Origin of the sequence: Vibrio sp. MarTm2, assembly GCF_027587055.1 — a bacterium.
Taxonomy (GTDB): domain Bacteria; phylum Pseudomonadota; class Gammaproteobacteria; order Enterobacterales; family Vibrionaceae; genus Vibrio; species Vibrio sinaloensis_D.
This window is the reverse complement of record NZ_JAPPTK010000003.1, coordinates 1-57,671: the sequence shown is the minus strand read 5'-3', so window position 1 is coordinate 57,671 and position 57,671 is coordinate 1. Positions and strand designations below refer to the sequence as shown.

At 44.8% G+C, this 57,671-nt stretch carries 49 protein-coding genes (1 of these 49 running past the window's edge); 29 read left to right on the top strand and 20 right to left on the bottom strand.

Going from position 1 to position 57,671, the window contains the following annotated elements; translation table 11 throughout:
• Window positions 1-71: the 3' portion of a glycosyl hydrolase family 18 protein gene (locus tag OH458_RS07825; protein WP_269977879.1), read on the top strand. 2,473 nt of this gene lie to the left of the window's left edge; the window shows 71 of its 2,544 coding nt (coding positions 2,474-2,544); its start codon lies off the left edge, out of view; its stop codon occupies window positions 69-71.
• A gap of 70 nt (window positions 72-141) precedes the next feature.
• On the opposite strand, the gene OH458_RS07820 is transcribed toward OH458_RS07825, so the two are convergent.
• The 4 genes from OH458_RS07820 to OH458_RS07805 are packed head-to-tail and all read right to left on the bottom strand — an operon-like array spanning window position 142 to window position 6,300.
• On the bottom strand, window positions 142-2,256 hold the full coding sequence (locus OH458_RS07820) for a type I secretion system permease/ATPase (protein ID WP_005469201.1): 2,115 nt from the start codon (window positions 2,254-2,256) through the stop codon (window positions 142-144).
• A gap of 14 nt (window positions 2,257-2,270) precedes the next feature.
• Entirely contained in the window at window positions 2,271-4,181 is a 1,911-nt protein-coding gene (locus tag OH458_RS07815) for a bifunctional diguanylate cyclase/phosphodiesterase (RefSeq protein ID WP_005469161.1), read from the bottom strand.
• A 5-nt stretch (window positions 4,182-4,186) separates the two neighbouring features.
• A complete protein-coding gene (locus OH458_RS07810; RefSeq protein ID WP_269977878.1) occupies window positions 4,187-4,849 on the bottom strand; it encodes a transglutaminase-like cysteine peptidase in 663 nt (220 codons plus the stop codon).
• Between the two features lie 59 nt (window positions 4,850-4,908).
• A complete protein-coding gene (locus OH458_RS07805) occupies window positions 4,909-6,300 on the bottom strand; it encodes an HlyD family type I secretion periplasmic adaptor subunit (RefSeq protein ID WP_038212101.1) in 1,392 nt (463 codons plus the stop codon).
• 207 nt (window positions 6,301-6,507) lie between these two features.
• Between OH458_RS07805 and pdxH the strand changes: the two genes are divergently transcribed.
• Window positions 6,508-7,143 (top strand): pyridoxamine 5'-phosphate oxidase, encoded by a 636-nt coding sequence (gene pdxH, locus OH458_RS07800; protein ID WP_269977877.1) that lies wholly within the window; start codon window positions 6,508-6,510, stop codon window positions 7,141-7,143.
• Between the two features lie 19 nt (window positions 7,144-7,162).
• On the opposite strand, the gene OH458_RS07795 is transcribed toward pdxH, so the two are convergent.
• From OH458_RS07795 to OH458_RS07785, 3 genes are all read right to left on the bottom strand, one after another.
• Window positions 7,163-7,873: a helix-turn-helix transcriptional regulator gene (locus tag OH458_RS07795; protein WP_038188190.1), complete on the bottom strand. Its 711-nt coding sequence runs from the start codon at window positions 7,871-7,873 to the stop codon at window positions 7,163-7,165.
• Window positions 7,874-8,191: 318 nt separating this feature from the next.
• Complete coding sequence (locus OH458_RS07790) at window positions 8,192-10,018, bottom strand: formylglycine-generating enzyme family protein (RefSeq protein ID WP_269977876.1); 1,827 nt, start codon at window positions 10,016-10,018, stop codon at window positions 8,192-8,194.
• A gap of 147 nt (window positions 10,019-10,165) precedes the next feature.
• A complete protein-coding gene (locus OH458_RS07785; protein WP_039477602.1) occupies window positions 10,166-11,260 on the bottom strand; it encodes a PEGA domain-containing protein in 1,095 nt (364 codons plus the stop codon).
• A 511-nt stretch (window positions 11,261-11,771) separates the two neighbouring features.
• Here OH458_RS07785 and OH458_RS07780 point away from each other — a divergent pair.
• The 6 genes from OH458_RS07780 to OH458_RS07755 all read left to right on the top strand — a co-directional run bounded on the left by OH458_RS07780 (window position 11,772) and on the right by OH458_RS07755 (window position 19,191).
• On the top strand, window positions 11,772-12,587 hold the full coding sequence (locus OH458_RS07780) for an AraC family transcriptional regulator (RefSeq protein WP_269977875.1): 816 nt from the start codon (window positions 11,772-11,774) through the stop codon (window positions 12,585-12,587).
• A gap of 187 nt (window positions 12,588-12,774) precedes the next feature.
• On the top strand, window positions 12,775-15,894 hold the full coding sequence (putA, locus tag OH458_RS07775) for a bifunctional proline dehydrogenase/L-glutamate gamma-semialdehyde dehydrogenase PutA (RefSeq protein WP_269977874.1): 3,120 nt from the start codon (window positions 12,775-12,777) through the stop codon (window positions 15,892-15,894).
• A gap of 20 nt (window positions 15,895-15,914) precedes the next feature.
• Complete coding sequence (locus tag OH458_RS07770; protein WP_269977873.1) at window positions 15,915-16,613, top strand: 1-pyrroline-5-carboxylate dehydrogenase; 699 nt, start codon at window positions 15,915-15,917, stop codon at window positions 16,611-16,613.
• 90 nt (window positions 16,614-16,703) lie between these two features.
• Entirely contained in the window at window positions 16,704-18,191 is a 1,488-nt protein-coding gene (gene putP, locus OH458_RS07765) for a sodium/proline symporter PutP (RefSeq protein WP_269977872.1), read from the top strand.
• A 174-nt stretch (window positions 18,192-18,365) separates the two neighbouring features.
• Window positions 18,366-18,596 (top strand): hypothetical protein, encoded by a 231-nt coding sequence (locus OH458_RS07760; RefSeq protein ID WP_038135274.1) that lies wholly within the window; start codon window positions 18,366-18,368, stop codon window positions 18,594-18,596.
• Window positions 18,597-18,714: 118 nt separating this feature from the next.
• The gene (locus OH458_RS07755) at window positions 18,715-19,191 is read left to right on the top strand and encodes an Lrp/AsnC family transcriptional regulator (RefSeq protein WP_005470058.1); all 477 of its coding nucleotides are present in this window, start codon (window positions 18,715-18,717) and stop codon (window positions 19,189-19,191) included.
• Between the two features lie 57 nt (window positions 19,192-19,248).
• Here the strand turns inward: OH458_RS07755 and OH458_RS07750 are convergent, their stop codons facing one another.
• The gene (locus OH458_RS07750) at window positions 19,249-19,953 is read right to left on the bottom strand and encodes a DUF445 domain-containing protein (protein WP_269977871.1); all 705 of its coding nucleotides are present in this window, start codon (window positions 19,951-19,953) and stop codon (window positions 19,249-19,251) included.
• Between the two features lie 207 nt (window positions 19,954-20,160).
• Here OH458_RS07750 and OH458_RS07745 point away from each other — a divergent pair, with 207 nt between their 5' ends.
• Window positions 20,161-20,925, top strand: a complete 765-nt coding sequence (locus OH458_RS07745; RefSeq protein WP_269977870.1) for a ferredoxin--NADP reductase — start codon at window positions 20,161-20,163, stop codon at window positions 20,923-20,925.
• Between the two features lie 34 nt (window positions 20,926-20,959).
• Here OH458_RS07745 and OH458_RS07740 read toward each other — a convergent pair whose 3' ends face one another.
• Window positions 20,960-22,393, bottom strand: coding sequence for a methyl-accepting chemotaxis protein (locus tag OH458_RS07740; protein WP_269977869.1), 1,434 nt, complete (start codon window positions 22,391-22,393; stop codon window positions 20,960-20,962).
• Window positions 22,394-22,697: 304 nt separating this feature from the next.
• Here OH458_RS07740 and OH458_RS07735 point away from each other — a divergent pair, with 304 nt between their 5' ends.
• Together OH458_RS07735 and OH458_RS07730 are read left to right on the top strand one after the other, a co-directional pair.
• Window positions 22,698-23,054 carry a hypothetical protein gene (locus OH458_RS07735; RefSeq protein ID WP_005470273.1) on the top strand — a complete coding sequence of 119 codons (357 nt, stop codon included), beginning with the start codon at window positions 22,698-22,700 and terminating at the stop codon, window positions 23,052-23,054.
• A 6-nt stretch (window positions 23,055-23,060) separates the two neighbouring features.
• Complete coding sequence (locus OH458_RS07730; protein ID WP_269977868.1) at window positions 23,061-23,411, top strand: GlpM family protein; 351 nt, start codon at window positions 23,061-23,063, stop codon at window positions 23,409-23,411.
• A 34-nt stretch (window positions 23,412-23,445) separates the two neighbouring features.
• Here the strand turns inward: OH458_RS07730 and OH458_RS07725 are convergent, their stop codons facing one another.
• The 5 genes from OH458_RS07725 to OH458_RS07705 all read right to left on the bottom strand — a co-directional run bounded on the left by OH458_RS07725 (window position 23,446) and on the right by OH458_RS07705 (window position 28,320).
• Window positions 23,446-24,285, bottom strand: a complete 840-nt coding sequence (locus tag OH458_RS07725) for an energy-coupling factor transporter transmembrane component T family protein (RefSeq protein WP_005470016.1) — start codon at window positions 24,283-24,285, stop codon at window positions 23,446-23,448.
• Window positions 24,282-25,970, bottom strand: coding sequence for an ABC transporter ATP-binding protein (locus tag OH458_RS07720; protein WP_269977867.1), 1,689 nt, complete (start codon window positions 25,968-25,970; stop codon window positions 24,282-24,284). Before OH458_RS07720 ends, OH458_RS07725 begins: the two co-directional genes overlap by 4 nt.
• 6 nt (window positions 25,971-25,976) lie before the next feature.
• Window positions 25,977-26,525 carry an ECF-type riboflavin transporter substrate-binding protein gene (locus tag OH458_RS07715; protein ID WP_005470168.1) on the bottom strand — a complete coding sequence of 183 codons (549 nt, stop codon included), beginning with the start codon at window positions 26,523-26,525 and terminating at the stop codon, window positions 25,977-25,979.
• 275 nt (window positions 26,526-26,800) lie between these two features.
• Window positions 26,801-27,931 carry an HlyD family secretion protein gene (locus OH458_RS07710; RefSeq protein WP_005470154.1) on the bottom strand — a complete coding sequence of 377 codons (1,131 nt, stop codon included), beginning with the start codon at window positions 27,929-27,931 and terminating at the stop codon, window positions 26,801-26,803.
• On the bottom strand, window positions 27,931-28,320 hold the full coding sequence (locus OH458_RS07705; RefSeq protein ID WP_038135257.1) for a DUF3302 domain-containing protein: 390 nt from the start codon (window positions 28,318-28,320) through the stop codon (window positions 27,931-27,933). The genes OH458_RS07710 and OH458_RS07705 overlap by 1 nt, the downstream gene beginning before the upstream one ends.
• A gap of 140 nt (window positions 28,321-28,460) precedes the next feature.
• Here OH458_RS07705 and OH458_RS07700 point away from each other — a divergent pair, with 140 nt between their 5' ends.
• Window positions 28,461-29,351, top strand: coding sequence for a DMT family transporter (locus OH458_RS07700; protein WP_269977866.1), 891 nt, complete (start codon window positions 28,461-28,463; stop codon window positions 29,349-29,351).
• A gap of 6 nt (window positions 29,352-29,357) precedes the next feature.
• On the opposite strand, the gene OH458_RS07695 is transcribed toward OH458_RS07700, so the two are convergent.
• The 4 genes from OH458_RS07695 to deoD all read right to left on the bottom strand — a co-directional run bounded on the left by OH458_RS07695 (window position 29,358) and on the right by deoD (window position 34,774).
• Complete coding sequence (locus OH458_RS07695) at window positions 29,358-30,938, bottom strand: diguanylate cyclase (RefSeq protein ID WP_269977865.1); 1,581 nt, start codon at window positions 30,936-30,938, stop codon at window positions 29,358-29,360.
• The gene (locus tag OH458_RS07690) at window positions 30,919-32,406 is read right to left on the bottom strand and encodes a hypothetical protein (RefSeq protein ID WP_269977864.1); all 1,488 of its coding nucleotides are present in this window, start codon (window positions 32,404-32,406) and stop codon (window positions 30,919-30,921) included. The genes OH458_RS07695 and OH458_RS07690 overlap by 20 nt, the downstream gene beginning before the upstream one ends.
• A 126-nt stretch (window positions 32,407-32,532) precedes the next feature.
• Complete coding sequence (locus OH458_RS07685) at window positions 32,533-34,002, bottom strand: lactate dehydrogenase (protein WP_269977863.1); 1,470 nt, start codon at window positions 34,000-34,002, stop codon at window positions 32,533-32,535.
• Between the two features lie 61 nt (window positions 34,003-34,063).
• Window positions 34,064-34,774: a purine-nucleoside phosphorylase gene (gene deoD / locus OH458_RS07680; protein ID WP_005470284.1), complete on the bottom strand. Its 711-nt coding sequence runs from the start codon at window positions 34,772-34,774 to the stop codon at window positions 34,064-34,066.
• A gap of 344 nt (window positions 34,775-35,118) precedes the next feature.
• On the opposite strand from deoD, the gene OH458_RS07675 reads away from it, so the two are divergent.
• Genes OH458_RS07675 through OH458_RS07660 form a run of 4 tightly spaced genes read left to right on the top strand, consistent with a single transcriptional unit; the run spans window position 35,119 to window position 39,178 of the window.
• Window positions 35,119-36,069: a YbgA family protein gene (locus tag OH458_RS07675; protein ID WP_269978265.1), complete on the top strand. Its 951-nt coding sequence runs from the start codon at window positions 35,119-35,121 to the stop codon at window positions 36,067-36,069.
• Window positions 36,059-36,862 (top strand): MerR family transcriptional regulator, encoded by an 804-nt coding sequence (locus OH458_RS07670; protein ID WP_269977862.1) that lies wholly within the window; start codon window positions 36,059-36,061, stop codon window positions 36,860-36,862. The genes OH458_RS07675 and OH458_RS07670 overlap by 11 nt, the downstream gene beginning before the upstream one ends.
• On the top strand, window positions 36,859-38,283 hold the full coding sequence (gene phrB / locus OH458_RS07665; protein ID WP_269977861.1) for a deoxyribodipyrimidine photo-lyase: 1,425 nt from the start codon (window positions 36,859-36,861) through the stop codon (window positions 38,281-38,283). The genes OH458_RS07670 and phrB overlap by 4 nt, the downstream gene beginning before the upstream one ends.
• Window positions 38,273-39,178: a L,D-transpeptidase family protein gene (locus tag OH458_RS07660; RefSeq protein ID WP_269977860.1), complete on the top strand. Its 906-nt coding sequence runs from the start codon at window positions 38,273-38,275 to the stop codon at window positions 39,176-39,178. The genes phrB and OH458_RS07660 overlap by 11 nt, the downstream gene beginning before the upstream one ends.
• Before the next feature lie 65 nt (window positions 39,179-39,243).
• Here OH458_RS07660 and OH458_RS07655 read toward each other — a convergent pair whose 3' ends face one another.
• Entirely contained in the window at window positions 39,244-39,492 is a 249-nt protein-coding gene (locus OH458_RS07655; protein ID WP_005470243.1) for an Lpp/OprI family alanine-zipper lipoprotein, read from the bottom strand.
• A gap of 342 nt (window positions 39,493-39,834) precedes the next feature.
• On the opposite strand from OH458_RS07655, the gene OH458_RS07650 reads away from it, so the two are divergent.
• The gene (locus OH458_RS07650) at window positions 39,835-41,178 is read left to right on the top strand and encodes a DEAD/DEAH box helicase (RefSeq protein WP_038136097.1); all 1,344 of its coding nucleotides are present in this window, start codon (window positions 39,835-39,837) and stop codon (window positions 41,176-41,178) included.
• 67 nt (window positions 41,179-41,245) lie between these two features.
• Here the strand turns inward: OH458_RS07650 and OH458_RS07645 are convergent, their stop codons facing one another.
• Window positions 41,246-42,889, bottom strand: a complete 1,644-nt coding sequence (locus OH458_RS07645) for a methyl-accepting chemotaxis protein (protein WP_269977859.1) — start codon at window positions 42,887-42,889, stop codon at window positions 41,246-41,248.
• Between the two features lie 382 nt (window positions 42,890-43,271).
• Between OH458_RS07645 and OH458_RS07640 the strand changes: the two genes are divergently transcribed.
• The 12 genes from OH458_RS07640 to OH458_RS07585 all read left to right on the top strand — a co-directional run.
• A complete protein-coding gene (locus OH458_RS07640; RefSeq protein WP_269977858.1) occupies window positions 43,272-44,093 on the top strand; it encodes a phosphate ABC transporter substrate-binding protein in 822 nt (273 codons plus the stop codon).
• A gap of 93 nt (window positions 44,094-44,186) precedes the next feature.
• Window positions 44,187-45,119: a phosphate ABC transporter permease subunit PstC gene (gene pstC / locus OH458_RS07635; protein WP_038188250.1), complete on the top strand. Its 933-nt coding sequence runs from the start codon at window positions 44,187-44,189 to the stop codon at window positions 45,117-45,119.
• Between the two features lie 16 nt (window positions 45,120-45,135).
• Window positions 45,136-45,999: a phosphate ABC transporter permease PstA gene (gene pstA, locus OH458_RS07630; RefSeq protein WP_005470214.1), complete on the top strand. Its 864-nt coding sequence runs from the start codon at window positions 45,136-45,138 to the stop codon at window positions 45,997-45,999.
• A gap of 42 nt (window positions 46,000-46,041) precedes the next feature.
• On the top strand, window positions 46,042-46,791 hold the full coding sequence (gene pstB, locus OH458_RS07625) for a phosphate ABC transporter ATP-binding protein PstB (protein WP_038135235.1): 750 nt from the start codon (window positions 46,042-46,044) through the stop codon (window positions 46,789-46,791).
• Window positions 46,792-47,287: 496 nt separating this feature from the next.
• Window positions 47,288-48,703 carry an undecaprenyl-phosphate glucose phosphotransferase gene (locus OH458_RS07620; protein WP_038217046.1) on the top strand — a complete coding sequence of 472 codons (1,416 nt, stop codon included), beginning with the start codon at window positions 47,288-47,290 and terminating at the stop codon, window positions 48,701-48,703.
• Between the two features lie 10 nt (window positions 48,704-48,713).
• Entirely contained in the window at window positions 48,714-49,949 is a 1,236-nt protein-coding gene (locus OH458_RS07615; RefSeq protein WP_269977857.1) for an outer membrane beta-barrel protein, read from the top strand.
• Between the two features lie 6 nt (window positions 49,950-49,955).
• A complete protein-coding gene (locus OH458_RS07610; protein ID WP_269977856.1) occupies window positions 49,956-50,495 on the top strand; it encodes a polysaccharide biosynthesis/export family protein in 540 nt (179 codons plus the stop codon).
• 41 nt (window positions 50,496-50,536) lie between these two features.
• Window positions 50,537-52,753 (top strand): GumC family protein, encoded by a 2,217-nt coding sequence (locus OH458_RS07605; RefSeq protein ID WP_269977855.1) that lies wholly within the window; start codon window positions 50,537-50,539, stop codon window positions 52,751-52,753.
• A gap of 15 nt (window positions 52,754-52,768) precedes the next feature.
• A complete protein-coding gene (gene wecB, locus OH458_RS07600) occupies window positions 52,769-53,902 on the top strand; it encodes a non-hydrolyzing UDP-N-acetylglucosamine 2-epimerase (protein WP_269977854.1) in 1,134 nt (377 codons plus the stop codon).
• Between the two features lie 33 nt (window positions 53,903-53,935).
• A complete protein-coding gene (gene wecC, locus OH458_RS07595; protein ID WP_269977853.1) occupies window positions 53,936-55,174 on the top strand; it encodes a UDP-N-acetyl-D-mannosamine dehydrogenase in 1,239 nt (412 codons plus the stop codon).
• A 9-nt stretch (window positions 55,175-55,183) separates the two neighbouring features.
• The gene (locus OH458_RS07590; protein ID WP_269977852.1) at window positions 55,184-56,350 is read left to right on the top strand and encodes a VpsD family glycosyltransferase; all 1,167 of its coding nucleotides are present in this window, start codon (window positions 55,184-55,186) and stop codon (window positions 56,348-56,350) included.
• Window positions 56,344-57,671: oligosaccharide flippase family protein (locus OH458_RS07585; protein ID WP_269977851.1), on the top strand; the 1,328-nt coding region annotated here is incomplete at its 3' end. The genes OH458_RS07590 and OH458_RS07585, both read left to right, overlap by 7 nt.

The window sequence follows — 57,671 nt, the reverse complement described above, 5'->3', positions numbered from 1 at the left end:
ACGATCCAACGAAGTCTGGTCAATGGGGAGTATGGAAGGAAGTTGGCCCAGCAAGTTGTTCAACTAATTAATCGATATTCGAGCTAAAACAAAAAAAGCCATTCAGGGTGACCTGAATGGCTTTTTTAGTTCTCGAAATGGTTAGTTGACCGCTCTTACCTTACCTTGTTTGAGGTTGTTTAGTACCTCATGTTTTGGCCCATCAGCAATCACGCAACCTTTTTCCATCACAATCACACGGTCGACGACATCGAGCATAGAGGTCTTGTGAGTGATCAAAATCAGCGTCTCACTTTGCTTAAGCTGAGCGAGTTGCTGTTTGATGTGCATTTCTGAACGGTTGTCCATGGCACTGGTTGGTTCATCCATAAGAAGTACAGGTGGACGGCCTAGCAGTGCACGCGCAATGGTCACTGCTTGACGTTGCCCTCCGGACAATAGCATGCCGCCTTCACCTACCTGACGCTCCAGACCAGCAGGGTCTTGTTGAGTAAACACGGTAACACCCGCTCGATTCGCTGCGTCCATTACGTCTCGATCATCGGCTAGAGGTCGCCCTAGGGTGATGTTGTCGCGGATAGAACCGTAAAACAGCTGGCTATCTTGCGGCACACAGCCGATGTTGCGTCGAACATCAATGTGGTGCAACTGCTGGATATCGGTGTCGTCGATACGAACGTGCCCTTCCGTCGGCTGGTATAAGCCCATGATTAGGCGTTCTAGGGTGGTTTTCCCTGAACCAATACGACCGATAATCGCGACTTTCTCTCCGGGCTGGATAGTTAAGCTCAAGTCTCTAACAGAGGCGACCGGAGAGTCGGGGTAGTGGAAAGTCACTTTATCCAGTTCAATTTTACCGTGGACGATAGGTCGATGGATGTAGCGTTTCCCTTCCTCTTGTTCATCCGGCATGCTCATGACTTGCTCAATGATTGACATGGAAGATTTCGCTTGGTTATAGCGTGTCGATAACAGAGATAACTGAACCATAGGACCAATGGCACGGCCACTTAGCATGGTGGCAGCAATTAGCCCACCCATGGTTAATTCGCCTTCTGCAATCAGATAAACCCCAAGGATAATCATGCCAACGTTTGAAGCTTGCTGAACAAAGCCCGCAGTATTTTGGATACCGTCAGTAATCCTTTTGCTTTTGACGTTCCAGTTGGCCATATGAGCAACCGCTTCTTCCCAACGGAACTGGAACTGGCTTTGCGCGCCAAACAGCTTTACTGTCTCGAGTCCGGCAAGGCTCTCGATCAGGTTAGCGTATTTTTGCGAGGCCAAGCGTGAACCTTCTTCAATGGTATGACGCAATGGTCCTTGGATTAGCAGTGAGTAAATCACCAAAATCAACACGCCGACGATAGGCACGAGAACGAGGTTGCCAGCCATCAGCCAGATCAGTAGCAAGAAGAGTAATGCGAACGGAAGATCAATCAAGGAACCAATCGTGGCTGAAGTAAAGAACTCACGAATGGACTCAAATTCTTGTAAGTGACGCGCAAACGCACCGACTGAGGGTGGCCTTGCTTCCATTCGAATCCCCATCACTTTACTAAACAGCTTAGATGAGATCAGTATGTCGGACTTCTTGCCTGCGACATCAATAAAGTAGCTGCGCATCAACTTCAGGCAAAGGTCAAACAAGAAAATGACAAAGATACCGCTCGCCAATACCCAAAGTGTTTCAAAAGCGAGGTTTGGCACCACTTTATCGTAGACTAAGCGCGTAAACATCGGCGCCGCGACCGCGAATAAGTTAATCAAAATCGACGCGATTAGCACGTCACGGTAGATGTGCTTCGACTGCCAAATGGTACTCCAGAACCAGTGACCTTTCTTGGTTTCCAATACTTCGGGAGAGCGTTCGTCATAGCGAAACTGTTTTTTGACTAAGAAGTAGCGACCAATGTATTGCTCTTCAAGATCGCTCCAACTTATAGATACAGGGACTAAGCCTGAATCTCCGGTCACGATTTCAACTTCACTTTTGTCGTCATTGATGCTGTTTAGAACACAAGCATCGCCACTTTTAAGCAGCAACACGACCGGCAAGACCAGTTGTGATATGTCCTTTAGTGGCGCTCTGTTTTCTTTCGCTACCAAGCCCGCACGCTCAGCAGAGCGCGGGAATAGGAAAGGAGTGAGCTTTCCGTCAGCCAACGGTAAACCATTGATCAATGCCTCCGGAGAATTCGCTAAGCCATAGTAACGGCTTACGTAGATAAGCGAATTTAATAGCGGATCCTGCATGCTATACCTTTTTCCTATTTATCTACAATGAAGCCTTGGAAGACTTCAATAAAGTGCTCAGACAAGAAGTCGAGCTGAGTTTGAGTTTCAACACGAGAAGCGATGGTCTTAATACCTAGGTTGTGAGCTGTGCGTGAAATAGAGGTTAAGGTGAACTTCTGCTTCTCATCATCTAAGTGATGCGTGTAAAGATAATCCAGTTTCACATACGCAGGACGGAACTCATTGATGTAATCGAGTGATTGGAAATTTCGTCCATAGTTGTCGACACCGAAATCCGCGCCCGCTGCACGAACCGCATTACAAAATAGTGCAGTGTGATGTGGGGAGTTGATAAAACAGTTTTCAGGAATCTCAAAATGAAGCAGACCCGCACACGCTTTGTTTTTGTTGAGCAGTTGGGTTACCCATCGAATGAAACTTGGTTGAGAGATACTTGTCTGAGCAATGTTGATCGCGACAGGTTCAGAGACTTCCCCTTCCTTGATGCGTTTAACCATGGACTCGATTACGTATTCATCAAACACATGGCTAGCGTTAAGCTGCTCTAGTGCAAACAAGTATTGGTTGGCGCTATAGCGTTCGCCATCTTTTTCAATTGCCGAGAACACTTCGCGGTGGAATGTTTGTCCCCACGAATTGTTGGCTGCTTGGAAGCGGAAAGTGAACCAATCGTTGTTGATCGCTTCTTCCACCAAGGTTTTCCATTGCTGTTTGCCCATAAGGTTGTCGTGATTGGCAGCAGAAATGTAGCCGTAAGAAATCTCTGGGTTAGCTTTTGCAGTTGCCAATGCGTTATCGAGCATAGTCAATACTTCACTGGTATTCACCGAGGTTTCATTGTGGACCACGCCAAGTGCGATGCTTGATGTTGCCATGCCAGTAGGGTCGGAGTTGATGTCTTGAACGTAGGTGACGATACTGTCAGCGATCAGTTTCAGCTCGGTATTGTCCATGTTCGGAAGGATGAAACCGAACTCCTCCGTAGAGATACGAGCTAAGGTAACATTTGGTGAAGTTAACGACACTTTCAGGTGGTCAGCTAGTTCACGAACCATACCATCACCAAATTCATACCCTTTGTCGTCGTAGAGCTCACGAATGAAGCTCGCTTCAAGAATAGCAACGCCACCAAATCCGCCTTCGCTTAGCCAAGAGCTTAATTGGCTCATGTAGAAGGCGCGGTTACCCAATCCTGAAACTGGATCAACATAGGCTCTTTCGCGAAGCTGTTGCGCTTCTTTTGCTTGCGCTTTAAAGGACTTTTCAAGCTGAGAAGACATACTGTTGATGCCATCAACAACATAGATGAGGTCCTGCGTAGCAGGGCGGGGAAGTGGGTCGCCAAATTGATTGCGCGCCACTTGCTCCATTTTGTTTACGATAAGATTGAGAGGTTTAAGCGCGCGTTTAAGAATAAATGAAATCGAGAACAGGCCAATCAGCATAATGATACAAAACGCAATCACCAATCGTTCGAATGCTTTCCACAGCTGGGCATAGGCTTCTCCGGGATGGCTAACAATTTCAACTTCGGCTAATTGCATCCAGCCACTGGTGACAACACGACGATCGTGGATTTTGTCAAACAGGTGAAGGTCAGTGAACCATTGAGGCACATTGTTGGGTTTGATTGGGTACGAGCGCAGAATCTCTTCCCCAGTATCGAGAAAGATCAGCCGCACGACCGAATAGCTACTGCCATCAAACAGTGCGTTAATTACCGATTCAACAGCAACGGTGTCTCGCTTTTCTAGGTAGGGAGCGAGAGCCAAACCGACCGTATTAATGGTGTTGTTCACTTCCGACTGTTGTTGCTGTACTAGGTTATCTCGAGTGGTATCAAACTCGATGATAAACACCGAGATCAGTAGCATCAAGATTACAGCAATCATTCCCGCGACAAGCTGTTTATATAACGTCATATTGCCTACTCATCATAATTGACTATGGGTTTGTTTAGTTTTAGCGATTTCTCGCGAGCACGGAGATCATTCCATAAACTCAATCTGGATGATTTCCCTGCTAACTGTCCTTGTTTCGACTTCATTAACCACAGGTTTTTACCGTTAAAACTGTATATCGGTAGCAGGTCACGTCGCTTCGACGCCCGCTTAATTTCTGGGTCAATGTTGTCGAGTAGAATTGGTTCTGCGCTTGGCTTGGAGTAATAAGCGAGAACCATATGAAACTGATTTAATTCTATGGCTTTAACGTACACTAAACGGAGTTTCTTGTCTGAGACACCTAACTCGAGTAAAGAGAAGTACTTCGCAATGGTAAAATCTTCACAATCCCCAGCGTTACTGCCAAGAAATTCGAGAGGCGTTGCCCAGTAGTCGTTTTTGCCCCACAAGCGGTCATCGTTGACAAAGTTGAGCTGATTGAAAAAGCGATTTACCTCGGTAAGCTGCTGTCGTTCAGAGAGAGAGCGGTAAGCGGCTATTTCTTTACGCCATGTTTCTACTCGGCGAGCGGCGCGATCACCATACGTGTTGCGAACAGCCTCAACCCAACGTTGCTCTTGGGTGTTAAGAGCAAACGATGTAGTTGAGGCAATCAAAAGCAGGAGTGCTAAATAGAGATATTTCATTTAAGCACTATTGTCGTTTGATTTGGGCATCTGTATTGGCATGAACATAGAATAATGCATCACTCCTTCAAAGCATTGTTTTTGGCACCAAGGATTGGCTTTAGCAGATACTCCATGACCGTGCGTTTACCAGTGATGATATCAACAGATGCGGTCATGCCTGGAATAATTGGCAAAGTTTCATCTTTGTTTAGGCTTGTCTCTTTGGTTCTTACTCGTACCAAGTAGAAACTGTTGCCTTCTTCATCGGTAGTGGTATCGGCACTGATGTGTTCAAGTGTCCCCTCTAGACCACCATATTTGGTGAAATCGTAGGCGCTGAACTTAACAATAGTGGGCAGTTCGGGGCGTAAGAAGGCGATATCTTGAGGTGCAATTTTTGCCTCAACGAGCAGGGTATCTTCACTCGGTACGATTTCGACAATGTCCATACCCGGTTGAATGACCCCACCAACGGTATTGATGTAGAGAGTTTTTACCGTGCCCGTAACTGGAGAGGTGACGATGGTTCTGTTGACTCTATCTTCCAACCCTACAGCGGACTCTGTCATCGCAGAGAGTTTATCTTGAGCTTGGTTGAGCTTTTCTTGTTGCTCTGAACGGAACTTTTGTGCGATATCAATGCGGCTAAGCATGGCTTCGCGAATGGCCGATCTTAGCACAGGAACCTTGAGTTCACTGGATGTGAGTTCACGTCGGGTATCATTAACTTGCCTTTGCAGTTTGAGCAGCTCAATTTTTGGTACAACCCCTTCATCGGCAAGGGGCTTGGTAATATCGAGCTCCTTTTTGGCGAAATTGTAGCTGTCTCTTAGGTTACGGACGCGAGCTTGGATCTCGATCAGGTCTTGCTGTTTCTGCTTCACTTGCTGATCGACAACAGAGATCTGGTTTCTCAACTTGTCGAGATCTTGTCGATACTCTGCACGCTGACGTGCCACGAGTTCAGGTTTGCTTTCAGATAGTTGTGGTGGGAAAGCGAGTTTGTTGAAGTTAATCAGGACGTTGTTTTGCCATGTATTGTTGTCGAAGTCTTCGTTGATCGCCACACTGGTAATCGACGCAGAAAGTTGCATAACGCTGGCTGTTAAGTTGGCGACTTGCTGCTCTCGCTCACGGAAATCTGAGCGGAAACGCGTGTCGTCAATAAGCAGCAGTTGTTGTCCTTTTTCGACTTTTTGCCCCTCTTGAACCAAGATATTTTTGATCAGCCCGCCCTCAAGGTTTTGAACCACTTGGATTTGTGAAGAGGGAACGACTTTGCCTTGTCCAACGGTGACTTTGTCAATTTGTGCCCAAGACGCCCATACACCGGCAAGCACGAAAAAGAGCACCATAATCCAAAGCATGATTCGAGCGCTGTTAGGCGTATTCAATAGCAGTGCCGCTGTTTTGTCGTCGACATACTCTAGCTCGTCAGGAGTAAGCTTATTGTAACCGCTCTTACTCATTGGTGATCCTTGTAAAATTAGGTTATTTTATTGATTTTATTACTGTCTGATGCAAATGTTAAGAATTTGCTGTCATAATCGCCTTTCAGTATGCAATTTCTCTTTCTTACATTGCATGATTAAGTGTAGTGTTTGTATCGAGCTTCATGCTTGAGTTCTCCTAAATTAGAGCTCACAATCAGGCAAAAAATTTCGTCAGGAGATAAGATGGAACTTGAAGATATTCGCCGCGAATACACCAAAGGCGGTCTTAGAAGAAAAGATCTGCTCGCCGATCCTGTTCAGCAGTTTGATTTATGGCTAAAACAAGCAATTGAGGCCAAGCTGACTGACCCGACGGCCATGACAGTGGCAACCGTGGATGAATCTGGGCAGCCATTCCAGCGCATCGTCTTGCTCAAACACGTTGATGAGCAGGGGTTTGTTTTTTACACCAACCTAGGCAGTCGTAAGGCTTCTCAAATAGAGGTCAACGCGAAAGTCAGTCTTCATTTCCCATGGCACCTAATGGAGCGTCAGGTTCATATCACAGGCGTTGCCGAGAAGCTATCCGTGGTAGAAAACATGAAATACTTCTCGTCGCGACCAAAAGATAGCCAGTTGGCGGCAATTGCCAGTAAACAAAGCAGCCGTATCTCTGCACGCGGTGTGCTTGAGGGTAAGTTTCTAGAGCTCAAGCATAAATTTGAAAAAGGCGAGATTCCTGTACCGAGTTTCTGGGGCGGTTTCCGTATAAAACCAACGTCGATAGAGTTTTGGCAAGGAGGTGAACACCGCTTGCATGATCGATTCCTCTTCTCGAAAGAAGCTGAGGCTTGGCACATTGACCGTTTAGCACCTTAGTGCATTGAAAATACGCCGCTTATGCGGCGTATTCTGTATTGAGCGCCACCGAAATCTGTTTTCTCAACAAAGTATGCGGTATTTGAGAGCCGAACCCTCTTTCTAAGGCAAGATCGATTAATTGCGCTTTGGTATGCGCGCCAAATTTTGCTCTTAACCGCGCGACATGACTTTCTAACGTTTTAATCGAAATGTTCATCACTTTTGCAATGTAGTTTGGCTTTTTCCCGTACAGTAGCAAGAACAGTGCTTCTGATTCTCGAGGAGAAAGTTTAAGAGGCAGCTCTGTTTGCGGGCTCTTTAACGACAGCATTGAGTCGTCTGATAATCCCGTTGCACGACATATCCAGTGCCCGACCTCCAAAATTGCCGTGTCTGACAAATCTTGTCCATAAAATATCGACCCTTGCACTTCACCCAGTTCGTTGTACCAAGGCGTTTTGATAAAAATATGAGCTCGCCACCGCCCATCCGGATAAGGATGGATATCGAGCACCTTTAGACTGGTGCGATGTTCCATTACATAGATGTCTTGGCTACGAAAATCTTCCGCACAGCGTGATGTTGGGCTGGGGATCTCATGATCGCTTAGACCGATACACTGATCAGGGCTTTCCAAACCGACAAGTTGAGCGTAGGCAAGATTTGCGTAAACAAACACGGAGTTCTGGTCTTTACATCCCCAGTATCCGGGTAACTGATTAAATAAGGAGACTAAATGCGGACTCACTTCTTATATGCACCTCATAGAGCAACCCTGAGATTCTAGCTTAAGGCCCTGTTGCTAAGGAATAAAAAATGCCAGACACAGAGTGACTGGCAAACACAAGATGACTCTTGTCGACGTGTAGAAGAGGTTCTATTACCAATATTAGCTGGAATAGACGTATCAATAGATACCGAGCGACCTAAAAGCCGTTTCTGTTATTGGCGGAATATTTCGCTAGCACAGATTTGGCATTAGATTGACTCTATAGACATTTTACTTAGTACGCGGGAACAAAAAAGGGGGGAAATCCCCCCCTTACTCGTGTTTGAGTGAAGTGCGTTAGTTTAATTCACGCACAACTCGGAAGCCGAGGTAGTTAGATGCGGTAAATGTTGAAAGAATCAACTGCTGATCGGCGGCGGCCATTTCAGGTGAGAAGTTCCATGCACCACCTTTCGCGATACCACTTGAGCCGTTGGTCCACTGCCATACGTTGCCCACTGCATCGTACATACCCAGTTTGTTTGGCGCGAATGCACTGACTGGTGCAGTACTCACATTAGACCAAGGAGTCCCACTCCAGCCGGTGTTTGCCTTGCCGGTTTCGAATGTGTTGCCCCACCAGTATTTGGTTTGGCTTCCGGCTCGAGCTGCAATTTCCCACTCTTGTGCCGTTGGCAGACGATATTTCGCCCCCGTCTGTTTACTTAGCCACTTGGCATAGGATTTCGCGTCATTCTGGCTAACACACACCACCGGCGAGTTCGGGTACTGTTTAAAGCCAGGATTTTTCCAACTGCTTTTTGACAGTGGCGTTACCTCGCCATCAATCAATGCAGTACAGGTGTTTTTCAGCTCCGCATCCGTTTTATAGTTGGTTTGTTCAACAAAAAACTTAAACTGATTAACAGTAACGGGCGTTGCGCCGATACCGAAAGCATGATCAAGGTTAACGCGCTCTGCCGCATTTTGACCGACAAGGTATTGGCCTTTCAATACGGTAATCATCTCTGGAGCTTTGGTGTCATTGGCGAGAGAGTCGGCAAACTTGTCTCCCGATCTCGGTTGATTGGTTCTCTCTTTTAGCTCAGCACGAATTGCGAAGTCAGAGCCCACTTCAACACTTTTGCTGAATGGGTAGTAACCTTCTTTCTCAACTAAAATTGTGTGTTCGCCAATAGGTAGCATGACCTCTACGGGGGTTGAACCGTAGGAGACGCCATCAATCAAGACGTTATCATCGTACAAGTTTGAGCGAACTGACACGTTCACCCACGCCACTTCCTGTTGTACTACCGCGTTATTGCCATTGCTTTGCCCTTTAGATAGGCAGTATTGCTTATCAAGATCGAGTAGGCGGCAAGCGGTACTTTTATCTGGGCGAGACTCCATTTCGACGTCCATCAAGCTTCTGTAACGCATTCCATCTTGGAAGCCGCTTTCAAGCGTTTGATGATCGAGAACGTGGATGTTGATGGACGCTTTGTGCAGGTTAGCGTTTACAACATTGGTTTCAGAAAGTTTCTCTAACAGTGACAAGCGAAACTCTTTGACGGCTTTTTGCAGCGCCAGCTCTTTGGTTTGGCTTTCACATTGAGCAATTGTCATCGAGTCAGCACAGCGGTTGGTGAAACTGACGGAAATCTTTTTATGTTGGTTTAGCTCTTGCGCCAAGCGTTCTGCACGAGCGCGATATTTGGCGGTTTCAAGGTTTTCAATCAACCGCTTGATGGTTTTGATTTCTGCTTGCTTAGTGACAAGATCCGCTTCGAGCTCAGTAAGACGATGCTGCGCTGATAGCGTTTGATCTTGATTGTCTTTAACACTTTGCCACGCGTTTTGGTAGGCGGCTTGAGAAGCGGCAATATCGATGTTGGGATCATTAATCATGCGCTCGTAGTCGCGCTTGAGTTTAACTTTTGCATCCTCGAATTTTGCCGATAGAGTCGCAGCTTCAGCCTTGAGGCGCTTTATTTCACTCTGTTGCTGATTAACGAGCTCTTGTTGTCCATCCCTGAACTGCTCAAAAGTCACTAACTCCGAATGTTTAGTAAAAATCTGGTCATCGATTTCCATCAATGATGTTGGCGTTTCTTGTGCTTGAGCATACGACGCCATCAAGGTCGGAGATAATGCTAGCAAAAGGGTCGAGAAACCGAATCGCATTGTCTTTCTTCTACATCCAAAAAATTAAGTTAATTGGCTCATTCTAAACGAAAACGCCACTTTGGTCTCAAATTATCATTAGATAACTGAGAATCAAAGTGGCGTTTTTACTCATCTTTGTGAATTGTGTTGGTCTTTTACTCAATATTATCCGTTAGGACGCAGTTTCACCCACACGGTATCGTTCGAATTGATGGTAATGATCCGATTGTAGGATTGGAAACCATTCTTCGATACCGTCACTTGGTGCTGACCTTTTGGTAAAACGACTTCAACTGGTGTGCTGCCGTAACTGATGCCGTTGATGGTAACAGAATCGTCGTATTGGTCAGAGCGAACAGTCACGTTTACCCAACTCTTGTCGATTTTCTTATCCTTTTTCTTGGCGTTTTTAAGGCAGTATCGAGTCGAGACGTTAAGTAGCTTACACGCTGTGCTCTTGTCCGGGCGGGCGCGCAGCTGAGCTTGGATTTGGGTAAAGTACTGATTCGTGCCTTCAAAGCTTGAACGGATCACTTGAGACTCTTGCACGATGACGTTGAGCTGAACATCTTTAGCGTTTTCTTTCGCTGTGTGGGACTCAGTGACACCATCAAGCAGCTGTGATTTGAAAATCTTTACGGCTTTTTGCTTAGTAAGGTATTGACCTTGGTTTGAACACTCACCCAACGTCATGGTCGCCGAACAGGTAGTTGTGTAACTTGTCTCAAGCACACTGCTGTCACGAAGTTCACGATCTAAACGTTTGACACGCGCGTCTACCTTTTGCTCTTTCAAGTATGAAAATTCAGACTTCAAACGGGCGTGTTTTTGATTGATAGAAGCAACGCGCATTTCGCTCTCGGCGATCGCTTGTCTATTCTCAAGCTGTGCTTGCTGAGTTTCTTTTACCGCAGCCCATGATTGGCGGTACTCATTTTGGTACGACGCTAAGTCCAAACCTGGGTCTTCAAGCAATCGGGTATATTGCGTATCCAGAGCGGCTTTTGCGCGGTCTCGTTTCACGATCAGCTCTTGCTCTGCACGCTTCAAGCGATTTTTTTCACTTTGTAGCTGTCTTAACTGTTCTGTTTCCGCACTGACTTCATTGGTCACGGAATCAAGTTCAGACTCTTTTTGCTTTATCTTGATTTCTATTGCGGCAACAGGGTCTGACGGGGCAGATTCTTCCGCAAATGTTGAAGTCGAAACCCAAAAAGGGGTTAGCGCTAGTAGAAGCGCTGGGAGGCGACGTTTGTTCATAAGTCCCTGCAACATATAATGTTTAATACACTAATCTCAAAACTCAGTCTGCTTTATGGGGCGTGAATGTTGAATAGACAACCACAGCCAGCGGACAGATAGATGTTTAAGACAAACAATTGACACTCCTTTGCACGTTTGCCTTTCAGAGATATCGATTCGTCCTTTTTAGCACTCTTGGCTAAACTCAGCCTGCGATTCTAACACAAGTTTCTAGAAAATCAGGAAAGTCGTCGAACCATTCTGTGAGGATTAAAGAAATATTCAAGTGGCAAATTCGAATCTGGAAATCAGTTAATGGATAGAAGGCACATTGACCGTAAATTATGTGCACTTGATCATTCTTCCGGTGAGGAAGATTTTGTTGATTTCTCTTCTAAGCCATCGATTTGCAAAGAAAAGAATGGCCAGGCTTTATGCATTTGATTTGGTATTCGATGATAGGAATTTCGGATCTTCGCGATTTTGTTATACCATTTGCTTACTGACCGTCCTATTTGTGTGGTGTTCTATGCATCTACCTCCTAAACCCCTCATCACGCCCGATGCTGCCAATAAGTTGTCACCGAAACCGGCAGAATTGGTGACTCTCCCTTCTTACATGGAGTGTCATGACCACAGCTACACGCAGATTGTGATAGGGCTAAAGGGACAAGCGGAGTTTGAAGTCAATGGGCAGGGTAACTATGTTGGCCCCGGTCAAGGTTGCGTCGTGACTTCCGGATCAGGGCATGCATTTGGCGGGGTTGTCGGTCAATCCGATATCTTGGTTCTCAATATGCCGATAGTGAGTGATGACGACCCATTAATGCTTCAAAAGCTCAATGAGCTCAATGATCGTGACACTTACTTTCAGCTCGATGGTCAGATTCAAAAACTCATCCAGATGCTGGTGCTAGAGATGCAGTCCAGTCCTGAGGATCTTCTGCTAAGCCGTGCTTGCAATGACACGGTAATTGCATTACTGCATCGTCACATGTCTTCATTTGAAACGCTGCGAAAAGAGTCCCGTTTTGATCTCGATGCGATTGACCGCTACATCGAGCAGCATCTGAGCCAGAAAATCAGTGTCGCTCAGTTAGCGGGCAGTGTCTTTCTCGGTGAAAGTCAGTTTCACAATCTGTTCAAAGAGCAAATGGGGATTACGCCACACCAATATGTGCTAAGCAAACGTATTGATATGGCGAAACAGCTTATTGCGCAAGGTAACCTATCACTCGGACAAGTGGCAGAGCTTACGGGATTCTCAGGGCAAAGTACCTTCACGCACACTTTCTCTCGTCTTCAAGGTATTTCACCTTCAGCCTATAAGAAAAGAATTGGTTAAAACTGCAAGCACAAACCGAATATAATATTGCTTAATTTGGTGTGATTCTGTTTTTGTTTTGTTAAAAAACAGAGTTTTTAGCAAAAAGCTCGGAGTTTTTGACAAGTATTCCTCTCACGCTCAAAATACACTGCATGCCATTGTAGGAAACCTGATCGATTGTCAGGTGTGAGATTGAGGAAAACGCATGTTTACAGCAACTGATGTGTTGAACACTGAGTTTGTCGAGCAGCCGCTTGAGAAGCTTTGGTCACTGATCTCGCCACTTTATATGGTGGACGAATCACAATGGCTAGAACAACTGTTGCCTTTGGCGATGCCAACTGACGCTGAAAAAGCGCAAATTACCCAAAAAACCACTGAGTTGATTGAAGCGATTCGTGCTGATAAAAAGTCGATTCAAATGATAGACGCACTGCTGCTTGAATACAGTCTTGATACTCAGGAAGGCATTTTGTTGATGTGTCTGGCAGAAGCCTTAATGCGCATTCCAGATTCAGCTACGGCGGATGCGTTGATTCGCGACAAGCTGACAGTGGCGGACTGGAAATCACACCTGAAGAATTCAGATTCGGTCTTTGTGAATGCCTCGACTTGGGGTCTGATGCTAACCGGTAAAGTGGTTGGGCTTTCTGAGGATGAAGCTCAAAGCCCGGTGAGTGCGGTTAACCGCCTAGTCAACAAAATGTCTGAGCCCGTGATTCGCAAAGCAATGCATCAAGCCATGAAAGTGATGGGACATCAGTTTGTTCTTGGTCGCAGCATTGCAGAAGCGCAGAAAAATGGACGTTCGAATCGCGATCGAGGTTTTACCTACTCATACGACATGCTCGGTGAAGCGGCATTGACGACCGCTGATGCGAATAAGTACTTCAAAGACTACTTAATGGCCATCGAAGCCGTTGGTCGCGACAAGTACGGCCTTGAAACAAGCCCTGCGCCTTCGGTATCAATTAAGCTCTCTGCGCTGCACCCGCGTTATGAAGTCGCAAATGAAGAGCGTGTTCTCACTGAGTTGTACGATACGTTACAACAACTACTTAGCCGAGCGGTTGAGCTAGATGTCGCAATCACGATTGACGCAGAAGAAGCGGATCGTTTGGAGTTATCTCTTAAACTGTTCGAGAAAGTGTATCGCAGCGAACTGGTCAAAGGCTGGGGTAAGTTTGGCTTGGTGGTTCAAGCGTACTCAAAACGTGCATTACCGGTGTTAGTCTGGTTAAACGGACTGGCGAAAGAACAGGGCGATCAAATTCCACTTCGTCTAGTGAAAGGTGCCTACTGGGATAGTGAGATCAAATGGTCACAGCAAGCAGGTTACGCAAACTATCCGGTATACACGCGTAAAGAAGCGACCGACGTGGCGTATTTAGCCTGTGCTAAGTTTCTTTTAAGCGACAATGTACGTGGCAATATTTTCCCACAATTTGCTAGCCACAACGCTCAGACAGTAACGTCAATTGCGGTTATGGCTAATCACAAAGATTTTGAGTTCCAACGTCTACACGGTATGGGCGATTCGCTCTACAACCATGCGATGGAAGCTTACCAGCAGTCAGTCCGTATCTATGCACCTGTGGGCAGCCACAAAGATCTACTGCCTTACTTGGTTCGCCGACTGCTAGAAAACGGTGCCAACAGCTCCTTTGTTCATCGTCTTGTGGATGCAAGATGTCCTGTCGAGTCGTTAACGCAACACCCTGTGGACATGCTAAAAGCATTCGATACCCTAAACAATACGCAAATTCCACTGCCCCCTGGTGTTTTCCCTGAGCGCAAGAACTCAATCGGCGTTAACGTTGATATTGAGAGTGAAGCGAAACCGTTTGAAGCGGAAGTCGAGCGCTTCCTAGATAAGCAATGGCAGGCGGCGCCAGTCATTAATGGTCATGATTATGCCGAAAGCATGATCAAGGAAAACATCAACGTTGAGCTTGTCAAAGCACCTTACGATCGCCGAATTGAAGTTGGTCAGGTTGCCTTTGCAAACCTTGATCATGTTTCCGAAGCGATTGAAGGAGCACAAGCTGCATTTGAAGGTTGGCAAACGACGTCGCCGCAACAGCGTGGTGAAAAGTTAGAGAAGCTGGCGGATTTGCTTGAGGAACATCTCGCGGAGTTGGTGGCACTTTGTCATCAGGAAGCAGGAAAAACCATTCATGACAGCATCGACGAAGTTCGTGAGGCGGTGGATTTCTGTCGCTACTACGCGAAACAGGTCGACGCGTTGGCTGCATTATCTATTACAGGCTTTGATGGTGAAACTCGCCAAGTTTCCCGTCAAGGACGCGGTGTGTTTGTCTGCATCAGCCCTTGGAACTTCCCTCTGGCTATTTTCCTTGGCCAAGTGACGGCCGCGTTAGTCGCGGGTAATACTGTCGTTGCCAAGCCTGCGGAACAAACGAGTCTGATTGCCGCTCGTGCTGTGGCGCTAATGCATGACGCCGGATTCCCTGCGGGCACTGTTCAGCTATTGACGGGCCGCGGCGCCGAGATTGGCTCTGCACTTACTTCTCACCCTGCGATAGCTGGTGTGGCGTTTACTGGCTCAACGGCAACCGCTCAGCGCATTAACCAAACGTTAGCCCAGCGTGATGCTGCGCCAGTTCCGTTTATTGCTGAAACTGGCGGTCAGAACGCGATGATCGTCGACAGTACGGCACTACCAGAACAGGTCGTTCGTGACGTGATTCGCTCTGCGTTTGCATCGGCAGGTCAACGTTGTAGTGCTCTTCGTGTTCTGTATGTTCAAGAGGACATCGCGGATCGCATTGTTGCCCTAATCCAAGGTGCGATGCAGGAACTTTCGGTTGGTAAGCCTTACCTTCACTCTACAGACGTGGGCCCTGTGATCGACGCGACGGCCAAAGCGAAGTTGACTAAGCACATCGAACTGATGCTATCAACGGAAAAGAAAGTCGCTCAGCTAGCGCTTTCAGACGAGCATGAGCATGGCGACTTTGTCGCACCGAGTGCCTTTGAAATCCGTGATATCGCTTGCCTGAAAGAGGAGCAATTTGGTCCTATCTTGCACATCGTTCGCTTTAAAGCGAGTGAGCTGGCGCAAGTTGTTGAGCAAATCAATCACACTGGATTTGGTTTGACGATGGGTATCCACAGCCGTAACGAGACGACTTATCGCTGGATTGAGAAGCACGCCCGAGTGGGTAACTGCTACATCAACCGCGACCAAGTCGGCGCAGTTGTTGGTGTTCAGCCATTCGGCGGCCAAGGGTTGTCAGGAACGGGGCCAAAAGCGGGTGGTCCGCATTACTTGTTCCGTTTCACGCAAGCAACCTTTTCTTAAGTTCAGGCAGGAGAATAATTATGGTTCATCAAGTCACTCGTTTTTCTGATGCTTTTTCTGCTTGGGAAAACTGGAATCTGACCGATTTTGATTCAAAAAGTGAGTGCCTACTTGCTTTTAAGCAGTCGCTGCAGCATAACCAAGCGTTGCTTGGGGCTGTGGTCTCTTTTCATATCGAGCAAGCGTCTACTTTGCTTGCTGAAACTCATCAACTTATTGGCCCTACTGGGGAAACCAACGAGTTGTACACTGCTGGACGTGGCGTCGCTTTGATCATTCAAGGTGATGCGACGCAACCAGCAAAAAATGCGGCGGTTGCGCAAATGACCGCGGCGCTCATTGCGGGCAACAGTGTCATCTTTTGTAGTGATGATACCGAGCTTTGCAAAGACCTTGAAGCTGCTTACACGCAGTCTTCTTTACCTACCAACCTAGTACAGTTTGCTTCTTTAGATGCCTATCATCAGCTGCTGGAGTCTGACGTACGTAGTGTCGGTTATGTAGGTAATGTTGAAGTTGAACTTAGTATCAACCGTCAACTTGCGAAACGTGAAGGAGCCATCATTGGCTTAGTTTCTGAAACGGATCTCAACGCAACTCCCGTTGCCCATGATCCACATCTCTCGTTGCGTTTCATTACCGAGCGCACACGCACAATAAATATAACAGCGGTGGGTGGTAACGCGACCTTGCTTGAGCTTGGTAGCGACACTCACTAATCCTTTTCCGTGTATAGCCCCAACGACTATTTTGATAATTACAGGTTGGGGCGTTTAGGGAAGGCGATCGTTTAAAAGAGGACAAATCACATGGAAAATAGCTTTGCTATTACGACCACGTTTATTGCGTATCTAATTTTGATGCTGGCAATAGGCGTTATTGCGTATCAACGAACGAAAAACTCATCGGATTACTTCTTGGGTGGACGCTCACTTGGCCCTTGGCCTGCGGCGCTTTCCGCAGGGGCGTCAGACATGAGTGGATGGCTGCTATTGGGGCTTCCAGGGTATGCGTACGCAGCGGGTATTGAAGCGTTTTGGCTAGCGGGTGGTCTACTTGTAGGTACATGGCTCAACTGGTTGATTAATGCCAAGCGACTGCGCACATACTCGATTACAACCGATGCGTTGACCTTGCCTGAGTTCTTGTCGCGCCGCTTCAACGACAAATCAAAGATGATTCAAGTAATTTCTGCTTTCTTCATTCTTCTGTTCTTCCTTTTCTACACAAGTTCTGGCTTGGTAGCTGGTGGTAAGTTGTTTGAAACTGTATTTGGTTTGGATTACACGACGGCGGTTGTAATTGGCACCGTGTGTGTTGTGTCGTACACCCTGTTCGGTGGCTTCCTTGCGGTATCTTGGACGGATTTAGTTCAGGGTTTGTTAATGTCTGCCGCACTATTGATTGTGCCTATTGCAGCAATGGAAGGTGGGTTTAGCGATCTTGGTGGTCAGCTAGAAAACATCAACCCAGAGCTACTGACACTATGGAATGACTCAAAAGGTGAGCCACTTTCTGCCATTGCGATCATTTCGCTAGTTGCATGGGGTCTTGGTTACTTTGGTCAGCCACACATTTTAGCGCGTTTCAAAGCCACTCGCTCAAATAAAGATTTAACGACAGCTCGTCGTATTGCCGTTATTTGGACTGCGCTGTCTATGCTTGGTGCGATGCTCGTTGGTATTGTTGGTCTAATCTACGTGAACAACTCAGGTGTGACGGTTGATGATGGTGAGAAGATCTTCATGCTTTTGGTTAACTCGCTGTTCCACCCTGTGATTGCCGGCATTCTTCTGGCGGCAATTTTAGCGGCGGTAATGAGTACAGCCGATTCACAACTATTGGTTTCTTCGTCTGCGCTTGCAGAAGACTTCTACAAGCAAGTGTTCAAGCAAGATGCTTCATCTGAAGAGATCGTGATGGTTGGCCGTATTGCGGTAATTGGTATTTCTATTGTTGCTCTTGTGCTAGCAATGACGCCAGACAGCTCAGTTCTTGGTCTTGTGTCTTATGCATGGGCTGGCTTTGGTGCGGCATTCGGCCCTGCGTTAATTCTAAGCTTGTACTGGGCTCGTATGAACCGCAATGGTGCGTTGGCGGGGATTCTGGTTGGTGGTATTACTATCGTAGTATGGAAGCAGCTGAGTGGCGGTTGGTTTGATGTTTACGAAATTGTACCGGGCATTATTTTCTCGACGATTTCAATTGTGGTAGTGAGTATGCTGACAGGTGAACCTGAAGAATCAGTGAAAGCGCAGCACGCAAAATTTGAGAAACAGCTAGTCGAATTAGACTAATCGTACTGGTCTGTTAAAAGCCCCTGAAACGGAAAAGTTTCAGGGGCTTTTTTATTTGTTGGTCAGGAATTGAACATGCTTCACAAATTGCACACTAAAGTTTGAGCAAAGGGAACCAAGGCCTTACAACTATGTCCACTATCAATAACCACACCAGATACAGGGAGAGTTCCAATGCCACAGGTTTACTGCCATTGCTGCAACAAAATGACAGCGCATAAAATTGTCATGAAGCGTTGTGAGGAAGAGCATCAATCAATGGTAAAAAGTCTGGCTTGTTTTTTTGCAACCGTATTCCAAGGTGCGCACTACATGAAGATGGAGAAGCAGTGCTTTTGTCGAGTATGCAACACGCAAGCAGATGTGGTGAGCTCAGATGGTTTTTCTGGTGTAAAAGCCGCCTAAACTTTGGGGTGAGTGACCTAATCACCAAAATCACGCTTAGATTCTATTTGTCTCTAGGTGTGTAGAGGGCTATTCGCTTATTATTGGTCAGAATAATAACCAATAATAAGAGTGTTACATGGACCTAGATAGAATTGATCGTGAAATTCTACGTACCCTAAACCTCAAAGGCAGGCTACCTATTGTCGAGTTAGCTAAGCAAGTTAACTTAACCACTTCTCCTTGCTCCGACCGCGTAAAACGTCTCGAAAAAGAAGGCTATATTAAAGGCTACCACGCTGAGTTAAATCCTGAAAAGCTCGGTTTAGACGTGCAAGTGTTCATCCATATCCGCCTCGATCAAACCAGTTTTTCTATCTTTGAAAAGTTCGCTGATGTGGTGTCTGACATTCCTGAAATCGAAGAGTGTTACTCGTTGTCTGGAGATTTCGATACCATGATTAAAGTTCGAGTCAAAGATATGAAAGCGTATCAATACTTTATGTCGAAAAAGCTTGGCACTTTACCTGGCGTTATCCAAACGCGCAGTGAAGTTGTAATAGAAGAGCACAAAACCAGCTTTGGGGTGAATGCGGATTTGATCAGTAAGCTATGATTCACTAGGAATGAAAAGGGAGGCACCAAGCCTCCCTTTGTTTTTTTGCGCAGAGTACTATGCGATGAACGACGACACGACACCGATCGCACCGCCGAATACGCCTCCCCAAACCACTAACCAGCCAAGATGTTCTTTGATCATCTTTTGCACCATTTCTTTGACCAATTTTGGCGTTAGTTCATTTAGGCGTTGGTCGATGATGTTTTCAACGTTACCGCGAATTTCTTCCATCATAGCGGGGGCCTCAAACTGCTCCTTTAGCGCTTCTTTAATCGTATCGCTCTGGCTCATGTCGACGATGGCCTCTTGCATTTTCTCGACAAAAGGTTGCTTTAGAGGTTGGAGTGCTTCAGCGCCGCCAAACATAGCAATCATGCCACCAAATTGAGAGTTGGCGATCACATCCACAAGGGAGTCGAAGGTTGGGTTGAAGTCAATTTTTTCAATGACAGGCTCAAGATTTAGCGACTTACCGCCAGCCATTTCTTTGTTCAGAAACTTATCGATATTCTCTTGGGTAAAGAACTGCTCCATCATCAAGTTTTTGATGGCCGCTTTAAACTCTTCAAAGCGCGAAGGAATCACACCCGAACCATATAATCCCGGTACTTTTTCGAACAGCATGTGAATGGCTAACCAGTTAGTAATGGCACCTGAGAAAGCAAAAAGGCCCGCATAAAAGGCGATTTGATTATCGGTTTGATAGCCTCCAGCAAGTAGGGCTAACGCAATAATGTTGGTGAGTAAGCTCTTATTCATTAAACATCTAGTTATGGAGTGGATTTATGGAGCGCAGTATATCTCAAACCGAGTAGAACGCTAAATATCACAGTTTGAGGCTAACTCCTTTAACGTTGCCTCCTTGTTAAATAAATGTGATCAACAATAACTTGATAGACAAGGGATTTTACAACTAAGACGACAGGGCGTAAGTTAAAAAATAGTTAACCAATTGGAGGAACTGTGATGGCAGCACTCGATGGTTTTTCTCAAGCCCATGTTGAACGTCGTACTGAATGGACAAGCTCGTTGTTCAGTTTACGACTCGGTGGTGCTTCTGTTCGATTTCAAGCGGGTCAATACGTGAAGTTGGCACTACTAAGCCAAGACGAGCAACTTGTAGCGCGGCCTTACTCGATTGTTAACGCTCCTTTAAACAGCAGTGACATGATGGAGTTTTTAATTGTTGCAAATCCTGAAGGGTCCTTATCTCCTTTACTGCAGCAACTGAGAGAAGGAGACACCATTTACGTGAGTAACAAAGCGTATGGCGATTTAACTCTAAGCTCGATTCCAAAAAACACTCAAAACCTATGGCTGCTTGCTACTGGTACGGGTATCGGTCCCTTTCTTTCGCTGCTAGATGATATTAACGTCAGACCGGGTTGCGAGCACATTGTGCTTGTTCATGCCGTCCGCCAAGAAAAAGATTTGGTTTATCGTTACTTGATAGAAACATTGATTGAGCAATATGATGGCCGCTTGCAGTATGTCCCCGTTGTTTCGCGTGAACAGTTGGACAGCGCTTTGTATGGGCGTATACCGCAGTTGCTCTCCAACCAAACACTACAAAAGCAAGCGGGCGTCAATCTTAGCGTAGAAGAGAGCTTTGTGATGCTGTGCGGCAACCCAGATATGATTAAAGAGTCTGTCGAGGTGTTAAAAAGCTTTGGCCTCGAGAAACATCGGCGAGCCAAAGGTGGGCAGATCATTTATGAGCGCTATTGGTAAAAAAATCCCTGTCATGTATGACAGGGATTTTCGTTTATTGTGTGCGGTACTGTTTCAATATTTGCGAAAGCGATATGGCTGTGGCAGTTAAGTTCTCTATCCCTTGAGACGATTGCTCTGCCACTGTGCGTAAGGCGTTCGACTGAGTTCGGATGTCGGTCAGCTCTGCGGCGATATCATTGGCGACTGCGCTTTGTTCTTCCGCTGAGGTTGAGATTTGAATACTCATTTCTGTCAATGACTGCGCCGACTGTGCGATGGATTGAACATCTTCACCAATCGCGGCGATCAAATCGCTGCTTGTTTGCGCCTGAGAGACAGTTTTAGACGTGATCGTCGCAATGTTTTGGCTTTCAGACTGGAGCTTCTCGATCATGGACTGGATTTCAACGGTGGCGGATTGAGTGCGGCTTGCGAGCGTTCTTACCTCATCCGCGACAACGGCAAAGCCGCGACCTTGCTCTCCTGCCCGTGCGGCTTCAATGGCTGCATTCAACGCGAGTAGGTTGGTCTGTTCAGAAATGGAGTTGATCGTCGTGATGACTTCATTAATTTGTGTCGTGTTATCATTTAGGCTCGTTACCGAGTTCTCTGTTTGAGCGATGTACTGAGAGAGCGTATCAATCTCTTTGATGGCTGACAGAACGCGTTTATGGCTACCTTCAATGTGTTTCGAATCATTTTCGGTCTGTTCGGTGGATTGGCGAGATATGTTGGATACTTCTCTTGCAGACGCTGTCATCTCTTCCATTGCGGTAGCAACCGAGTCCAGTGAAGCGTATTGGCTACGGACTTGTTGTTCGCTTTGCTTCATATCTTGTTCGAAAGAGGCAGAGGTGTCTGTCAGCGTTTGAGTGTTTTGGTTGACGTTGTTGACTAAGTCACTGAGTGTGTCCATAGCTTTGTCGAGTGCACAGCCAATGGTACCGAACTCATCCCTTCCTGGATGAAAGCCTAAGCGAGAGGTTAAGTCGCCTTCTCCGATACGTTGAGTTGTCGTGAACAGCACCCATAGTGCGCCGCCAATAAAGGTAGATACCCAGTAACAGAAAAGAGCAAACGGCAAAGTCCATAAATAGCTAAATAAAAAGGTGGTAAGGGCTTGCGTTTTTGCTTCTGCAACTGCATTGCTGACTTGGCTAGTCAATACATAGTGATTGCCGTCTCGACTGGTTTGATAAACCGAAATGACGCCATTGCTGATGGTCGACTCTTGACGCGATGTGACTCGCGAAATATCGGAAACCGTCGTAAGCTGGTTCTGTTCCAACGTCGAAACGAGAGTATCCAACCGAACTTGGGCAGCTAGTACCTCGCTTGTTTCTGCTTGCTTGATCGTATCCAAGTACCGTCCTCCCGCTAGGAATGAAACGCTTACGAGAAACAGGCCAAGTATCACCCAGAATTTATCATTGATTGACATCTTGATGAACAGGCGATCTATGGTCCTAAAATCGACTTCTTTCATTGTGTTTTCCTCTCAATTCAGACTCTAGTGGAGTCGAATTTTTATGAGTCATTAAAGTTATTAAAGTTATCGATAAATTCGACAGATTTATGCGATATTACTCAAATAATAATGCAATGAGATGTTTTCATTGTTTTATAAATGTGACATTTGTTGGGTTTTTGATTCTAGTTACGTCGGCGTATTCGTGGTGAATACAAGATTATTTTCACCGAGTGAGAATTACTGGGAACATTTCACTCGCCTTATCTGTTGTTGCTCTCTAATCTGGAATGAATTACGGGTTGATAGGTGGTGCGTTGAGATGAATCTGGTGGTCAATATTCACAAGAACGTTCGTAAACACGGGTTCGAAATGGCGACTCGGCAGGCTTGGAAGTGCGGTTTTAAGGCTAACCTAGTCAAGCGCGTTGTCGGTGTTGCAAAAGGGCAGATCGTCTGCGTTATCGAAGGGGTTCGTCCAGAGTTCTCAACAGAGATCAACAACAGCCTGCACAGCGAAGAAAAGCAAGGTCGATACGTATTCGTCGGCGGTATTGTTTGGGAGCCAAATGACTTACTCGCCCCTGGCTTTCCTGATTTTATGTTTATGCATCTACGTAATTTGGGCAGCAAGCATAAATACATGTCGGATGATGAACTGTTCAACAACCTAGCATGACACACCATGGTCTCTTTATTTTTCAAAAGTTTGCTTGGCGCTGGTGCTGTCGTGTTGATTGCGCTGCTGTCAAAAAGTAAGAACTTTTACATCGCAGGTCTTGTGCCTCTATTTCCAACGTTTGCCTTGATCGCCCATTTTATTGTCGGCTCCGAGCGCAATATGGAAGAGCTGAGGTTAACAGCGCTTTTTGGTCTCTACTCGTTGTTGCCTTACGCAAGCTATCTAATCGCCGTATACTACTTGAGTTACCGATGGTCTTTAATTCCCACATTAGGTGGTGCGACACTCGTATGGCTAGTGGCGGCAGCAACATTGATGCTCGTGTGGACGAAAACCGTAATGGCTCCTGTATAAAGTGAAAGGGCCTGACTGCTGTCAGGCCCTTTTATCAGAGTGGATACCAGAAAAGTTCGGTGTCGGTGATTCGTTTCGCAATGGCTGCGACAACGCTTATCCCAATCACGAGTAACCAAGCGATATCTTGTTTCTGCAGTGGGCGGTAGCTGTACCAAGTCCGTTTGTTGTGACGGCCAAACCCTCTTAACGTCATGGCGTTTGAAATCTCTTCTGCTCGGTCTAAGCTCGAGAAAATTAACGGCCCCAAAATTTTTGATACGTTTTGCAAGCGCTGAAACAGAGGCGTATTTTTTGAGATATCTAGCCCGCGAGCTTGCTGTGCATGCATGATGTTGACGAAGTCGTTTTTCACTTCTGGCAGGTAGCGCAGTGTCAGGCTTACCGCGTAGGCGATTTTGTAAGGCACGCCAATACGATTAAGGCTAGCGGCAAACTCGGTTGGGTGGGTGGTAAACACAAACACTAACGCAATCGGGAACATACTAAAGTACTTCAGAGTGACCGTGATCAGATAGAACAAGGTTTCTTGCGTTAATGAGTAATGGCCAGGCAGTGTCACCAGTGGCGTGGTACTGCCGAGATATTCGGAGCCCTGATTTGGCGCAAGCAAAAACATAAACAGTGCATTGAGCGACAGCACGCTCGCCGTTCCGATTAATAACGGTTTATACACGGTGAGCGGCACTCGAGTCATTTTTAATAACCCTAGTCCAATCAAAATCATGAGGCCAATCAGCCGGAGATCAAAGGTTGTTAATACAACGGTTACCCAAGCGATAAAGAGTGCAAATTTAGTAATGCCATTAAGCGCATGCAGAGGGGATTTGGTATCGACATAGCTGATACCAAATTTCATTTTAGACGTTTTCATGCGACGTGATTCTCAAGTTGTATGAAGTGCCGCATAAACCCATTCTTGTCATCGATACCTAACTTTTCCGCCAGATCGTACAAGCTTGTGGTGGTCAAGTTCGCTTTATCGAGTAACTCAGGTTGGCTAAACACTTGCGTCATCGGTGCGTCAGCAATCAGCTTGCTATCACAAATCACAATGGATCGCTGCGTGTACTCCAAAACGAGATGCATGTCATGAGAGATAATGATCACCGTTATCCCGAGCTCTCTATTGAGTTTGTGGATAAAGTTAAGCATCGCGGTGTAGTTGCGATAATCTTGGCCGGCAGTGGGCTCGTCTAGAATCAGAAGCTCTGGCTCTAATGCCAAAATGGATGCAATAGTGACCCGTTTCTTCTGACCGTAGCTGAGTGCTTCTATTGGCCAGTTACGATACTTACTTAAACCGCACAGTTCGAGAATCGAGAGTACTTTTTCTTTGATTGTCTCTTCGTTTAGCCCCTTATTTCTCAGACCAAAAGCGATCTCATCGAAAATCATATGGTGAGAGATCATATGATTAGGGTTTTGCATGACAACACCAATTTTTTGGCTGCGCTCGAAGATAGAGAGCTCTTGCAGCGCTTCACCATTGAATGTAATGGTTCCGTCATCCGGTGCAATCACGCCCATGATCAACTTGGTGATGGTCGACTTACCCGATCCATTTTTTCCTAAAATAGAGACAAATTCACCGCGTCGAATAGAAAAACTAACCTCTTCCAGTGCGTTTCGTTCGCCATCGTACGAGTAGGTGAGGTTTGAAACTTCAAGTAGTTTGTCGCTCTTGTTGTTCTCAGAAACGACGTTACTGCGCCATTGCTGAAACTGAGATTGGCACTGGTCTATGGGGTAGTGGTTTAGACTCGCGGGCTTATCTATTGCGTGTATGATGCACCCCGCGCTTTTCAATGCAGAGAGGTAAAGAGGTTCACGAATCCCATGCTCAGCCAGCAATGGCGAAGCAAGCATCTCATCAGGCGTGAGATCGGCAATGATTTCCCCTTGTTCCATCAGAATGATTCGGTCAACGGGGCGATGCAGTACGTCTTCTAGTCTGTGCTCAATAATAATGATGGTCTTGCCGGATTCTTGATGAAGCTGGTCGATGATTTCAATTGTTTTTCGACCTGTCTTTGGATCGAGCGCTGCTAGTGGCTCATCAAATAGCAGCGTGTCGACGTCGTCCACCAAAATGCCCGCTAACGAAACTCGCTGTTTCTGCCCTCCGGACAGGTCTTGCGGCGAGCGGTCAAGCATCGTTTCCAGTTCAACCATTCGGGCGGTTGATTTGACAATTGGATACATATCAACATTGGAAACTTGCTGGTTTTCGAGTGCAAATGCAATATCTTCACCGATACTTAACCCAACAAACTGGCTGTCAGTATCCTGCAAGACAGTGCCGATCTGCTCGGTGATTTGGTGTAATTTGAGCTTGGCGCATTGCTGACCATGTAAGGTCAGTTGCCCCGTTATTTCCCCTTTGATGGCGTGGGGGATAAGCCCATTTAGGCATTGGCCAAGGGTAGATTTTCCGCTACCACTTGGACCGATAATGACGATTTTCTCTCCTTTCTCTATCCTTAGATTGATATGTTTAAGCGTCGGTTTGTCCAGCGACTCATATCTAAAAGAGAAGTCAGAAAATTCAATAGTCATTGATGATTAAGCCTCAGTTAGGTTGCGGCTTTGAGCGTTGCGTTTTGCGACTGATTTGAGAATAAAGTAGCCAACAACCGCAATTAACACTGTGTTACCAGCAGCAATAATGGTCAACTGAGTGAAAACTTTGGTGAATGGTTCAGCGTATAGAATGGTGTCAAGGAATGCCGAGCAGCCGTAGCCGATCACGTTGCCAACCAATGCGAGCAATACAAACAGCGCGAAGTCTTTGTGGTTGAAGTGGCCATTTTGTAGGCGGTGTTTGGTTAGCGCAGGATAGAAACCCAAAATAAGTCCCACGATGCCAGAACCTAACACCCAAGTGATCCAAACGCCCCAACCTGCAAACAAATCCGTCACCCAGTGACCGATGAAACCCACTAAGAAGCCAACAATTGGACCAAACAGAACAGAGAAAAGTGCCAATACCGCCATTGCCGGTTTAAGTGTTGTATTGGCAAAAACAGGAATACCGAACATCGGTAAGCCGCCAATTCCGTACAGCGCAGCGCCAATTGCAATAACGACAACGGTTTTTGCAGAAAGATTCATAGATAACCCTTAGTGTGATGCCTATTTCAGAACAGCGATAGTCTGTGTCTGCTGCTCAAGGAAACAGTGATAAACTCTTTAAAGAACGTAGCTACAGGTGCTTTGTTTGGTTGATTTTTGTACACCCATGAGCGCAAGGCGCAAATTATACCTGTTGATAAATGACTTGGAAAGCCAACTATCTAGATGGCTAACCGTTGTTGGTCGCTTGGTAGATGAGGATAGAGGTTGATATAAAAAAACAGGCCTCGATTGAGGCCTGTTTTATGTGAGTATTAATGATCCAAGTAGAGGTAGTTTTGCCAACTCTTCATTCGAATCAGTACTTTCCTCATGATAGAAACGTGGGTGAATTTATCGGAATACACCGCCACTTCGACCGCTGTACCCATCGGAAGATTGTACTCTGTTAAGTCATCAGTGATCTTCAGTGTCACAAATACGCGGCCGCTGGTGCGCAGGGCTTCTGTTCCAAGAAGTGAGCCACGAGCCTGGAACTGGCTTTCACCAATGGCTGGAAGAACGTCGATTACCTCACCTTTAAACACCTTACCTGGCAGTGCGCGGAATAAAAACTCGGCTTCATAGCCAGGTTTTAATCGTTGCAGCGAGTTTTGCCTGAAGGCGGCTGTGTATATTTTATCTTCGGTATGAACGAAGGTCATCACAGGCGCGAGCGGTAAAGGTACTGCCATTACACCAGGGCGCAAAGCAAGCTGGGTAGCAAAGCCATCAGTCGGTGCACGAACCACGGTTTGCTCCAAGTCAAACTCCGCTTGGCGCAGCTCTGCTAATAGACGAGCGACAGTGGTGTTTTCTCCACCAATCTCAGAGTCCAGTGCGAGTTCTGCTTGTTCAACGCCCGCTTGAGCTGACTCAACGGCAGCTTGTGCGGCTTTGAAGGCTTGGCGGCGTGTATCGAGTTGTTGCTCGGTAAATGCACCTTTGTCGTAACCTCGTTGGTAACGATCAAATTCACGCTGCGCCTTATCGCGCTCTGCTATCGCTTTCACTTCTGCTGCTTTGGCTGCTTGGAGCTGCGACTCGAGCCCAAGCGCGCCTTGACTCGCCTCTTTAATTTGAGCCTTCTTCTTAGCCACTTCCGCTTCATAAGGGATTGGATCAATCTTGAATAGAACGTCCCCCTGCTGGAGTGGTTGGTTTGGCTGAACGGGTACTTCGATTACTTTTCCTCTTACGCCTGAAACGATAGGGGTCGAAGAAAAGACTTGATTACCAGTTTGTGTGAACGGATGGTTGTAGTTCATCAATAAAATGAGTGTACCAATAAGGACAACGCCGCCAAGAACTGCGGTAGGGACTGTCCATTTGTTCAGCGGGATATTAAAGACTTTGAATATGGTGATACACAGAGCGGCGTACGTCAGAATTAAAAGTAAATCCATTACTGCTTCTCCTCTTGACCATCAGTCTGGTTGGAAGGCGCTGTGGTCTGTTTGGATTCGGTTTTTAGTTCGGCGACTTCTTTTTGTAGTTGGTTGACCTGATCAATCAATGCATCGACGCGATGGTGAATATCATGCTGCTCCGCTTCCAGTTTTTGGAATCCCCAGCCACGCTCTTTTCGCCATAGCGTTGCCCAAATCCAAAGGAATGGCCAGATAGCGTGCAGGGTAAATAGGCTAACCCAGCCAGCATAGTGAATCGCATCTTGATGAGGGTGTTCGCGATCTTTTGCTATTTCATACGGAATGTCATGAATAACGATGATGCCGTAAAAGATAACCAACGCGACAAAGACCAGAAGGCCCAATGCGAAGTAATCTAAAAACATAGTTACATCCTTGTTTTTTAAATCATGGGAAGTTAAATCGTACGGTGGTTATGAGATAAAGTATAGAAATAAAAACAACAAATTAGAGATTTTTTGGTTACACTTCTCAATTAACTATTTTAACAATTATGTGGGGTGATATGGCATACCAAGGAGAGGTAGCAGCGCTCGCTGCAGCGGTGGTATGGGCGTTAGCAACGTGGATCTACAGCCAGTTTAGTCACCGATTTACCGCTCTGCAATTGAACATCCTAAAGGGAACGATCGCGTCAATAATGATGTTGATTGCGCTACCGATTACCTCGGTTAACATCGTAAAGCCTGACATGTCTCATTTGTTGATATTGGCCATTTCCGGCGTGATAGGTATCGCTATTGGTGATAGCGCTTATTTTGCTTCGTTAAAACGAATTGGTGCGAATAAGACGTTGTTATTGGAATCGCTTGCCCCGCCGTTGTCGGGTGTCTTAGCTTTACTGGTATTGGGGTCTGTCTTAACGTTTCAGAGTTGGCTCGGTGTCATTGTTACAACGGTTGCGGTGACATTTGTCATTTTTCAGCCCGAAGAGCAAAGTCAATCAATTAGCATGACAGGGGTAATGTTTGGATTACTAGCCAGTGTATGTCAGGCATCGGGTGTTGTTATTTCGCACTATGCCTTGGTTGCTGGGGATCTTCCCCCATTGCTTGGCGCCTTGATTCGGTTATCTGTCGGTGTATTAGCCGTGGTACTGGTCATTGGATTTATTGAAAAGTCGCCATTTGAAGAGACTAAACGTCATTTGCGCTCGTTATCACAGCCCGCTTTTATCTGGCTTCTCGCGGCTATTTTCGTGGGCACGTTTTTAGCGTTGTGGTTGCAGCAGATAGCGCTAAAACATGCCAATCCGGCAGTGGCTCAAACATTAATCGCAACCAGTCCGCTGTTTATGTTGCTTATCTATCTGTTTAAAGGAAGAAGGGTGACCCGCCAGAGCGTTTTCGGCACTCTGGCGGCGATAATCGGAATCTCGCTGTTTTTTGTTCAGTAGCGGTGTTTACTCGGTGCAGACTTGGTTGCGACCGTTGGCTTTTGCTCGGTAGAGCGCTTTGTCTGCACGGTAGAAGGTACGTTGTGTGTTTTCACCTTCGCGATGCAAAGTGATACCGACACTCACGGTTAGCCCGCGCTCACCGAGAATATCTCCCCAGCCAAAACTGAAAATGCGCTCGCGGTAGGTTTCAGCATGCATTTCGGCTTGTTCTAGTGTGCAGCGTTCAATAATGACCAAAAATTCCTCACCACCAAATCGAACACATGAGGCACCGCGGAACTTGAAGTACGCCGCTAGCTCGGCTGAAACGTTTACGATCGCTTTGTCGCCAACCAAGTGGCTAAGCTCATCGTTGATCGATTTAAAGTGGTCAATGTCTATCACCATCAAAGCAAACGGCACGTCGTGAAGCAGTAAGTCTTTCAGCTTCACGTCGAGCCAACGTCGGTTATGCAGTTTGGTTAATGGGTCGGTAAACACGTCTTGTTGCAACTGAGCCACGGTGTGTTTCTGGCTTTCTGTTGTCTCTTTGAGTTCGCGATTTTCAATCTCGGATAAGATGAGCTTGAGCTGCAGTTCGAAACGAGAAAGCCTACGTAATTGGCTAGCACCGAGTTCACCGATCGGGATTTGCTTCATCAAATCACTTTCGATGCGAAATGCTCGTTTTTGATAATCGAGCGCGCGCACGTAGTCGCCTTGTTGCTCGCAAATCTCACCCAGTGAGTTGCAAAGCTGAAGATTTAATATCGGTGACGCGTGTTGTTTGATTCTCTTATGCGCCGCTTCAAGAATCATGTTGGCCCAATGCGATTTTCCTGCCTCATTTAGACAGTAGGCAAGTTCTAAGCGCGTCATGTTGGATAACCACACCGAATGAATGTTACCCGATGCGTATTGAACATTGGATAGACACGACATCGCGAGATCGGTTCGCTTCTCTTGGCGATATAACTTTGCTTGATAGAGTAAGATTTGCCCTGCCAATACTTTATCGCTAACGAGGATACTGAGTTCTTCACACTCTTTAATTAAATCTTGTGCCGCTGTGTAGCGATTAAGCTCAATGTAACAGGCAAGCATGTAGAGCTTGTATCTAAGGCGAAGTGAGCGGCTACTTATCGCGTGGTCTATGCTATCAATCTTTTGGTAATAGCGAAGGGCGCGATTATGATCGCCGTACGCGTCACAGAGATTACCCATTCCCAGTACGGCTAGGGCATATTCATCGATAAAGCTGTTATCTACAGCGATGGTGGAGGCTGTGATGTATTCATGAAGCGCGCCGCTGTAGTCTCCGCCTTCAACGAGGCGATCCGCTAAGCTGTTTTTTACCTCGAGGATCAATTCCGCATCTTGAGGCAATGTAAGCAGATTAAGCGCTTCTCTCAACTCTTCGATACTGGTGAGAGGTTGCTTTAGTTCACTGCGAAACTCAGCGCTTATGATTAAGCACTGGGCTTTTTCTTGAGGCGTCGAGGCGACATGTTGGCGAACGTGGCTCCAGAAAATTAACGCTTCTTCACCAACCACCGAAGACGCATCTAAACCAGAGTCGGAAATTTTATTCAGTAATACTTCCATTTTGCTCTTCCTGTCGCTGGTTTTCTTCTAATTGTTCTAGGGTGAATGGGAAGGTGAGTATGTCTTGGAAGACAACTTTGGGCAGAGGCTTGTGGAGTCCTTTGCGATGCCAAGGGTAGATTTCGATCATTTTGGCTAGTACATGGAAAACATTCAGCGCTTCATCGCCTTTGTCTGCCAACAAAAGCCCAAGTCTTTCACTGCTCAAGCGTGAGAGCAGGTCTTGTTTGTTACACAGAGAGTGAGCCAGTTCCGCACATACGTCTAAGTATCCAGAGTCAGAGTGTTGAATCATAATGACGGCATGGTTTGAGCGCTTTAGCTCAGTCTTGAACAGAACCAGTTGTTCCCACCAATAAATTTCAGACACCATCTGGCTGAGGTGTTTTTCTGGATCGTATTCATGCTGGCCACGAATTCGGTTGATCAGTTTACGAGCACGTTGCTCAAGTTGACGTTTGGAAGCGCGCGCTTTGTCGTTGCTTACGCGAGCGGTCTGTTCGCGTAGCATATCGGTCGAGTGTTTACGGTATTTTTTGAACGCTTGCAGGGCGATTTTGTGCTCGCCGCATTCTTCTGCCACTCTTGATTGTTGAAAACAGATCTGAGACAACAGTTCTCCGTTGTCAAATGATGTCGCAGATTGCTCCGCATTTTTCAATAACTCTGAGGCTTTTTGTGGGTGTTTACGCAATAGCTCTAGGCGAGCACGGCTGATGTAAGAGTGCGCTTTCATCCAAACTAAATCGTGCTTAACCGCTAGGGAGTGCGCTTTGTTGGTCGCTTCCTCAGCGTCTTCCAATCGCTCCAAACCAAGCAACGCAAGGCCTCGAAAATCCCAAATTTCCGCTTGCCACGTATTATCATGGTAATCTTTTAGCGCTTCAGCGGCGCCATCAAGTACCGACAGCATCTCGACATAGTTATTGAGTAGATAGTGGTCCCAAGCAAGCAAGATACGGGCTTTACCCTCTAACCAGCTTATTCGGGCATTGTTCGCGACAGTAACCGCAAGCTCATGAGTGGTCTTGGCCAACTGGTATTCGTTGGTAATACGCCACACGTTGCCAAGGCCAATCAATGCTTCCAGTTGAATCTCTGTTTCGTCGACCAAAGCTGATTGCTCTAGCGCGTTAATCCAATATTGCTGCGCAGAGTAATACTTGGCTTGTCCCCAGTAGTGGAGTGCGTGAATGTGAAGAATTTCAGGCAGGAGATCGTCGGTGTCTAGAGAGCTAAGCTTGCTGTGCGCTTCCTTGATGTACCGAATCCCTTTTCGGTAGTCCATGGTATTCCATGCGCAGCGAGACATGATCACTAAGCACTGAATTTCGCCTTCAGGGTAGAGGATTTGTGCAGAACGCGCCGCGCACTGTTCCGCGATAGCTCGAACCTTATCAGGCTCGGCTTCGATGCGCGCCTTAAGCTGATCTATCTCTGTCTCTAGTAGTCGTTGGCTTTTATCCAATGAATCAATCCCTTACCGCTTCTATACTTAAAACGCCATACTTATTATAAGAATAGCAGTTTACTTTACTCTACTAAAAGTACTAAAACTCGGGCGGTTTACGGGGGCGCGTCACATTAATGACAATTATGAAAGCAACTCTCTTAATGTCAGCGGAGACTGTGTTAGCTCAAGACTTTGCGCCGCCGTGTTACCGCACTTATCTTGGTAGCACAAATTGTGCCATGCTCGGAAAATATCCAACATTGGTAGTAGACCACCAGGTCGAAGTTTGCGGCGAGGCTCATTGATAAAACTTTCGAATAGGGTTTGAAAGCGTTGTTGGTAGAACGCCGTTTTTCGAATTGAAGCCTTTTGCAACCAGTATTCAGGTTCGTTTTGTTGACCCGCAAGGTAACAAATTCCTTTTGAGTTGCTACCAACCGAACTGATTGCCCAGCGATCTCGCCACCATCCCATATGGACAATGTCAATCTTGTCGATTGCACTGCCTGTCTGCCACTGGCTGTCTTCCTCTACGTACATCAAGTCGATATTTTGGCGCTGAATTCTTGGCAAGAATACGCTCAACGCTGCCGAGCGAAGGACAGGATCTTGTGGCAAGTAAATGCTGACTCGGCTCTCTTCTTGGCACATATCTAGAACGTGCAAAAAGTGAGCGTACGAGGTGTAAGGAGGTCGAATCAACGCGCCTTTTGACGGGTAATTGAATACCGTCAAGTTGCCCATTGGGTCTTCAACATTGCCACGTGCCAGAATGGTTTGATATTGCTGGTCTATACGTTCCTTCAGCACCGGAGAGGGACTGGGTGCAGGCATGTTGGCTTCTGAAGAGTGATCGCGTGAAACAAAACGTGATGGTGTTGAATACGGATCGTGATCGACGCTTCCACTTGGTTCTTCTTGAGCCGAGTAATTGACGTGTTGGCACAATATATAGCCACTGTTGGCTTCGCCCGTTGCCATCCAAAGGACGCCATTGTTGCTTTTAGGCTGCAACTGTACGTAGTGGGAAGCAAACTCATAGGATTGTGCGTGGTTAACCCATCTCGCGTCGAACATCGCCAACTTGCGTCGGCAACGACTTGCAATATGGTCCAAGTGGTCATAAAACGTTTTTGGATTGATCTCTAATTTGCGGCAAATCTCGCGGACAGAGTAGCCCATAAAGAGCAAGCCAAGCAGGTTTTCTTGGAAATGAAGTTTTTTATTGGCTCCAGACCATTTATCGACGAAGGTCGTCTGACAGCACTTGCAGCGATAGCGTTGGCGGTCACCGCTGTAACCAAACGCATGATAAAGGTGCTTGTGAGTATGGACTGATAAGCCAAAGTTTTCGCAATCATCGTTGCGGCAGGCTGGAAGCCCATCGCTATGAAGATGACGTAAGCGGTGAAGCTCGTTGAGAACTTCTTGGTTGTTAAGTAAGGGGGGGAAAGCACCGCACTCCCGACAAACCATCGCAGGTCGTTTAGGGTTCGCATGTTGCACAACGTAACGATATGCATCACTCAATCCAAAGTTGTCACACGCCAATGTTTTACAAAAGTTGAGCTGTAAACCTTCTGCTTCCTGTGGCAGTTTGCCAGTTGTCACTATCTCCCCCTCGGGATTATTCGGGCCACCAAGCAGACACCTGGCGGCAAAGTAAATCGAATTAGATGTTGATTGCTGTCTCTAGCGCCACTTTCATCATGTCATTGAACGATTTTTGACGCTCTTCTGAGCTAAGTTTTTCGCCACGGATGATGTGGTCAGAAACAGTTAGAATCGTTAGTGCTTTTGCACCTAGGTCTGCAGCAACACCGTAGATGCCAGCAGCTTCCATATCTACACCTAGAATGCCTAGTTTTTCCATCTTCTCGAAGATGTCAGCTTCAGGTGTGTAGAAAAGGTCTGCCGAGAATACGTTACCCACTTTTACTGGCACTTCTTGAGCGCGAGCTTGGTTTACCGCTTCTTCTAGTAGGCCGTAATCAGCGATTGCTGCGAAGTCGTGGTTGTTGAAACGGATACGGTTAACTTTAGAGTCAGTAGATGCACCCATACCGATCACAACGTCCATTAGGTTTACGTCGTCACGTACTGCGCCACAGCTACCTACACGGATAACGTTTTTAACGCCGTATTCAGCGATTAGCTCGTGAACGTAGATACAGCATGATGGGATACCCATACCGTGGCCCATTACTGATACTTTCTTACCTTTATAAGTACCTGTAAAACCAAACATGTTACGTACGTCACATACTTGCTTCACGTCTTCTAGGAACGTTTCTGCAATGTATTTAGCGCGTAGCGGGTCACCCGGCATAAGTACTGTTTCTGCAAAATCACCTGGTTGAGCGTTAATGTGTGGGGTTGCCATAGTTGATACTCCAAAGTTATTGATTATTCAGTTTCCTGATTACCAATTTTGTTGATTCTGTTTTATCTGTTGAGGCAATACTAGCTAGATAAGCGCTCGAGCCGTGAGATGTATGTCACAAAAGCACCCAAACTCTAAGTGAAAAAAGCCATTGATAACGTTTTGTGTTGAAAGTGGTAATGCAATCGATTCGGAAAAACGATTGCTTATTTAAAGTGAACTTATTGAGGCAATTAATCGTATCGTTCATCTGTGTGTACAAAAATAATTTTTGTATAACATGAGAAAATTGTGCTAATAATTATACAAACAAAAAATTTGTACACCTTTGAGAGGACAGTATGATGAGTAATGTAATCAATATCGGTATCAGTTCATGTGTGCTAGGCGAAAACGTGCGTTTCGACTCAGGGCATAAGCTCAGTAAATTCGTCACCAAAGAGTTGGCGCCCTACTTCAATTTTATGCCGATTTGCCCAGAAGTCGGTATGGGAATGCCGGTTCCAAGACCAACTATTCGCTTGGTGTCGAATGAAGAGCGAATCGAACTTGTTGAAACCAAAAATCCCGACAACAAGCACACTGAAGCCATGATCGATTATTCTGAGAAAAAGGTTGCTGAGCTTGTTGATCAAGAGCTTTGTGGTTACATCGTCTGTGCTAAATCGCCAACGTGTGGCATGGAGCGTGTGAAGGTTTATAGCAAGAACAGTGCTGCGAAAGAAGGCATTGGCTTGTACACCAAAACTTTGATGGAAAAAATGCCGTGGTTACCAGTAGAAGAAGACGGCCGTCTAAATGATCCTGTATTGAAAGAGAACTTCATTACTCGCATATACACACTGCATGACTACTACCAGTCTGTAGGCCATAACCTAACACGTGGAGCGATTGTGGCCTTCCACTCTCGCTATAAGTTAACGCTCATGGCTCATCACCCAGAATCTTATAAGAAACTCGGCCAGTTGGTTGCCAATATTTCTGACTACGATCTTGAGGAATTCTTCAAGTTGTATCGAGAAGGGTTGATGAAAGCGATGGCTCACAGAGCAAGCCGAAAGAACAATACCAATGTTCTAATGCACTTGCAGGGTTACTTCAAGAGAGACCTAGATAAAGAAAAGAAAGCGGAGCTTTGCCAAGTGATCGATGACTATCGTGTTGGTCTGATACCGTTATTGGCACCACTGACGCTGATTAAACACTATTTAGCGACCCATCCGGACAGTTATTTGCAACAACAAAAATATTTTGACCCATATCCGCAGGAGTTACGTTTACGTTATGGATTGTAATGAAAAACAGTATGCCATTAGAGAAGTCTCAGAGTTGACTGGTGTAAAGCCCGTCACTTTGCGAGCATGGCAGCGTCGATACAACCTGATTAAACCGATAAGAACTGAAAAGGGCCATCGTTTATATAGAGAAGAAGACATCATTCGTATTCAGTCTATTCAAGCCTGGTTGGACAAGGGTGTCTCTATTGGCAAGGTAAAAGCGTTGTTAGACTCAGAATCCCTAGTCGAGGATCAAGGGGTAGCCATTGACCAACACCTAGAAGAAGTGGATAAGGTCACCGCTGCTCTTGCCATACTCAATAAAAAGCGGGTCGAATCGACCATTAATACGGTGCTAAAAGAGTATCCATTGCCTGCGGTCATTCAACAGTTCGTGAAGCCGATCTACGAATCGCTCTCTTTAGTAAAGCGTAACCAACAAGTACTACAAACCGCACTGTTTAATGGTCTGCTAATCGCAAAGTTAGAAACCATTATTGAAGCAGAAAACAAAGCATCGCATCGAGGCAAGTGCCTGTTCATCAACTTTGATCCAAGTCGAGACATCGAGAGTCGTTTGTGGGCGGCAAAATTATCTGATGATGGATGGAACATGACGCTGCTAGATGGCGTTGATGATGTGTCAGGTCTAGTTCGGGCAGAATTTGATACGCAATTTGATTCGATAGCGCTCTATAGCCCACGTCCGCTCACTGAGCAGCAGATTGGTGGTATTGATAGTGTGAGAGGCGGGTTTTCCGGTCAGTTTTTCTTGTCCGACGTGCTAGCCGCTTACGAGGAATATAGATGAGAATTGTATGGCTGAGGCGCGATTTGCGCACAATCGACAATACGGCACTGAACGCGGCGATTGAGAGCAGAGAACCGGTAATCGCCGCATTTGTGGCAACGCCTGATAGTTGGCGTGAGCATAAAATGGCGCCAATTCAAGCGGATTTAATCAAAAGGCGGCTTGTCGAACTCAAGAGCGAGCTTTTTGAGTTGAACATTCCCCTAATCTATTCCGAAGCTCCGGATTATGCGAGCAGTGTCGATGTGGTGTTAAGTTGGGTTAAGCAATATGGTGTGACCAATGTCCACGTCAATAAAGAGTACGAGCTTAACGAAGTGAGTCGCGACGATAAGGCTGAGAGTAAACTCTCTGAACTGGGAGTGCCGCTGCATCGCTATGACGACAAGTGCCACTTTGCGCCAGGCAGTGTCGTAAACAAGCAGGGACACTACTTTAAAGTCTTTACTCCTTATAAACGTGCCTACTTACAGAAACTTGAGCAATACCCTGTGCACGTTCAGCCAGCAAAAAGCGCGGTAGAGCATGGCCGAGAGCTGCGACCACAAGACATATTGCAACATGATATGACGTTCAGCTACCCGACGGAGTGTAGTGATGCTTACCCCGCAAAAACAGCACAGATCCTTGAGTTGTTACGAGCGTTTGTCAATGAACGCAGTGACGATTATCAAGCAGACCGTGATTTCCCCTCTATTGAGGGGACCAGCCGATTGTCTCCTTATTTAGCGATTGGTGCATTGTCTGTCAGGCAATGTATGGCAAGGCTACTTTATGAGCAAATGCCTCCATTGAGTGAAGGACGACAAACTTGGTTGAGCGAGCTTATTTGGCGAGAGTTTTATCAGCATCTTATCTATTTTGAGCCAAAGCTGAGTCGCGGAGAGAGTTTCCTTCCTTGGGGGAGACACCTCACATGGCAGAATGATGAGAAGCGCATTCAGGCTTGGAAGGAAGGTATGACGGGTTACCCCATTGTCGATGCGGCAATGCGCCAGTTAAACCAAACGGGGTGGATGCACAATCGATTAAGAATGATCGCTGCCAGTTTTCTTATTAAAGATCTGCAAGTGGATTGGCGGATTGGTGAGGATTACTTTATGAGTAAACTGATCGATGGAGAATACTCAGCCAATAACGGAGGGTGGCAGTGGTGTGCATCAACGGGTTGCGATGGTCAGCCCTATTTCCGAATATTCAATCCAACCACACAAGGGGAGCGGTTCGATCCGAAGGGTGACTTTGTTCGCCACTGGGTCCCTGAGCTTAAGAATGTACCTGATAAGTATATTCATCAACCAAGCAAGTGGGTCAATGCAAAAGGCGTGTCATATCCTTCGCCAATAGTTGATCACAAGGCTCAAAGAGAGATAACCTTAGCCAACTATAAAAATGCTAAGGATTTCATGGATGCTACGTAAACTCGTTGCACTGGGTTGTTGTTTTGCCTCGCAAGTATTCGCGGCTAGCTACCCGCTACCTCCAGAAGGGAGCAACATTGTCGGGCGAACTCAGTACCACCAAGTTGATGAAGGCGAAACCTTGGCGGAAATTGCCAAGCAATATGATGTTGGCTTTCTCTCATTGATGGCGGCAAATAAAGGCGTTGATCCGTTTCTGCCTAAAGCCGGTTACGTATTGACGATTCCGACGCAAATCATTTTGCCGCAAGTTGAACGTGAAGGGGTCGTCATAAATCTAGCTGAGCTAAGGCTGTATTACTTCGAGCCTGACTCTGGTCTGGTGCACATTTTTCCTGTAGGGATTGGCCGAGTCGGGCGCGATACGCCTGAAATGTCAACCACGATCAGCCAGAAGCGTCCTAACCCAACGTGGACGCCACCTTTGTCTATTCGCAAAGAGTATTTAGCGAAAGGAATAGAACTCCCTGCTGTGGTTCCCGCAGGACCTGAAAACCCACTCGGTGAATACGCACTTCGTCTCGCTTATGGCGCGGGTGATTATCTGATTCATGGCACCAACAAAGATTTCGGTATTGGCCTGCGCGTAAGTTCAGGTTGTATTCGGATGGAGCCGAAAGATATCGACTGGTTGTTTCCCAAAGTCTCGCTGGGAGAGAAAGTGCGGGTGATTAATGAACCTATTAAGATATCGCTTGAACCCGATCGCAGTGTGTTTATTGAAGCCCATGAGCCTCTGACCAGAAGTGATGGTTCCAAAAAGAGCTTAGAAATGCCGCTTGAGCTAGGCTGGTGGTTGGAAGAGTTTGAACATTCCGACGTGAAGGCTAGGGCCGCAATCTTGGCGCAGAATGGTGTGCCTGTAGAGATTGTTGCTCCGACGTTTGTCAATTAACTTAGTCTCTACACAGAAAAAAGAAAGGGTCTGCATTTGCAGACCCTTTCTTTAAGAAGACGTAATTACTTAGTGTAAGACTGAGCAATGTTGTCGATACGCTCGTTAGCGCGTGACGCTTCTTCTTGTGCAGACATTGCAGCGTCGCCAGACTTACGAACTTCAGATTGAAGTGCTTGAACGTCTTGGCTTAGTTGGCTAACTTGGTTGCTTAGCTCATCCATCTTAGCGGTTGTTGCTGCATCTGGACCAGAAGCACAACCAGCTAGTAGAAGTACAGAAGACGCTGCAGCTGCGATCAACATTTTGTTCATAATCGAACTCCTTGAAATATATGTATCAATAAAGTCGTCCTATACCTTCTCTTGCGTATAGTGACGTGAATAGTGTAGTGCTAATTTTACGCTTGCTAAAGCAGAATAAAGTCAAAAAAACCCAAGAATTTAAGCAATTATCCAATAAGTTGAGCTGAGTCTCATTGGTGAGAGCTATAATTGCATCGGCTTTTGAGAACCATTCTTATCCATTTTCGACCATCAAGTGATATTTAATGTGATCACTATCTACTTTGGATAAATCTAGGTATCATAGCCTGTTTTTACTCATTTTCGGTTCCAACTCACTCTTTTTGAGTGGTGGAAAATATTGCTGCACCAATGGAGAATACTTTGCATTTTAAAGATTTAGGCTTAGACAACCGCTTGTTAAAAAACTTAAAACATCTCGATTTTAAGAAAGCTACGGAGATCCAGCAAAAAGCAATACCGGTCGCGATTGCTGGTAAAGACTTGTTGGCTTCGTCAAAAACAGGTTCAGGTAAAACGCTTGCCTTTGTTTTGCCTATGCTGCACAAGTCGTTAAAGAGCAAAGCGTTTTCTGCCAAAGATCCTCGTGCTGTGATACTTGCACCAACGCGTGAGCTTGCAAAACAGGTGTACGGAGAGCTGCGCACAATGTTGGCTGGCTTGTCTTATGACGCCACTTTGATCGTTGGTGGTGAAAACTTTAATGACCAAGTAAAAGCTCTACGAAAGTACCCTAAGTTTATCGTCGCGACCCCAGGTCGTTTGGCGGATCACCTAGAGCATCGTTCGCTTTTCTTAGAAGGGTTAGAAACCTTGGTTCTTGATGAAGCAGACCGTATGCTCGACCTTGGTTTTGCACCAGAGTTACGCCGTATTCATAATGCGGCAAAACACCGTCGTCGTCAGACTTTGATGTTCTCTGCGACATTGGATCATGCGGAAGTGAATGATATCGCTTTTGAAATGTTGAATGCACCAAAGCGCATTGCTGTCGGAGTCTCGAATGAAGAGCACAAGGACATCACTCAGAAGTTTTACCTGTGTGATCACCTTGATCACAAAGAGGCGATATTGGAGCGTGTGCTGCAAGAAGCAGAGTACAAGCAGATTATAATCTTTACGGCAACACGAGCTGACACCGATCGTTTGACCGAAAAACTCAATGAGAAAAAGCTGAAAGCAATCGCGCTAAGTGGCAATCTAAATCAAACTCAGCGCAACACCATCATGAGCCAGTTTGAGCGAGCGGTGTTTAAGATTTTGGTTACGACGGATGTTGCTTCTCGTGGCCTTGATATTGCGAATGTTACCCACGTAATCAACTTTGATATGCCAAAACACACGGAAGAATACGTTCACCGAGTGGGTCGTACTGGTCGTGCTGGCAATAAAGGAGATGCGATCTCATTGGTTGGTCCGAAAGACTGGGACAGCTTTAAACGCGTTGAAGCCTACTTACAGCAAGACCTGAGCTTTTCAGAGCTTGAAGGTTTAAAAGGGAAATTCAAAGGGTTAAAACCGCGTAAGCCAGATTTCCGCAATAAGGGCAAAGTGACTAAGAGTGCTAAACCTCAAGCGAAGAAAGCAGTTAAGAAACCAGTGAAGCGTGATAAGAGCTTCCACCAAAACGTGGCTGTGGGTGACAGTGTGTTCATCCCGAAAAAGAAAGTTGCTCCGAAAGCGGACGACGAATAAACAGGTCAATCAAAACAGAAAGGGGCTGCCAATTGGCAGCCCCTTTTTTGTTGCTTAATTACAGCGGTTAGACCTTGAAGAAACCCAGTTGTTGCTTTTGGTTTTCCGCTAGCGTTGACAACTCTTGGCTTGCGGCAGCAGCTTGGGTAATTCCAGTTACATTTTGGCTTACAAGCTCGTAAATGTTGCTCAGGTTGTTGTTTACGTCAGAGGTTACTTGCCCTTGCTCTTCCGATGCAACGGCGACTTGAGCGTTTATAGTTGTCAGTTCTGAGATTGAGGCGCTAATGTTACCCAATGACTCTCTAACCTTACTGGCTTGGTCTTGATTGTGACTCAGTAGCTCTAAACTCGAGTTCATGCTCTCATTCGCGCTTCCTGATTGTCTTTGCAGCTCTTCGATAATGACTTGGATCTCTTTGGTTGACTCTTGCGTGCGTGCTGCAAGCATACGGACTTCATCTGCGACAACGGCAAAACCGCGACCACTCTCGCCTGCTCGAGCCGCTTCGATCGCAGCATTGAGCGCAAGTAAGTTGGTTTGCTCTGAAATACTTTCGATAACTTCAATGACTTTACCAATTTGCTCAGATTGTTCTTTCAGTGAGTTTACTACTGTTGCGGCTTCTGAAAGCTGATGAGCCATTTTCTCACTTGAACGCGTGTTCTGTTCAAATACGGCGAGGCTCTCACGTGCAAGTTTGTCAGCATGTGTAGAGGCAGAATCGGCTTGATTAGCGTTTTCGGTGACCTCAGAAGCGGTGCTTTCCATTTGGTTTATGGCTGCTGCCACGTGCTCAACTTCGTTCTTTTCTTGGTCGGAGTTTGCACTTGACTGCGTCATTACTGCTGCAAGCTCAGTCGAAGCAGAAGCAACATCAACACTGATTCGTACCAGCGCATCTACGGTTCCTTGTAGCTGCTTAACCGTCGAGTTGAAGTCTTGTGATAGCGCAGTGATTTCGTTGTTACCCTCAACGCTTACTTCCGTTTTGAGGTTGCCTTGAGCAAGCTCTTTCATAGCTTTTTGCAGTGATTTGATTGGAGTAACGATGATACCTGCTAGTAGCCAGCTTATCACTAGGGCGGTACCAAGCACGGCAAGTAAGCCGAGGATCGCGTTAAACATCACATTCGAGTGACTGGTTTGGTTGGCTGCGACTTCGTGCAATGCAATTTCGTTGAGTTTAGCGGACAAGTCGTCGATCGCTTTTACCATCGCGTTGCCCTTGGTTCGGTATACGTTTGATGCTTGTTCGTACTGTTGCTCAAACGCCGCAGACAATGATTCGCTAGCGTGTTTGGTCTTTAGCAAGGGCGTCATTGTATCAATAGAATAGCTCACGTAATCGTCGATGGCGTTGCGCATCGCTTTCACTTCTGCCTCGAGACCTTTCACCTGGGCTAGGGAGTCCAACAAGCGGAAATTGGTTTGCTTTTTGGATTCCAAAGTCGTTGCAAGTTGCGCTACATCATCGGATCTAAAAAGGCTGTAAATGGCTTTAATGCGCATTCCGTAAGTGTTGTCGATGATTTTGGTGAGTTCATCCTTGTGGGTGACCAAGTTTTCGGTAGAGATGGTTACTTGATTGAAAACATTTTTCAGATTTGAAGTGCTGTAACTGATACCTGCAACGAGAAGTAACAAAGTAAAAATAACAGGCACAACCACCTGAAGCTTAATAGACAAGCCACTGAGTAGTTGGCGCATGAAAGGTCCTCTTCATAAAAAAGCAATGTAATAGTAAATAAATTATTATTTTTATTAGTTTCGAGAATGATTCTAATTCCCTGAGAGGATAATTCAACACACAAATTTAGAATTGTGTGCAATTTTTGATAGGACGTTATGCAACTTAATTTATTGAATTTTCAGTGTCTTATGTAATCAATTGCATCAATTATTATAATCCAGCTGACACAGTTTCTCACAATAATTGATTCATAACTCAATGAGTATTAGAGGAGAAAGAGCAAAACTAAGCTGTCATAGAGGCTTCAACTAAGTGAAACACAACTGTCACATAAGGGTCCTAAAGTGAGCATCGTTCAAGTGAAACACAACGGCAATAAAGCCAATTAAGGATATTGTGATGAAAAAGACAGTTATCGGTGCAATCGCACTTCTAGGCGCAATGGCAGTGACTTCAGTTTCTGCTAAAGAAACGATCTCTGCAGTGGGCTCTAGCAGCGTAACTCCACTGATGGAAGTTTTCTCTGAAACATACATGAAGACAAACTCAGATGTATTTATTGAAGTTCAAGGCCCAGGTTCTTCTGCGGGTGTGAAAGCGGCGAAAAACGGCAGTGCTGACCTAGGTATGTCTTCTCGTAACCTAAAAGATTCCGAAAAAGAGCCTGCTCTTAAAGAGCTTACAGTGGCAATGGACGGTATCGCAGTTGTTGTTAACCCGAAAAACGATCTAAGCGGCCTAACTGCTGAGCAAGTCACAGCAATCTACAAAGGCGAAATCACCAACTGGAAAGATGTTGGTGGTGCAGACAAGCCTATCGTTGCTATCACTCGTGATACCGCTTCTGGTACTCGTGGTGCTTTCGAAGACATCATGAAATTGAAAAAGAAAATCTCTGGTAAGAAAGTTTCTGCAATCTCACAACGTGCTCAAGTTGCTAACGGTAACGGTGCACTAAAAACTATGGTTGCGTCAAACCCTTACGCTATTGGCTACATCTCTCTTGGTACAGTTGATAACTCAGTAAACGCAGTATCTATCGACGGCGTTGCAGCAAATGTAGATAACGTTAAGAACGGCTCTTACAAAGTGGCACGTCCATTCCTAGTTCTTTACAAAGAAGGTAAGCCATCAGCACAAACTCAGAAGTTCCTAGAGTGGATAGTATCTGACGACGCACAGGCGCTTGTAGACAAGAAAGGCTACATCTCAGTTAACTAATCCCAGTAAATCGACTTAATTGCTCAGCCTAATTTTGGGCTGAGCCTTTTCTGACTCTGAAACGAATCTTTTCGTTCTCCAGGTAAGAATTTTATGACCATCGCAACCAATAGTGAAAAGCTTATGAATACTGAAGCAACTCAAGTTTCTAAGCCAGCATTACGAGAGCGCAAACGCGTTGACTGGAAAGAGCGCATCTTCCATGGCCTGTTTCTAGCGAGTGCCGTAATCGGTATCGTCTCTCTGGCAATTATTGCTTACTTCATTGTTAAAGAATCTATCCCTGCATTCCAAGAAGCGGGAGTGTCGGGCATTGTCCTTGGCCAAGACTGGCTACCACCGGCGCTGTACGGCGTTGCAACCATGATTGTTGCCTCTGTTGTGTCAACATTTGGTGCCGTGATTGTGGGTGTTCCCGTTGGCGTATTGACCGCAATTTTCATCGCTGAAATTGCGCCGAAACGTGTGGCTGATGTTATTCGTCCGGCGGTTGAGCTTTTGGCGGGTATTCCATCAGTGGTATACGGCTTTTTTGGCTTGGTAATCATCGTTCCTCTAATTCAAAATATCTTCCAAGTGCCGGCAGGTAACACAATTTTGGCGGGTATTATTGTTTTGGGTGTAATGATTCTACCAACGGTGATAACCGTTTCTGAAACGTCTATCCGAGCGGTTCCTCGCACTTACAAAGAAGGCTCGTTAGCACTTGGAGCATCTAAGATCTACACCATTTTTAAGCTCCTTGTTCCAGCAGCTCGCAGCGGCATTATGACTGGGGTTATCCTCGGTATCGGTCGTGCACTTGGTGAGACTATGGCCATCATCATGGTAATGGGTAACGCACCCGCGATGCCTGAGGGTATATTGGACTCTGCGCGTACGCTAACGGCTAATATTGCGATCGAAATGTCCTACGCAAGTGGTGTTCACGCTAATGCACTTTACGCCACGGGTGTTGTACTGCTTGTTTTCATCATGATGCTCAATGCAGCTCTTCTTTATCTCAATCGCGAAAAAGCGAAATAAGCGATAGGTGACGATTATGGACCGCGCAAAACTAAAACAATCTCGAGAGTTTAAGGATAAGATCCTAAACGGTTTTATCTGGGCCGCCGCTGCGTTAACGGTAGGTTTCCTATTCTGGATCATTTGGTACATTTTATCGAATGGTCTAAAGCATGTTGATTGGGCATTCATCACCGATAACTACACGGCGACTGGGGAGGAGAAAGGTATTTTCCCTATGATAGTGGCGACTATCTACATGGTTATCGCCTCTATTGCCGTGGCAGCGCCACTGGGCATTATGACGGCCATCTACTTAACGGAGTATGCAAAAGTCGGCAGTAAGCTGGTCAAAGTTATCCGTTTCTGTACTGAGTCATTGGCGGGTATACCATCGATTATCTTTGGTCTATTCGGTATGACATTCTTCGTCGCGATTCTCGGTCTGGGCTTCTCGATCCTTTCGGGCGCACTGACTTTGAGTATCCTGATTCTGCCTGTCATTATCCGCACGACGGAAGAAGCATTGATGGCTGTGCCACAAACCTATCGTGAGGGCTCTTACGCGCTAGGCTCTTCGAAAATCTATACTATCTGGCGTTTAATCTTACCCAGTGCGACACCAGGTATCTTAACTTCGGTCATTCTTAGTATTGGTCGTGTCATTGGTGAATCGGCCCCTGTTTTCCTAACAGCTGGCATGGTTGCTCGAGTTCCCGACTCTCTGCTCGACTCGGGTCGCACGCTGACCGTTCACCTATACAAGCTGACTACCGAGCTGTTCACTATTGAAGAGTGGAACCAAGCTTACGGTACAGCGACAGTGCTGATTGTCGTGGTCTTATTGATCAACATGACGACAAAGCTTATTGCTAGCCGCTTCAACAAAGCGACGTACTAATCGCACGCAAATACGAATTAAAGAATTGAAGAGATTAAGAAAATGAACAAGTTTGATATTGAAAATCTAGACCTATTTTACGGCGACAACCAAGCACTAAAAGCAATCAATTTGCCGATTCCAACTCGCCAAGTAACGGCACTTATCGGCCCTTCTGGCTGCGGGAAATCTACCTTGTTGCGTTGCCTAAACCGCATGAATGATCTTATTGAAGGCGTAAAAATCACCGGTAAGCTGGATATGGATGGTACCGATATTTATGGCAATATCGATGTAGCGGATCTGCGTATTAAAGTCGGCATGGTGTTCCAAAAGCCAAACCCGTTTCCAATGAGCATTTACGAGAACGTGGCGTATGGTCTGCGTGCTCAAGGTGTGAAAGACAAAAAGCACATTGACGAAGTGGTTGAGCGCTCTCTACGCGGCGCGGCACTATGGGACGAAGTAAAAGATCGTCTTAAGTCTCATGCGTTTGGTCTATCTGGTGGTCAGCAGCAGCGTCTGTGCATCGCACGCACCATCGCGATGGAGCCAGATGTGATCCTGATGGATGAGCCTACTTCTGCGTTGGACCCCATTGCAACACATAAAATTGAAGAGTTGATGGAAGAGCTGAAAAAGAACTACACCATTGTCATCGTGACGCACTCTATGCAGCAAGCGCGTCGTATCTCTGACCGGACCGCATTCTTTCTAATGGGGGAGTTGGTCGAACACGATGAAACGCAAAACATCTTTAGTTCACCAAAAGATGATCGCACCAAAGGTTATGTCAACGGTGATTTCGGTTAACTTTAAACGCTATTTACTGGCAATATCACTATAACTATAAGCGATGGTACTTTTGCCCCTCTTCAGGAGGGGCTTTTTTGTTTTTTAGCTTTCAAATGCAACAAGATTGAAAATAAAAAATGCACAAAACAAAGTACTAGAACAAAAGTTTATTAATTATGATATTCGTAAGATCAAAGGTGCTAGTTATCAGTCATGTCAACTAATGGATAATTACTGACTTCGAAAGGTGTTTTTCACATTTATTCGAGTTAAAGCGCGCTAAATTCTACTTTCTCAAAGTTAAGAAAATTTACACTCTCAATAAAAAGAACTCTAGTAATAAGGTATTAAAGGGTGTTTGTTTTTCGGTGAAAAATATTCAGACTATATACGCTATAAAAATGAGATTCAGAAATTGGATTTCGACAGACAACAATTATTTTTGCTTAAGTACTTTGGGGGCTAAACCTAAGGGCGGTAGCGTTGAACGACAGAGATAGGCCTAACAACTCATATGGAAACTGGATATCCTATAAAGCAGCATGGAGAAGAATCGGTACTGATGTATCGATTTTTCGATATATTTATCATCAGTTTTGTTCTTATTGTCACAACACTTATCTATGTAGAAGAGTTTTCGTCTCTTTATAAGGTAATTCTATCTTTCGTTTTAGTGTCTTATTACTTAGCTGCTGAAGTCTCTGGGGTATACCGCACACACAAGCGTGTTTCGTTAAATCAACTTCTAGTAACAGTGCTTATTTCCTGGCTTATCTGTATTGCAATCTCATTAGCAATAGGTTTCTTCCTTAAGGTTTCAGATTCGTATTCTCGTGTCGTACTTGGTGTGTGGTTCCTAGTGACTCCCGTATCTTTGATGTTATGGCGATGGGCAGTATTTGCATTACCCGAGCGTTTAAGGCCAGATGATTGTTACCGTAATAAATCTATCATTATTGGTGCGACTCGAGCAGGGTTGCTACTAGGAAAAGAATTAGAGAAAAATAAACACAATGGCGAGACGTTAGTTGGTTTTTACGATGACAGAACGTTAGAAAGGATTGAAGATAGTTTAGGCTCTGTCCAAACCAATCTAAAAATGTTGGGCAATATTGATGACGCCTTATTGCTAGCCAAACATGGAAGTGTAAAGAACGTTTATGTCGCTCTTCCAATGGAAGCTGCAAAGCGTATCAAACAAATTCTGAATGCCTTTGCTGACTCTAACGCACATGTGCATATTGTCCCTGACTTTTTCACTTTTGATTTACTGCACTCTAGGTGGAATAGCATAGGTAACGTCGTGACGCTCAGTGTACATGATACTCCTTTTCGAGGTTTTTCATCGGTGATTAAACGGATTGAAGATGTAGTTTTATCCATTCTTATCATTCTAGCAATAGCACCAATCCTTCTATTTGTCGCCGTCGGTGTAAAACTTTCTTCCCCGGGTCCAATTATTTTCAAACAAGATCGCTATGGGTTAGATGGTCGTTCAATAAAAGTTTGGAAATTCCGTTCAATGCGAGCAACAGATAATGGCCCTGTTGTTAAGCAAGCGACTAAGGGAGACCCGAGAGTCACGAAATTTGGCGCTTTTATCAGGCGGACCTCTTTAGACGAATTGCCCCAGTTCTTTAATGTTTTAACAGGACAGATGTCAATTGTCGGACCACGACCTCATGCCGTTGCACATAACGAGGAATACAGGGGGGTGATTGACAAATATATGCTTCGTCATCATGTCAAACCCGGAATAACGGGGTGGGCTCAGGTCAATGGCTACAGAGGCGAAACAGACACACTCGACAAGATGCAAAAGAGAGTTGAGTACGACTTAACCTACATTCAAAACTGGACTCTGTGGTTAGATATTAAAATAGTGTATCTAACAATTTTCAAAGGTTTCACCGGTAAAACAGCTTATTAAAGGATTACCCATGAAGATATCGAACAAGGTACTGTCTGCTCTTGCCTTATCTATTGTCGGGAGTCATGCCCATGCAGCTCTGGAAGGAAATGGATATGTAACGGAGTCTGGAATAAAAGTAATTCCGATTTTTAACAGTGCATATGAATACAATGACAACATAGGTCGATACTCTAAACAAGAGAATCCAGAGTCTTCATCCTTAGTCGTGCTTGAGCCAGGTGTTGCTTTGCAGGCTGAGAGAGGGGAGAGCCTGTATCAACTACTCTATCAACTGTCTTCTGGTACTTACTTCGATAGTCGTGACGATAACTACATTGATCATCGCTTTGTAAGCGAAAACTTCATTTCGATCAATCGCCGTAACTCGTTGTCTATCGACTATGCATTTTTATACCAACATGAAGAGCGTGGTACTGGTATTCTTGCTGGGGATAATTTGTCGACTATTGCGGAAAGTCCGGTAGAGTTTTCCGTTCATAAAGCGAGTATCACTCATGCTTATGGTTCTGACGAAGCAAAGGGGCGAATTGAGTCATCTCTTCGTTTGGAAGACAAAAACTATCAAAATTATAGAAACATCAAAGAACCTCAATTTACCCCATTAAGTACTAAATACAAAGACTACTTTGAGTTTGGTATCGGAATGGCGTTTTACTATCGAGCTTTACCCGCAACTCAGTTATTAGTGGAAGTAGATGTTAATAATCGAGACTATAAATACGATGGAACAGATACAACTACGTCTCAAGATAGCGTAGATAGATTTCTACTAACAGGTGCGACTTGGGATATTACCGGAAAAACCAAAGGTAAACTGCGATTAGGTTTCCAAAACAAGTCTTATTCTGAAGCAGACAAAGTGGACTTTAATGGCTTTAGTTGGGATTTAGACCTCGAATGGAAACCGCTATCTTATTCTACGGTGCTTGTCTCTGCCGCCCAGCGTGCAAAAGATCCTGAGCAAGGTTCTAATTACGTGGATGAAAAGAGTTTTGATTCAAACTGGAAGCACTACTGGCGTTCAAACTTATTTACGAACCTGTCTTTTTTATATGTAAAAGATGACTATTCAGAGTCAACACGTACCGAAGATTTATATAGACTCGGCCTCGGACTAGGATATGAACTACGCGATGATATCGAGATTGGTGCGGGATGGCGTTTAGAGAATAATGACTCATCTATAGAACAAAATAAATATAAGCAAAATGTTTACTACGTGTCAGCAAACCTTATTTTCTAACGGATAATGTCTTCAATGATTAAATACATATCAATATTTTTAGTTGTGTTTTCTTTGACATTAAAAGCTAATGCTGAAGCGTTTGATGATACCTATAAGATAGGGGCAGGTGATAAGCTTCAAATCTCAGTTTATGGTGAAGAAGACTTGTCAATTTCAGAACTATATATAAGTAATGGCGGAAGATTTGAGTATCCATATTTAGGGCAACTCAATGCTCTTAATAAAACACCGGAACAGTTGCGCAACGAAATAGTGAAAGGGTTAAAAGGCGACTACCTGATCGATCCAAAGGTGCGTTTGAGCGTTATCGGTTTTCGCAGTATCTATGTCAATGGTGAAGTAAAGAAGCCGGGTGGCTATGAATATCAACCGGGTTTAACCGTCGATAAAGCAATCGCATTGGCTGGAGGGTTTACTGACCGTGCTGCAAGAGGAAAAGTCTATATTGCAAAGTCAGGTTCAGAAGAATCTAAAAGCAAAGTAAAACTCTCAAATAAAGTGATGCCAGGGGACATTATTGTTATTGAGCAAAGTTTTTTCTAATTACGACCGTTTATCTAAAATAACAAGCTATGGACGTCAGCATGCTTAATAACACCCATACAACACAGTCTAGAAACGAGCAATTGATCGATATCGGATATTATGTACACTTGATCAAATCGCGCTGGTTTTCCATTTCGTTTTTTTCATTATTGTGTACTGCTTTAGCCGTCATGGTGGTTTTATCAATAACACCAACCTATAAGGCAACGGCAACCCTCCTTATTGAATCAAGTACAGCCAAAGCTGTCTCTATTGAGGAGGTGATTGGCATTGATACTAAAGCACAAGAATACTACCTCACTCAATATGAGATTTTGAAATCGAATCAAGTGGCGCAACGTGTGATTGATAAGCTCCGACTATCGGAACTTGAGGAGTTTAATCCGAGCGTAGAGTCTTCAGAAAAAGGCTTATTAGGAAGTCTTAAACAACAGATACTATCGCATCCAATTGTTGAATCTTATTTCCCTCAAAAAGAAATAACAGAGCTTGATCTCAAAAGTGTTGAAGAATCAGTTAATCGCAAAGTGTTAACAGCTTTTAAAGGTAAGTTGAGTATTTCGCCTATTAGAAAAACCCAACTAGTGAACATCTCGTTTGAATCTACTGACCCAGAATTGGCTGCAAAAATTGCCAACGAAGTCGGTCTCGCGTTTATTGAGAACAACCTTGAATCAAAACTAGTCGCAACAGAGCAAGCTACTGGCTGGATTAACCAACGTTTGGCAGAACTAAAAAGTCAGCTCGATGAGTCTGAGCAGGCATTATTGAGTTTTCTCAAACAGCAAGAGCTGATTGATGATAGCGGTATTATCGCGCTCACTAGTTCAGAGCTTTCAAATCTAACCGACCGAATTGCAAAGGCTACGGATAGGCGGATTGAAACTCAAGCGTTGTACAATGCTCTTAAGAGCAACTCTGCGAAGGATGTCGCTACTCTTGCTTCTATTTCGCAGATATCTAACCACCCACAGATAAGAGATATCCGTTTTGCAGAATCAAATGCAGAGAGAGAAGTCAGTGAGCTCGCCAAGCGATACGGTCCAAAGCATGACAAAATGATTCAAGCCAACGCGCAGCTTAAATCTATTCAACAAAGAGCAGCGAAAGTTGTAAAAAAACTAATCAATGGCATTGAAAAAGAGCTAGCTAGCGCAATCAATCAAGAAGAGCTTTTAAAACGAGAGTTACTAAGCAAGAAAGATGAATTTCAATCTCTGAGTGTAATAAAGCGCGAATATGATGCATTGAAGAGAGAAGTTGATACAAACGCAAAGCTGTATGACTTGTTCTTGACTCGCCAAAAAGAAACAACAGCAACTAGTGACTTTAGTGCTGCCAATGCACGCTTTAGTGACTATGCTCTCACACCTCAATATCCAAACAAACCAAACAAAAAGCTGATTGTTTTTCTAGCATTTGTTGCCAGTCTTGGCTTTGCCACTGTGCTGGTTATCTGCTTAGACGCATTCAATAATACAATCGAGTCTGCTCGTGATTTTGAAAACAAACTTGGCCTCTTACCCATTGGCACGCTGCCGATAGTAAAAGATAAGGAATACAGGAAATCACCTATCGACTCGAGACTATTTACTAATAACAAGTTTGCTGTATTCCAAGAATCAGTCGACTCTATCCGGACATCTTTGTACTTGAACCTTCAGAATTCAGAGAGAAAGATGCTGGCTATTTCATCTTCTGTCCCTGGTGAGGGTAAAACTACGACGTCTGTAAATCTGGCACTGTCATTTTCTAAGCTTGAAAAAGTCCTTCTCATAGACTGCGATCTGAGAAAGCCATCTATTGCAGGGCGATTCGGCTTGTCTGTTAGTCAACCAGGTTTAACTAATATTTTGTTGATGAATACGCCTTTTGAAGAATGTATAGCGACAATTGGAGATTCGAATCTAGATGTATTAGGTGCAGGCATGTTAGCGTCAAACCCTCAAGAGATGCTAAGTAGTAAAGCATTTGAAAAACTCGTGACATACTTAGCAAGTAAATATGATCGAATTATATTTGATACACCTCCTGTGTTACCCGTTAAAGACGCATTTATAATCGGAAAATTAACCCAAGGTATTCTTCTGGTTATAAAAGCAAATAGTACATCTAAATCGGTGTATAAACACACAATGACTTTGTTTACCAAGCATCAAATAACTATTGATGGTGTAGTACTAAATCAGATTCCTTCACCGAAAAAGGGCTCACACAATTACTCAGAGTATGCGCAATACGCGCAAAATAGTTAAAGGTAACGGAATACAATGAACTCACCAATTAAAATACTTACTGTCTTTGGTACTCGTCCAGAAGCAATCAAAATGGCTCCGTTGGTAAAAGAACTTGAAGTGGCTGCTGGTATTGAAGCAAAGGTGTGTGTTACAGCACAACACAGAGAAATGTTAGATCAAGTATTGGATCTTTTTGACATCAAGCCTGATTTTGATCTGAATATTATGAAACCTGGCCAATCTCTAAATGATGTGACGACCAAAATTCTTTTAGGTCTCCGCCACGTATTGCAGGAATTTAAGCCGGACATGGTTCTGGTGCACGGTGATACAGCAACAACTCTTTCGGCTAGCCTTGCCGCATATTATGAACAAATTGCTGTGGGTCATGTGGAAGCAGGGCTGCGGACGGGTAATATATACTCACCTTGGCCAGAAGAAGGGAATAGAAAACTAACTGGTGCTTTGAGCACGTTACATTTTGCGCCAACGCAAGGTTCCGCACGCAATTTATACGCTGAGAACGTTGAACAAACGAGTGTATCAATAACAGGGAACACAGTTATTGATGCATTAATGCTAATAAAACATCGCCTCAGAGAGGACGTCGATTTAATCGAAACATTGGAACATGTTTTCCCAATGTTAGATCCTAGTAAAAAGATGATTTTGGTGACTGGGCATCGAAGAGAGAGCTTTGGCGGGGGATTTGAACGTATCTGTGAATCTTTGGCAGAAATAGCGCAAACCAACCCAAATTCACAAATCATTTATCCTGTGCACCTTAATCCGAATGTCCAAGAACCGGTGAATCGAATTTTGAAAGGTATAGACAATGTCTACCTTATTGAACCTCAGGACTATTTACCGTTTGTTTATTTAATGGATAGATCGTATCTCATTTTAACTGATTCTGGTGGTATTCAAGAAGAAGCCCCTTCACTTGGAAAACCGGTACTCGTTATGCGTGAAACAACAGAGCGCCCTGAAGCTGTAGCAGCAGGGACAGTTAAATTAGTGGGTACAGATAAAGTGTCCATAATTTCAGAAGTCAATCGCCTAATTAATGATGAAGAAGCCTATACAAAAATGAGTAAGGCACACAACCCGTATGGTGACGGTCAGGCGTGCAGTCGCATCATTAATGCCATTCGCAAGTATTTTTAATAATTTTTAATTTTCTGATATTAGGAATAAATCATGTCGTTCCAAAAAATCTCTGTTATTGGTCTTGGTTATATCGGGTTGCCTACAGCTGCGGTCATTGCATCTCGAGGTATTGAAGTCGTTGGTGTAGATGTCAACCAAAATGCGGTTGATACTATTAACGAAGGTAACATACATATCGTTGAGCCAGATTTAGACATTGTCGTACGCGGTGTGGTGAGTACAGGTAACTTAAGAGCTACAACAACACCTGAAAAGGCTGATGCTTTTATGGTTGCTGTTCCTACACCTTTTAAAGGAGATAAGGAGCCTGATCTTTCCTATATCGAAGCGGCTTGTGAAGCCATCGCTCCGATGCTCGAGAAAGGTAACTTAGTTATTCTCGAGTCTACTTCGCCGGTCGGCGCGACTGAAAAACTTGCTGGATGGTTGGCGGCGGCTAGACCTGATTTGACGTTCCCTCAACAAAAAGGTGATGCTGCTGATATTAAAGTTGCACATTGCCCTGAACGCGTGCTTCCTGGTTACGTTTTGCAAGAGCTTGTTTCAAATGATCGAGTCATCGGCGGGCTTTCGAAAGCATGTAGCGATAGAGCGGCAGAGCTCTATTCTACCTTCGTCCGTGGCGAATGCATCGTAACCAATGCACGTACAGCGGAAATGGCGAAACTAACGGAGAACTCATTCCGAGATGTGAATATTGCTTTCGCCAATGAGCTATCTGTTATTTGTGACAAGCTAAAAATCAACGTTTGGGAGTTGATCAAATTAGCCAACCGCCATCCACGTGTAAACGTACTTAGTCCAGGTCCTGGCGTTGGTGGACACTGTATTGCTGTTGACCCTTGGTTTATTGTGGATAGTGCACCAGAAGAGGCAAAAATTATACGTCAAGCGCGTTTAACGAATGACGCAAAACCACACTATGTTATTAATCAGGTAGAGAAAGCTGCAGATGAGTTTAAACGACCGGTCATTGCGTGTTTAGGTTTAGCGTTTAAGGCAGATATCGACGACTTACGCGAAAGCCCTGCTCTACAAATAGTAGAAGAACTCGCGGCAAAAAATATAGGTCAAGTTTTAGCTGTCGAGCCAAATGTACACGCTATTCCTGAAAAACTTGTCAACGCTGGTGTCGAGCAAATGGCGTTGGATGCGGCACTAGAGAGAGCAAACATTATTGTAATTCTGGTCGATCACAAACAGTTTAAAAGTGCAGATAAGACGCAGTTTGCAACCAAGGTAGTGATTGATACTCGCGGGATTGCTTAGAAGATGACAATGAATAAAGTACTACTAGTGGTGCCTCTTTCCACTCTCAAATGGGGGAGCAAAAATGAGGGAGGGGTAGATTCTGTATGCCAGATGCTCGTGAAACGGCTACAACTGCGGGATAAAGAAAGTTATGTTTATCGTGTTATAGCATTTGATCCGAGTAATACCTTGAGACCTTCAGAGTGCGGTAAATTAATAAAACTAAACAATAATGTCGAAGTAGTAAGGTTCAGAGTGAATTCACAAGGGCTGATATTCAAGCTGCTGCCAAGCATTTTATACCATCTATGGTTAATCAAGAAAGAGGCAAAATGTTTTCAACCAGACATTATTCATGTGCACCAGTTATCTTGGTCGTTATTATTGGGAGTTGGAACTCCAATAATAACTACTCTTCATTCCTATAAAAAAATTTGTCGTAAAAGATTATCAAAATTTAATAATTTTTTATATGAAGTCTTAGTGCCATATTGTGCGGCATTCACAGCTAATAGGTACACATGTGTAAGTAACCAATTTCGAAACGAAATCAAAAACGATATTATTAAACCAATCGATGTGATATATAACCCAATATCTGAAAAATATTTTTTTTCAACTAGAGAGCAGCAAGCGGGAAATAAAGATATTAAATTGGTAACTTGTGCTTTACTAACAAGAAGAAAAGGTATACATCATGTAATCGAAGTCGTAAAAAAATTAGTAAATTTAGGCCATCGTACGACTCTTACAGTCATAGGTCCTATATCTGAAAAGTCATATGTTAATGAAATTAAAGAATCAATAAACGATTCCCACCTTTCTGATTATATATCGTTTGTAGGTTCAAAGAATACTGATGAAATAATTGGCTATTACCAAAGAAGTGACATCGGAATATTTTTATCAAAAGAAGAAACTTTTGGGCTAGTCCCACTAGAAATGTTGGCCTCAGGTCTTCCAGTGATTTGTACAAAAACAGGTGTCATTGGCGATATTTATAAAGCAACAAGAAATTCCAGTATTAAGGTCGTAGATGAAAATGACTATCAATCAATAATTGAACATGCTTTGGCTTTAACTAAAGGCGGCTATTCGTGCCCAAGGCAGGTTGTCGAAGAGTGTTTTGATAGCGAATTTATATTGGGTCAATATGAGTCAGTATATGCGAAAGAGATAGCTTCAAAATGTTAAAGAGCATTTTTTCAACGGGAAGTTTTAATCTGGCATCTCAACTGACCATTTTTTGCGTTGAGGTACTAATCGCTCGATTTCTTGTCCCTGCGGATTTTGGTGCGTTTGTCTTAGCACTCATGGTTGTCGAGTTCTTAGGAGTGCTAGCTTTTAAGAGTTATGCTGTTAGTTTTGTCCAAAACAGTGATGCTATAGATAGAGACTTGAATTCGATCATTATTTTTTTATTAGTGTTGAGTATTTTATTGGTCGTAGTAGCCGATTTATCTTCAAACGTACTAGCAAGTTATTTTGGTTCGGAACTTTTTTTTAGCGCTTTTAAAGTTATGATATTTGTTTTACCCATAATGACAATTGAATATCTTTTTAGGCTAGCTCTGATGAAAAAACAGTGTTTCTGGCAAGTTGGTTCTGCTGAGTTGACTTCGGTTCTTATATATTCAATATGTGCTATGATTTTGGCGATAAACGGCTTTGGATACCTATCTCTAGTGTATTCTTTTTGCATTAGGCATATAGTAAAACTGTTAATAATAGTTTTCCATGTATTACGCAAGTATGATTTAAATATCGAGTTACAGCTTGACGTTCTCAAAAAGCACTTACGTATGTCTCTTGCTATGACAGTTCAAAGTATATTTTTATTCTCTACATCGAATACAGACCGTTATTTTGTTACTTTGGCGGCAGGTGCTTCTGGAGTTGGTTTGTACTCGAGAGCATTAAAGCTAGTACAAGTACCTTTAAATCAGATTGTTCGAAGTGTCAGTAGTGTGCTGTTTGTCGAGTTTTCGGCAATGCAAAATGACAAAAAGCGTGTGTTTCAAATTCTCTATCTGACAACAACGTTATTATGCTTACTTTTTTTTCCATTTACAGTGATCGTGATTGTCTATGCAGAGTTAATTGTTTCTCTTGTATACGGCAGTAATTGGATACAAATGGTTCCCTTGCTGCAAGTTCTTTCTATCGCGGCGACGGTTTCTGCGCTGTCAATAGTTGTGGGTGATTTGCTAAAATCACAAGGTGTTGTATATAGAGAAATAATGTCTAATGCGTTTTCTCTACTCTCGCTTATTACCTGCTCCCTTTTGTTGTACAATGACTATGAGGTGGAAGGTATTGCAGTATCTTATGTTATTGCACAAATGATATTTTTAATATCACAAGTATACGTTTTATCAAAAGTTTTGAATGTTGGGAAATTAAAGTATTATAGATCTTTACTTATTCCGACGGTTATTTCTTCAGTCGTTGGTGTTTTTTGTTATATAATTCTTATGTTTTTCTCGGAATTAGTTAGCTTTTTGATAACTATCTT

What these genes read in the sequence shown, in the direction of transcription:
- OH458_RS07820 (WP_005469201.1), bottom strand. Translation starts at nt 2,256, where the DNA reads ATGCAGGATCCGCTATTAAATTCGCTTATCTACGTAAGCCGTTACTAT.
- OH458_RS07815 (WP_005469161.1), bottom strand. Translation starts at nt 4,181, where the DNA reads ATGACGTTATATAAACAGCTTGTCGCGGGAATGATTGCTGTAATCTTG.
- OH458_RS07810 (WP_269977878.1), bottom strand. Translation starts at nt 4,849, where the DNA reads ATGAAATATCTCTATTTAGCACTCCTGCTTTTGATTGCCTCAACTACA.
- OH458_RS07805 (WP_038212101.1), bottom strand. Translation starts at nt 6,300, where the DNA reads ATGAGTAAGAGCGGTTACAATAAGCTTACTCCTGACGAGCTAGAGTAT.
- pdxH (WP_269977877.1), top strand. Translation starts at nt 6,508, where the DNA reads ATGGAACTTGAAGATATTCGCCGCGAATACACCAAAGGCGGTCTTAGA.
- OH458_RS07790 (WP_269977876.1), bottom strand. Translation starts at nt 10,018, where the DNA reads ATGCGATTCGGTTTCTCGACCCTTTTGCTAGCATTATCTCCGACCTTG.
- OH458_RS07785 (WP_039477602.1), bottom strand. Translation starts at nt 11,260, where the DNA reads ATGAACAAACGTCGCCTCCCAGCGCTTCTACTAGCGCTAACCCCTTTT.
- OH458_RS07780 (WP_269977875.1), top strand. Translation starts at nt 11,772, where the DNA reads ATGCATCTACCTCCTAAACCCCTCATCACGCCCGATGCTGCCAATAAG.
- putA (WP_269977874.1), top strand. Translation starts at nt 12,775, where the DNA reads ATGTTTACAGCAACTGATGTGTTGAACACTGAGTTTGTCGAGCAGCCG.
- OH458_RS07770 (WP_269977873.1), top strand. Translation starts at nt 15,915, where the DNA reads ATGGTTCATCAAGTCACTCGTTTTTCTGATGCTTTTTCTGCTTGGGAA.
- putP (WP_269977872.1), top strand. Translation starts at nt 16,704, where the DNA reads ATGGAAAATAGCTTTGCTATTACGACCACGTTTATTGCGTATCTAATT.
- OH458_RS07760 (WP_038135274.1), top strand. Translation starts at nt 18,366, where the DNA reads ATGCCACAGGTTTACTGCCATTGCTGCAACAAAATGACAGCGCATAAA.
- OH458_RS07755 (WP_005470058.1), top strand. Translation starts at nt 18,715, where the DNA reads ATGGACCTAGATAGAATTGATCGTGAAATTCTACGTACCCTAAACCTC.
- OH458_RS07750 (WP_269977871.1), bottom strand. Translation starts at nt 19,953, where the DNA reads ATGAATAAGAGCTTACTCACCAACATTATTGCGTTAGCCCTACTTGCT.
- OH458_RS07745 (WP_269977870.1), top strand. Translation starts at nt 20,161, where the DNA reads ATGGCAGCACTCGATGGTTTTTCTCAAGCCCATGTTGAACGTCGTACT.
- OH458_RS07740 (WP_269977869.1), bottom strand. Translation starts at nt 22,393, where the DNA reads ATGAAAGAAGTCGATTTTAGGACCATAGATCGCCTGTTCATCAAGATG.
- OH458_RS07735 (WP_005470273.1), top strand. Translation starts at nt 22,698, where the DNA reads ATGAATCTGGTGGTCAATATTCACAAGAACGTTCGTAAACACGGGTTC.
- OH458_RS07730 (WP_269977868.1), top strand. Translation starts at nt 23,061, where the DNA reads ATGGTCTCTTTATTTTTCAAAAGTTTGCTTGGCGCTGGTGCTGTCGTG.
- OH458_RS07725 (WP_005470016.1), bottom strand. Translation starts at nt 24,285, where the DNA reads ATGAAAACGTCTAAAATGAAATTTGGTATCAGCTATGTCGATACCAAA.
- OH458_RS07720 (WP_269977867.1), bottom strand. Translation starts at nt 25,970, where the DNA reads ATGACTATTGAATTTTCTGACTTCTCTTTTAGATATGAGTCGCTGGAC.
- OH458_RS07715 (WP_005470168.1), bottom strand. Translation starts at nt 26,525, where the DNA reads ATGAATCTTTCTGCAAAAACCGTTGTCGTTATTGCAATTGGCGCTGCG.
- OH458_RS07710 (WP_005470154.1), bottom strand. Translation starts at nt 27,931, where the DNA reads ATGGATTTACTTTTAATTCTGACGTACGCCGCTCTGTGTATCACCATA.
- OH458_RS07705 (WP_038135257.1), bottom strand. Translation starts at nt 28,320, where the DNA reads ATGTTTTTAGATTACTTCGCATTGGGCCTTCTGGTCTTTGTCGCGTTG.
- OH458_RS07700 (WP_269977866.1), top strand. Translation starts at nt 28,461, where the DNA reads ATGGCATACCAAGGAGAGGTAGCAGCGCTCGCTGCAGCGGTGGTATGG.
- OH458_RS07695 (WP_269977865.1), bottom strand. Translation starts at nt 30,938, where the DNA reads ATGGAAGTATTACTGAATAAAATTTCCGACTCTGGTTTAGATGCGTCT.
- deoD (WP_005470284.1), bottom strand. Translation starts at nt 34,774, where the DNA reads ATGGCAACCCCACACATTAACGCTCAACCAGGTGATTTTGCAGAAACA.
- OH458_RS07675 (WP_269978265.1), top strand. Translation starts at nt 35,119, where the DNA reads ATGAGTAATGTAATCAATATCGGTATCAGTTCATGTGTGCTAGGCGAA.
- OH458_RS07670 (WP_269977862.1), top strand. Translation starts at nt 36,059, where the DNA reads ATGGATTGTAATGAAAAACAGTATGCCATTAGAGAAGTCTCAGAGTTG.
- phrB (WP_269977861.1), top strand. Translation starts at nt 36,859, where the DNA reads ATGAGAATTGTATGGCTGAGGCGCGATTTGCGCACAATCGACAATACG.
- OH458_RS07660 (WP_269977860.1), top strand. Translation starts at nt 38,273, where the DNA reads ATGCTACGTAAACTCGTTGCACTGGGTTGTTGTTTTGCCTCGCAAGTA.
- OH458_RS07655 (WP_005470243.1), bottom strand. Translation starts at nt 39,492, where the DNA reads ATGAACAAAATGTTGATCGCAGCTGCAGCGTCTTCTGTACTTCTACTA.
- OH458_RS07650 (WP_038136097.1), top strand. Translation starts at nt 39,835, where the DNA reads ATGGAGAATACTTTGCATTTTAAAGATTTAGGCTTAGACAACCGCTTG.
- OH458_RS07645 (WP_269977859.1), bottom strand. Translation starts at nt 42,889, where the DNA reads ATGCGCCAACTACTCAGTGGCTTGTCTATTAAGCTTCAGGTGGTTGTG.
- OH458_RS07640 (WP_269977858.1), top strand. Translation starts at nt 43,272, where the DNA reads ATGAAAAAGACAGTTATCGGTGCAATCGCACTTCTAGGCGCAATGGCA.
- pstC (WP_038188250.1), top strand. Translation starts at nt 44,187, where the DNA reads ATGACCATCGCAACCAATAGTGAAAAGCTTATGAATACTGAAGCAACT.
- pstA (WP_005470214.1), top strand. Translation starts at nt 45,136, where the DNA reads ATGGACCGCGCAAAACTAAAACAATCTCGAGAGTTTAAGGATAAGATC.
- pstB (WP_038135235.1), top strand. Translation starts at nt 46,042, where the DNA reads ATGAACAAGTTTGATATTGAAAATCTAGACCTATTTTACGGCGACAAC.
- OH458_RS07620 (WP_038217046.1), top strand. Translation starts at nt 47,288, where the DNA reads ATGGAAACTGGATATCCTATAAAGCAGCATGGAGAAGAATCGGTACTG.
- OH458_RS07615 (WP_269977857.1), top strand. Translation starts at nt 48,714, where the DNA reads ATGAAGATATCGAACAAGGTACTGTCTGCTCTTGCCTTATCTATTGTC.
- OH458_RS07610 (WP_269977856.1), top strand. Translation starts at nt 49,956, where the DNA reads ATGTCTTCAATGATTAAATACATATCAATATTTTTAGTTGTGTTTTCT.
- OH458_RS07605 (WP_269977855.1), top strand. Translation starts at nt 50,537, where the DNA reads ATGCTTAATAACACCCATACAACACAGTCTAGAAACGAGCAATTGATC.
- wecB (WP_269977854.1), top strand. Translation starts at nt 52,769, where the DNA reads ATGAACTCACCAATTAAAATACTTACTGTCTTTGGTACTCGTCCAGAA.
- wecC (WP_269977853.1), top strand. Translation starts at nt 53,936, where the DNA reads ATGTCGTTCCAAAAAATCTCTGTTATTGGTCTTGGTTATATCGGGTTG.
- OH458_RS07590 (WP_269977852.1), top strand. Translation starts at nt 55,184, where the DNA reads ATGAATAAAGTACTACTAGTGGTGCCTCTTTCCACTCTCAAATGGGGG.